Source organism: Brucella pecoris, assembly GCF_006376675.1.
GTDB classification, from domain to species: domain Bacteria; phylum Pseudomonadota; class Alphaproteobacteria; order Rhizobiales; family Rhizobiaceae; genus Brucella; species Brucella pecoris.
The window spans coordinates 110559-168229 of record NZ_VEWK01000002.1; the positions used below are offsets into that span (position 1 = coordinate 110559).

Below are 57671 nucleotides of genomic sequence, written 5' to 3' on the forward strand. Positions count from 1 at the left end.
TGTCGCACCAAGGCAGCATTTCCAACAATCACTTCATTGATAGTGGCAACGATTACCGTTGCTTCCGGACCGAGCGACTCCAGCCATTTCTTCGTGATATCGAGGCGTTGGAACGGGGTGCGTAATGTACCGAACCGGAATCCCGGCATGTTTTGCAAACCGGTGAGGCCTTCGGCATCTGTGGCTTCAACCGCACGAATGACGAGATTGTCTGGCCGCATTTGAACTCCCGTGCCTGTTACATTGCTCAAATAATCTCAGTTCGTCCACTGACAGATATCCAGACAGATCGAAACCGGCTGGCGGTTCTTATCGCAAATACACCCGTTCGAGGCGGCGTAAGATAACAGCGGAATGTCCCGGCAATAAAATGAAGAAGTTGCAGCAAATATGGTGCCCCAAGCAGTCAGGCACAATATCCAATACATCTTGACCTCCTTGCGCTGGAAGATCAGACATTCTCCTTGCTGACAGCAAAATTCTCAATGCCAACAAATAACCGGTAAATATATAAATTTCTATTCCGCCCGTTGTGATGGTTTTACACTATCTGTCGAACTATCGTTCCCTTGGTTTTACGCCTGAACAACCGGACACCTTCACGAGCTTTCTTAAAAGTTAGAGCACATCCCGAAAAGTGTGAAACGGCTTTGGGAAAAGATGTGCGTTAAAACAAACACTTAGGGCAGCGATCTGATTCAATCAGATCGAAGCGCGCTCTAAGCCGCCCGAATTGGGCGGCGATGAGATATTCAGTATTCTGAAAAGATTCGAGAGCCTGGCAAGGCTGTGCTGGTTCGCTCGATGCGAACCAGCCTTTTCCTTCTTGTCTGGTCAGTTTTCAGCGCCGTAGGCGTCGAAATCAAAATACTTGTCGTTGACTTCCTTGTACTTGCCGTTCGCGCGGATTGCCTTGATGGCATTGTTGAACTTTTCAACCAGTTCTGGACGGCCCTTCTTCAAGGCAACGCCGACGCCGACGCCATGGATATTGTCATCCGACGGATAGGTGCCGACCATCTTGCAGCAGGCGCCATCCGGCGTCTTCAGCCACTCGCTCAGCGTTACACTGTCGTCGTTGACGGCATCAAGGCGGCCATTGGCCATATCAAGCCGATATTCTTCGGCTGTCGGATAGGCCTTGATCGTGCTGTCGGTGAAAGCGTGTTCGGCATAATTTGCGTGTGTCGTAGACACCTGAACACCGATCGTCTTGCCGGCAAGGTCTTCCTTGGTCACACCCTTGATATCGCTATCCTTGGGCACCGCAATGCCGGGAGGTGTGTTGTAGTATTTGTTGGAGAAGTCGACCTGCTTCTTGCGCTCGTCCGTGATCGACATGGAAGAAACATAAGCGTCGAATTTGCCGGCTTGCAGTGCCGGAATGGTGCCATCCCACTCCTGGGTAATGAATGTGCACTCGGCTTTCATTTCCTCGCAAAGCGCTCTTGCGATATCGACATCGAAGCCCGACAACGAGCCATCAGGATTGGTGAAATTGAACGGCGGATATGCGCCTTCTGTTCCGATTACAAGTTTCAGCGGCTCGTCGGCATTTGCAGTGCCAATTGCCAAACCACCCGTCGTGGCCACGATCCCCACAATCGAAGCTGCCACAGCGATACGCTTTAAAACGCGCATTCCAAGTCCTCCCATTTTAGTTTGACTGGTTCCAGAATTGGTCTTCCGGTTCAGCCCTTGCAAAGGGGAAGATTCACAATCGTCATTGCGAAGTGCCGACTCGTTATGATTTCTCCCCCATCATCATCAATAGATGGTTCTACAGAGCTTGCACAACGTCTTTTCAAGAAAGGTGAAGCAGTTGAGGATGCGCTTCAGACAGGCAGCGAAACGAAACGCTCAGCCGCCGGTACATGCGGAAGGAACGGCTCGGCCAACGCCCCAGGATAGACGTCCTTGCACGATGGTCAGTGTTTGCCTGCCGTTCGAATAGGTGGTTCCTTCCTGGCCCATGGCGGGCAGATCGACAGCAGCGGCCCCGTTGACGGATACCGAAGCACGATCACCGAAAAGACGCACTGCCAGATGTGTGCCATCCTCGCATGTATATTCGCTGACAGGATAGGGGTTGCCCGCGCCGATAGAGGCGCCAGACGCTGAATGCTCGAAGCTTGCGAGCATCAGAATACTGATCGCCGCGACCGATAAATTTCTCAGCATAACGGTTCTCCAAATGGGTACACCAACGCAGTTGAAGCAAAGAAATATTTCGTCTTTCCCGGTCTTCGGTACACTTCGAGTCATATTCGATGCAAAAGGCGGATGGCGCAGCCGGATTGGATATCTTTACCACGTCGTCAACGGCGGCTGCAACACGGCCAGATGTTGCCCCAAATGAGCAGCATGGCTAACGGCGATATCGAAATAAATGGCGCACCCGACAGGATTCGAACCTGTGACCTCTGCCTTCGGAGGGCAGCACTCTATCCAGCTGAGCTACGGGTGCATCGCCGGAAGGCTCGAAGCCTTTTCATGCGCGTTTCTAACTGAACCGCGCATGTGCATCAATGGCTTATTTTGATTAAGCGACGCAAATTTTGCCGTTAAAGCACATCCCGAAAAGTGTGAAACGGTTTCCGGCTAAGATGCGTGCCAGAACAAACACGTTACGAACGCAACCCCGGAGCCTCCTGCCCCGTGCGCTCCACATATTCCGTATAACCACCGCCATATTGATGAATGCCGTCCGGCGTCAGTTCCAGAACGCGGTTCGACAACGCGCCAAGGAAATGCCGATCGTGCGATACGAACAGCATTGTGCCCTCATAGGAAGCCAGCGCCTTGATGAGCATTTCCTTCGTATCGAGATCAAGATGGTTGGTCGGTTCGTCAAGAACGAGGAAATTCGGCGGATCGAACAGCATTGCCGCCATGACCAGACGCGCCTTTTCGCCGCCCGACAGCACACGGCATTTCTTTTCGATATCGTCGCCGGAAAATCCAAAGCAGCCAGAGAGAGCGCGAAGCGGCGCTTGGCCTGCCTTTGGAAAACGCTCTTCCAGCCATTCCAGTATCGTTGCGTCGCCGTCGAGCACATCCATCGCATGCTGTGCAAAATAGCCGAGCTTGACGCTGGCGCCGATATTGACGTTGCCCTTGTCCGGCTCAGCAGCCCCTGCAACCAGTTTCAGCAGCGTCGATTTTCCCGCACCGTTGATGCCCATGATGCACCAGCGTTCGCGACGGCGAACCATGAAATCCAAACCGTCATAGATCGTGCGGCTTCCATAGGTTTTGTGCACGCCCTTGAAGCTGACGACGTCTTCACCCGAACGCGGCGCGGGTGCGAAATCGAAGGCGACCGTCTGACGGCGGCGTGGCGGTTCCACGCGGTCGATTTTCTCCAGCTTCTTTACACGGCTTTGTACCTGAGAAGCATGGGAAGCGCGCGCCTTGAAGCGCTCGATGAACTTGATTTCCTTGGCAAGCATGGCCTGCTGGCGTTCGAACTGGGCCTGCTGCTGCTTTTCATTCAGCGCCCGCTGGCCCTCATAGAAGGCATAATCGCCGGAATAGGTTGTGAGCGAGCCACCGTCGATTTCAATGATCTTGGTCACGATGCGATTCATGAACTCGCGGTCGTGCGAGGTCATCAGCAACGCGCCGTCATAGTTCTTGAGAAATGCTTCCAGCCAGATGAGGCTTTCGAGATCCAGATGGTTGCTCGGTTCGTCGAGCAGCATTACGTCCGGGCGCATCAGCAGAATACGCCCCAGCGCGACACGCATTTTCCAGCCGCCGGAGAGCTTGCCGACATCGCCATCCATCATTTCCTGCGAGAAGCTGAGACCTGCCAGAACCTCGCGTGCACGGCCATCCAGACCATAGCCATCGAGCTCCTCGTAGCGCGCCTGCACTTCACCGTAGCGTTCAATAATCGCGTCCATCTCGTCCATGCGGTCCGGATCGACCATTGCGGCTTCCAGCTCGCGGAGTTCTGCTGCAACCACGCTGACAGGGCCCGCACCTTCCATCACTTCCGCAACGGCGGATCGACCACCCATCTCACCGACATTCTGGTCGAAATAACCGACTGTCACGCCCTTTTCGACGCCGACCTGCCCTTCATCCGGCTGTTCATCGCCGGTAATCATGCGAAACAGGGTCGTTTTGCCTGCACCATTGGGACCGACAAGGCCGATCTTTTCGCCACGGTTCAAAGCGGCGGAAGCCTCGATAAAGAGAATGCGGTGGCTGTTGGACTTGCTGATATTGTCGATGCGGATCATGGAACGGGAGGACTTTGCAAGATGGTGTGGAGTGTAAGGGGATCGCGTTGCGGCCTCCCTATGCCACGGCGGCACCGGCAAGTCACCCCGCTTCGCGATTGAACAGCGCCGTTCAAGTCATGGAATGTTGTGCAGCCATTGCCGGGTCGAGAATTTTTCGACCACAAGCTTTTCCGCAGCCGCATATTCTTCCGGCGTAATCTTGCTGCTCACACCGCCATTCAACGACACAAAAGTGTCCTTCATACGCTTGATAACTTCTTCGCGTGGCAGTCCGGTCTGGCTGCGCACCGGATCAACGCGCTTGACTGCGCTTGCCGTGCCCTTGTCGCTCAGCTTTTCGCGCCCGATGCGTAGAACCTTCACCATTTTCTCGGCATCCATGTCATAGGCCATGGTGACGTGATGGAGGACAGTTCCCCTGGAAAAGCGTTTTTGCGCCGCGCCGCCGATCTTGCCCTTGGAACTCGAAATGTCGTTGAGTGGCTTGTAGAAAGCGTCGATGCCGAGCGAATTGAGTGCTTTCAGCACCCAATCGTCCAGAAATGCATAGGAATCGGCAAAACTCATGTCACGCACCAGCTCGCCGGGCGCATAGAGCGAATAGGTGATGGTGCTGCCTGGCTCCACGAACATGGCGCCGCCGCCGGTAACGCGACGGACGGTTTCGACACCGAATTCCCGTGTTGCTTCCATATCGACTTCGTTGCGCAGTGACTGGAACGCGCCGATGATGATTGCCGGGCGTTCCCATTCCCAGAAGCGCAATGTCGGCGCGCGACGTCCTGCGGCAACTTCCTGCGCCAGAACCTCGTCCAGCGCGAGATGCATGGCGGGTGAAACAGCAGGCATTTCAACTATCTGCCATTCAAAGTCCCGCCATGTGCGCGCAACACCCAAGGCACGCCGGACGGCAATCGCAATCGCTTCCGGGCTGAAGCCGAGCATCATGGCGTCGGGCCGCAGGCCTGCCCTCACCGCATCGGCAATCTGCTCCGACGACGCATCGGCCGAAAGACCATCGATAGCGTTGCGGATATCCTCCAGAGCCTCATCAGGCTCAAGGAAGAAATCACCCGCCACCTGCACATCGCTCAGACGACCGTCACGAACCTCCAGATCGACAACGACAAGTTTTCCGCCGTGGACTTTGTATTCGCCGTGCATGGGTGCAGCCTTCCGAAGAGTGAACGTGAGTGCTTCACTCTCATTTCATGAAATCTACAGGAAAGGAAGCTGCCTTAAGCCGGGATTATATGTCGGCTTCCGCAGGAACGGTACGTTGAATGAGCGACGTCTCGCGCACTTCCTTCGTTTTGTGGCCGACATAAAACCCGGCAGCAATCATAGCCACCAGAATAATGACGATCGATTTGAAACTGAAAGGTAGATGACGCATTTCGGATACTCACTCCGACTGCAAGCAAACCAGAGCAGGAAACGATTGTCGACCCCACACAAGTTCGGCTTCGTGAACATTCGCAAATTTCGATTGGATGTTGCAGCCTTGCAGCTTTTTACGGGTTACGCATTCATCCTCTATTCAAGATATCGGAACTAAAGCATATTTCATCTATATCAGAGGGAATCATCATGATACCTGCACTCAAAACGACTGTTGCTTCATTATGTCTTGGTGGCTTTGTGACCGCCTTCGGTCCATTTGTTACGCAGGCATCTGCAGCCCAGTTGCAGCGCTGCGCAAGCGAAAATGGGGTCTGCCAACTGCCTTATCCGGCTGAAGTGGTCTATGGAACAGGCGGACAGAATACGTCGCGCTTCATCGACCGACCGCAGGTTACCTGCTCGAACAGGGTCTTCGGTGATCCGGCGCCCGGCAAAAAGAAAAGCTGCTCCTTCGTCGTACAGGATCGTTGGGACAGGCCGGATCGGCCAGGCCGTCCTGATCGCCCCGGTCGCCCCGACCGGTATGACGACAATGATCGCGATTGGAGTCGCTGCGCCAAGGAAGGTGGATTCTGCGATTTCTACGGTCGCAAGCGCGTCCGCTATGGCGCAAATGGCCGGTTCACGGAAGGCGTCTTCCGCAATGGCGTTCGGTGTGATAACCGCGCATTCGGCGATCCGGCACGCGGCAAGGCCAAGGCTTGCTACGTCCTCGATTGACGACTGGACGTAAGGACATGAAGGCCCGGACTGTTCGACAGTCCGGGCCTTCTAGGGCGGTTCCGGTTTAAATGGAATCGTCGGAACCGCTCTATCTATTTGTTTTCACGCATTATCCGACGCAAAACCGCTTCGCACTTTTGCTGGAAATGCTCTAATATGGTTGAACTGGAATCGTGAAAAACATTATAACTATTTGTTTTTATTATATATTGTCCCGATTTTCACTGAAAATGCTATAGCAATTTCGTCCTTTGCCTTTCGCTGCATAGAGCGCGATATCCGCATTGCGGGCCAGCGCCTCGGGCGATGAGCCGTCGCGCGGTGCGAGAACAGCGCCGACGCTTGCCGAGACATCAAGATTGACGCCGTGAATGACAAAGGGCTCGCGAAAAGCTTCGACAACCTTTCCTGCAACTAACTCTATATTTTCCCGGCAGTCGTCATCGGGAAGAATGACGGCAAATTCGTCACCGCCCACACGCACTGGAATATCGGTTTCCCTCAATGCAGAGCGCAGACGTCGTGCCGCCTCAATCAGAAGCGTGTCGCCCATCAAATGACCGTAAGTATCATTGACTGCCTTGAACCGATCGAGATCGATCAGCAGGGCACCAATGGGTTTGCCCTGCTGCAACGCTTTTTCGATCAGCGGAACGGCGAGTTCGGTCAGTGCCCCGCGGTTATAAAGCTTGGTCAACCGGTCTGTCAGTGCGAGGCGTTTGAGAGCGGTGGAATCATCGTTAAGAAATTTGTTCGTCTTCTGCAGGCGCAACAATCCACTTGCAACGCGGGCAAAGTCCTCGAGCTTGGTGCGCTCTGTATCAGAAAGCTGTCTGGGCGCATTATCGAGAATGCATAAGGAGCCTACGATTAACCCGTTCTCTATAGAGACCGGCGCACCTGCATAGAAGCGGAAACGCGGTTCGCCGGTCACATAGGGCATTGCGCAGAAGAAGTCGTTTTCGACCATGTTTTCGATGACGAAAAGTTTGCCGCTTTCCACGACAAACGTGCACGCGGTCAGCTCGCGCGGACAGCTACTGACCTTTTCGCCCGCATTGGCAGCAACGCGCTGCCAGTCCTCGTCGACGATGTTGAGAGCAGCTGTGCTGACGCCAAAAACATCTTTCACAAGCGATACAAGCGTATCCAGTTCAGGCAGCCCAAGGCTCGTCACTGAAACCAGACTGCGGACGCTTTCCAGTCGTTCGACTTCATTTGCAGGAACCGAAAAAGGCTTCGTTTCTGTCATCGAACTATAGGCATCCAAACTCATCATTCTCACCGTCATCCACACTACTTTCCGGGCTATAGATAGTGAAGACAACCGTGACAACAAGCCAAGCCTGCCGGAACCAGCCAAATTCGAACAGGTTTTCGTCCACCTAAAGCCACAGCGCAAGCTGGTGTTACATCATAAGAAGAAACGCGACCGATTGGTCACTGTTTCAGTCGCTGGAAACATGGACTGGAGACCACCATAGTTTTACAACAATGCTTGTGCCGAAACCGGCGCTAATAGCCGATACTATCAGCAAGCACCATCAGAATGGGTGCTGGTCATGGCATACCTTCCACGGGAAGGCGTCAATGCGTGACTCGTCAATTCAAATGCACGGGATGTTGATTCGTCATTGCAGACCTGACGAAGTTGTTTTCCTCGGTCATTCTCACGCCCAATCAAAAAAATTAGGTGGCAGGGGTAATGCTATGATCCTCTTTTCTATTGTCATAGGCGTGTTGACGTCTGCGGTAGTGATCGCCGCATGTGTCATGCTTTGGAGATATGAACGGTCTGATCCTGCGGGATAAGAATGAACAAGAACTGCGGCGGAGACGACGCATATCCGGCGAATGAAATAGACCGCACAAATTATTTCTATGGAAAAAGGATTTAATGGTGGGCGTGACAGGGATTGAACCTGTGACCCCTCCCGTGTGAAGGGAGTGCTCTCCCGCTGAGCTACACGCCCGATGAGCCATGCTCAATCAAGGTGGTGCGGATATACTGGCCTGCGGCTGCATGAGTCAAGCGTCTCGCGAGCCTGTTCCCATAGAGATTTCAAATCATTCGAACAAAAGCTACGGATCAAACAAGAACGGCAATCACTTGATGAATGATTGCCGTTCTACATCGATATGGAAAGGATTTCAGAGAGCTGCGAGACGCGAACCTGCAGTCTTGTCGAAAGCTTTCTGCAATCCGGAATCACGGTCGTAGACATCGCCGTAATAGTGAACTTTTCCATCCGCTTCCGGCCATGCCGTGAAATAGGAAATGTAGACTGGCACGGGGTCCTTGACCTTGATGCCTCGTTCGTTCTTGCCGAAATATTTTTCGAGATCCGTCACGGATGTTCCCAGAACAGCCGCCGCCATGTCGCGTGGTCGCTCCAGACGAATGCAGCCGTGGCTCAACGCGCGCATGTCACGGCTGAAATAGGATTTGGCCGGGGTGTCATGCATGTAGATATCATGCGTGTTTGGAAACAATATCTTGAGCTCGCCAAGAGCATTGTCGAGACTCGGTTTCTGACGGATGCCGACATGGGCTTTGCCCGCAGCAACCGCGCTCCAGTTAACGGCACTGGCCGAAATCTTCTTGCCGCCCGCATAAACTTCGTAGCCATTGCGATCGAGGTAGCTCGTATCGCGCATGACCTTGGGCAGCATTTCGTTCAGGATGATCGAACGCGGTACACCCCATGACGGATTGAAAACGACCGTCTGCACCTTGTTGTAGAAGAAGTAGGTCTGGTGGGTCGGAGAGCCGATAACCACATTCATGGCCAGCTTTTCTTTTCCGTCCTCGAAATATTCTGCGCGGTAGGCGGGCTGGTTAACCATGACGTAACGCGTGCCAAGATCATGGGGCAGCCAGCGCAGGCGCTCCATGGAATAAAGGATACGGTCGCGCTTGATAGAAGTTTGCTCGCCTTGAAGGGCGGAAAGAGTATTGCGACCGATGACGCCGTCAGGTGCGCCGCCGGAAAGCTTCTGGTAATCCTTGATCGCCGCGACGAGTTCCGGGTCGTAGACATCGCCGTTTGCATGCGTATCCAACACTTGCTTGTGCTCTGCCAGGTAACTGGCAGGCGCATGTCTCGCAATCAGGGCGACGATCTTGCTGAGCTGGTCATTGGTATCGCCCGGCTTGATGATGCCATTCAGCGAGATGCGGATAGGTTCTGCAGACGGCGGCTCGGTATTCGCCAGTTCGCGCTTCAATGCCGTATATTGCGCATTGTTCGGCTGGAAACCATGCAGATAGGCGGCCGGATCGCTTTCCGAGGCCAGCCGTTCCAGGACAGTCTTCGGATCGACGCGGTCGCGTGGCAGATCGTGGAAGCCGCTGAGGCGGTCGGCGATCACACGCCCCTCGCCTGCGTCGATGGCATAGCGCAACGCGCGGGCGGACATGCGAATTTCAAACTCGGCGAGCTTCTGCTGGCGCTCGGATTCGGCGGTAGCGTCGAAATTGTCAGCCGGAATCGTGACTGCATATTCATCGGGGTTGAGCCCGTCTTCATCGGCGCGGGCAAAGAAGGCCGCGACATTCTTGGCGCGATCAAGCACCTTGTCATCGGCAGACCAGATGAACGAGCGCTGATGTGAATAATAATCCACAATCGCCTGGGCGATTTCTTTCTCGGCTTTGACGTTGATGGATTTCAGATAATCCGTCGCCGCATCGAATGCGCGCTCGCCCGGCGTTTCATCGCGCACTTGAGGACGGATCGGCGACATGCCGGATGTCAGTGGATCGACAGTGGCCGGCTCGGTTGCCGCCGTCACCTGCATATCGAGCGCGCTGAAGTCGATGTTGACCAGAGTATCTGGTTTATAGTCGTAAATCTGCGGTCCCTTGACCGTCACGCGCTGGGCTGGCGGAAGGCTGCGCACGGCGGCACGAGGGGCAGAAACGGTGTTGGGAGCAACGGGTGCCGTAGGAGGGGCTACCTGCGGCTGGACAGGCTGCGCCTGCTGCTGTCGACGCTGCTGGAAGAGTTCCAGCAGCGAGTTTGCGGCCTGAGCCTGTGCCGCCGGGAGAAACACCGAAGCTGCCAGAGCCAGTGCAGCCGCGCGACGGATATTCAGTCCGCGCCCAGCGATGCTCTTCTCATCCATCTGCGAGTGTTTGGAAAACTGCATTTCAAACCGCCAAAGTTGATGCGTTCGCTAAAAAGCGAAACCGTCCGAATCTCGCGCACAGAATTTATGAATCTCGTTTAGAAACTTTTAACGCTAATGTTTTCTGAAGCAATTTTCTGTTTTGCGTTTATCACAATTGTTTGAGGCATCTTCCGGGGAGATCTGCCGGAAGACCCAAATGAACAAAGTGACGCAGTGGCATCCCCTCCACATCGCGCTAAAAGCCCCGCAGACTATGGCTCCGATGCCCGTCCTCGGAGCTTCGATCAACCTGTTATCGCGCAGTCCGGAAACGATGACGTTGTCCGGCAGGCGCAACTGGCAAGCAAGCGAGGTACCACGATGGCAGAAGCAAGCGCCGCCGATCTTTTTCCTCTTGGTGAAGACGACACCCCCTACCGCAAGCTGACTTCCGATCATGTCTCTGTCGATAGTTTCAAGGGGCAGGAAGTCCTGACCGTAGATCCGGAAGGGCTTCGCCTGCTTTCGGAAACGGCTTTTGCCGACATCAACCATCTGCTGCGCCCCGGTCATCTGCAACAGCTTGCCCATATTCTCGAAGATCCGGAAGCGACGGACAATGACCGTTTCGTCGCTTACGACCTCCTGAAAAATGCCAATATCGCCGCTGGCGGCGTACTGCCCATGTGTCAGGATACCGGCACGGCGATCATCATGGGTAAGAAGGGTCGTCGCGTCTGGACCGAAGGCGGCGATGCCGATGCTCTGGGTGCTGGCGTTCTCGATGCCTATAACAAGAAGAACCTGCGTTATTCGCAGCTTGCGCCTCTTTCGATGTTCGAGGAGAAGAACACCAAGAACAATCTGCCCGCCCAGATCGATATCTACGAAGAAGGCGAAGACGCCTACAAATTCCTTTTCGTTGCCAAGGGCGGCGGCTCGGCCAACAAGACGTTTCTCTATCAGGGCACACCGTCGCTGCTGACGCACGACCGCATGATCGACTTCCTCAAGGACAAGATCCTGAGCCTCGGCACAGCCGCCTGCCCGCCATATCATCTGGCAATCGTCATCGGCGGCACTTCGGCTGAAATGAACCTGAAGACGGTCAAGCTCGCCTCGACACGTTATCTGGACAGCCTCCCGACAAAGGGTTCCGAAACCGGCCATGCTTTTCGCGACCTCGAAATGGAAGCCGAAATCCACAAACTGACGCAGTCTCTCGGCGTAGGCGCGCAGTTCGGCGGCAAATATTTCTGCCATGACGTCCGCGTCATTCGTCTGCCGCGCCACGGCGCTTCGCTGCCGATCGGCATCGGCGTTTCCTGCTCTGCGGATCGTCAGGCCAAGGGCAAGATCACCAAGGACGGTATCTTTCTTGAAAAGCTGGAAACCAATCCGGCCAAATACATGCCGGATATCGACGAAGAAAAGCTGTCGTCGCACGTGGTCAAGATCGACCTCAACCAGCCGATGCAGGACATTCTCAAGGAACTGTCGAAGCATCCGGTCAAGACGCGTCTGTCGCTCTCCGGTCCGATCATCGTGGCGCGCGATCTGGCACATGCCAAGATTCGCGAGCGGCTTGAAAACGGCGAAGCCATGCCGGATTACTTCAAGAACCACCCGATCTATTATGCCGGTCCGGCCAAGACGCCTGCAGGTTATGCCTCCGGCTCTTTCGGACCGACCACGGCGGGCCGCATGGATTCCTATGTGGACCAGTTCCAGTCATTTGGTGGTTCGATGGTCATGCTCGCAAAGGGCAACCGTTCGCGTCAGGTGCGCGAAGCCTGCGGTCAGCATGGCGGGTTCTATCTGGGTTCCATCGGCGGTCCGGCTGCCCGTCTGGCACAGGATTGCATCAAGAAGGTCGAAGTCGTTGAATATCCGGAACTCGGTATGGAAGCGATCTGGCGTATCGAAGTGGAAGATTTCCCGGCCTTCATCGTCATCGACGGCAAGGGTAATGATTTCTTCAAGGAACTCAATCTGGGTTAAAAAACAAAGGGCGGCGCGAGCCGCCCTTTTAGTTTCAGGCGTTTGTGCCGCCATCGATGGTGAGCGAAGCTCCCGATACGAAGCGCCCCTCGGCGCTGGCAAGCCAGGCAACCAGGCTTGCGATATCGTCAGGTGAACCGAAGCTGCCAGTTGCGATAAGTTCACGTTGCTGTTCGGCATGCTCGCCAGCCGCCGGATTCATGTCCGTATCGGTGGAGCCGGGCTGTACGACATTGACCGTGACGCCTTTCGGACCGAGATCGCGCGCCAGACCTTTCGTCAAACCGATCAGAGCCGCCTTACTTGCCGCATAAAGACTGATACCTGGCCACGGCACGCTTTCGGCGAGATTAGAGCCGATGGTGATAACGCGCCCGCCAGCGCCGAGATGCGAAGCGGCTGCGGAAACGGCGGCAAAGACAGCGCGGAAGTTCACAGCCATCACATCATCAAAGTCGGCAAGCGTCACCTCTTCGAGTGGGGCCGCATGCCAGATGCCGGCGCTGTTGACCAGTATATCAAGACGGCCGAAATCCTTGACTGTTTTCTCGATCGCAGCGGCGATCTGATCGGCGTCGCGATTGTCGGCCTTCAGTGCCAGCGCCTTGCCGCCGTTTGCTACAATTTCGGAAACCACGGCGTCGGCTTTTTCCTTGCCGTTCACATAGGTGACGACAACTGCTGCGCCATCTTTTGCGAGCCGGTGCGCAATTGCTGCACCAATGCCGCGACTTCCGCCGGTAACGAAGGCAACCTTTCCGTTCAGAGATTCAGATGGCATGCCATTTCCTTTCTGTATCGATTGATACATAATTGCTGACAGGCTTGCGTAGAACCGTCAAGCGATTTATTTAATGATCGATACAGAAAGGTTCAGACGTGGCAGAAAAAGGACGCCCCCGCAGATTCGACCGCGAAACAGCCCTCCGTGCTGCAATGTTCATATTCTGGGAAAAAGGTTTCGATGGATCGTCGCTGGCCGATCTGACGACCGCCATGGGCATCAATGCTCCCAGTCTCTATGCAGCCTTCGGAAGCAAGGAAGGGCTCTATCTGGAGGCCCTTGCCCTCTATGCCGGTGAAGTCGGCATTGAAATCTGGTCGACACTGGATGAAACGCCCGATGTCCGTGAAGCTTTCGAGAAGTTCCTGTTCGCGACGATAGACTCCTACTGTCAGGACTCCGTGCCGCGCGGCTGCATGATCGCGCTCGATGCGCTGCATCGAACGCATTCGAGCGAAAACGTCTGCGCGATGCTGCGCAATCGCCGTCAGTCCAATATCGAAATCCTGAAAAAGCGGCTTGAACGCAGTATTCGAGAGGGCGACATTGCCGCATCCGTTAATTGTGAGGCGATCGCAACCTTTTACGCAACGGTTCAAAACGGCATGTCCATTCTCGCGCGCGACGGCGGAACGCGAGACGACCTCACCGCAACGGCACTGGGGGCGATGGCAGGCTGGGAGAAACTGGTTTGCCCGCAAGGGAAGTCAGGCAACCAGCCTTAACCTTGGGGCATCATCAAGATAATCCGCCACCAGCGATGCCACTTCGGCACTTGCGATGATGCGGCGATGTCCGAGGCCATCCGCCCAGTGCACCTTGACATGAGAGCCTGCCTTACCGGCCATTTCCGCACAGATGGCGGGCACTTCCTTATCGTCATGAGCATGGATGACGAGCGTCGGAATCGTCATGCGGCGCAAATGCACGTCGGTGTCGAAGTCAGTGATCGGACGCGCTGCGAGATAACGTACCTGTTCCTTCATTGCATTGCGCACATCCCGACCCAGCCCAAGCACTTTTCCGAAACCGTCGAACACACCTGCCATCGAATGCGGTGAAGCAATCGTCACCAGCTTTGCCGGACGGTGCGACCGATAACAGCCAAGAGAGCCCGCGGCCGCATTGACGATGACCGCGCCGCCGAAGGAATGACCGATCATTGCATCGAACGGGCCATACTGGCGCCAGGCTACATCGACGGCAGCGATTGCCTGTATCATGTTGAGGGTGCGGCCAGACGATGCGCCATGCCCCGGCAGATCGATGGAAACAACCCGCTCGCCACGCGCGACAAGCTCGCGAATGATCGTCATCATATCTGCTGTGCGTGATCCCCAGCCATGGACCACGAGCGATGTTCTTCCCACATAAGTATCGGGCTCGAACAGATAAGTCGCGACAAGCCCGCGATCGATAATCAGATCAAGCCGTTTTGCTTGATTCAGATCTTTGCTCGCCCGTTGAAGCCGCGCTGCATAAGCCTTGGTCTTCGGTTTGCGGCTTGGCGTTCGGCAGAAAATCCTGAACGCGGCGCGGCCTGCCTTATCGGCATCAATGCGCCCAAGCACACCCAGGCCGAATCGCGTAACCTGCAAAGAAAACGATGTCATGACAGGGCCTCAATTATGTTCAATCATGAACAAATAATTGTACAAGAATGAACAAAATGCAAGACAAGACTTCGAAGCTGCCGTGGGACAACCCGCGTTTCAAGAACTGGATCGCCGTTGCGCGTGCCGGCAAGGCGGTGGAACGCGCCCTCGCCCAGGGGCTGTCGGCCTTTGATCTCAAGATCGCCGACCTCGATGTACTGATGAATATTTATCGCCATCCGGGCGAATCCCAACACGATCTTGCACGTCGCATTCTCGTCGGACGTTCCAACATCACAATGCTGTTGCCGAAGCTTGAGAAGCGCGGCTTGCTGGTGCGCGAAGGCGACCCGGCAGACAAGCGCGTGATGCGGCTGACGCTGACCACAAAGGGCGAAAAGCTTTTGGGACATGCGCTGACGGTCTATACAGAACTGATCGATCGCGTCATGGCGCAATCGACAACCGCGCAATGCAATTCGATGGGCGATGTGATGCGGCGCATATCCGAAATGCTGGAAAAGGAATAGGCTGGAAGCCGGATCAGCGATCCCGCTTCAGGCCCTTCTGGGCAAGCTCATCGAGATAGGTTTGCCACAGCGCGTCCTTTTCGGTGCCGAGCTTGTGGAGGTAGGTCCACGAGAACAGGCCGGTGTCGTGCATATCATCGAAAGTGATGCGGACGGCGTAGTTGCCGACGGGTTCCATCTTCATGATTTCGACATTGCGCTTGCCGCCAACAGTCACGCGCTGTTCCGGCGAATGCCCCTGCACTTCCGCTGAAGGCGACAAGACTCGCAGCAATTCTGCGGTCAGTTCGAATTTCTGGCCATCGTCGAACGCCACAGTCAGCAGCCTGCGGTCATGCGAAACACGCAATTCAGTCGGCCAGACGTCACTCATCACCATTCTCCAGCTTGGTTCTTTGCCAGCTTTTGATAGGCCCCGCGCTAAAATATCGCAATAGTTACCGCCATTATTGAAAGAGCTTCACGCGCGCGAAACTGGACAATGGAGCCCGCAGATCCTATTTCTAGATAAACGATGCGGATATCCCTCTGCATCATGTGGAAACAACGGCTTAATGATGCACACAAACCAAGCCCGGCCACTTGTTTCCCCGAATGGACCCATGATCGATCCTTTCGGGCGTGCCATTACCTATCTTCGCGTTTCAGTGACGGATCGTTGTGATTTCCGCTGCACCTATTGCATGGCGGAACATATGACGTTCCTGCCCAAAAAGGATTTGCTGACGCTTGAGGAACTGGATCGGCTCTGCACCGCCTTTATCGAAAAGGGTGTCAGGAAGCTGCGCCTGACCGGTGGCGAGCCTTTGGTGCGCAAGAATATCATGCACCTGATCCGGCAGTTGTCGCGCCATCTGAAATCAGGCGCGCTCGATGAATTGACTCTGACCACGAATGGATCGCAACTTTCACGCTTTGCCGACGAACTGGCAGAGTGCGGTGTGCGGCGCATCAATGTCTCGCTGGACACGCTCGATCCCCAAAAGTTCCATGGGATTACCCGCTGGGGCGATCTCCCTCGCGTTCTCGAGGGCATAGAAGCAGCCCAGCGCGCCGGTATCCACGTCAAGATCAATGCAGTCGCGTTGAAGGATTTCAACGACCGCGAAATTCCCGAGCTGATACGCTGGGCCCATGGTCGCGGCATGGACATGACGCTCATCGAGACAATGCCGATGGGCGAGATCGAGTTCGACCGTACCGACCAGTATCTGCCACTTTCACAGCTACGCGAGGATCTGTCGCAACAGTTCACGCTTTCCGATATCCCTTACCGCACGGGCGGCCCTGCCCGTTATGTGACGATTGCCGAAACAGGCGGACGGCTCGGTTTCATCACACCGATGACCCATAATTTCTGCGAAAGCTGCAATCGCGTTCGGCTTACCTGCACCGGCATGCTCTATATGTGCCTCGGCCAGAACGACGATGCTGACCTACGCAAAGCCTTGCGGGAAAGTGAAAACGATCTGCTGCTCAGCCAGGCTATCGACGAAGCCATTTCGCGCAAGCCCAAAGGTCATGACTTCATCATCGACCGCGATCACAATCGCCCTGCTGTGGCACGCCATATGAGTCTTACCGGCGGCTGATCGGCTTATACTTAAAAAAGCCGACAAGCTGAAATAATTGTCGCGAGATTGACTTTAAAACGGTATGGAATCCTAAACTGGATTCTGTATCGTGCCGCAGTCAGCAAACTTTCGTGCAAGTATTTTCATGCTTCTCGCCATGGGCACCTTCACCATCGGCGATACGATCACAAAATACCTCCTGACCGAGATGAACAGCGGACAATATATGCTGATCCGGGGTATATTCGCGACGGTGCTCATCGGTTTTCTGGCCTGGCGACATGGTGCACTGCGCGGCCTGTCGCTTGAAAAGATGACGATCCTGCGTGTTGCGAGCGAAGTCGTGGCCACCGTCACTTACATTTATTCCCTCGGTCATCTCTCCCAGGCGTTCTGTTCGGCAGTTTTTCAGGCAACGCCGCTCGTCGTGACACTGGGCGCTGCACTCTTCCTGAAAGAGAGAGTGGGCTGGCGCCGCTGGTCATGCATATTGGTCGGCTTCATCGGGGTCCTTATCATCATCCGGCCCGGAACGGACGGAGCTGCGAGCTTTGCCGCCATCGCCGTGCTTCTTGCCAGTGTATGTTTTGCCGCCACACGCGATATCGCCACGCGCCGCGTGCCTGCACACGTGCCGACCCTTTATTTATCCACACTGACGGCGGGCGCGATAATGCTGACAGGTGGCGCACTGACAGTTCCTATGGGCGGATGGCAGCCTGTCGGTACTGTTACAATCGGCGCCATCGCCATTGCTGCCATTCTGCTTCTCGTGGGGTATCACTTCATCATTCTGGCGATGCGTGAAGGTGAAGTATCGTTTGTTTCGCCGTTCCGCTATTCCAGTCTTCTTTGGGCAATAGGTCTCAGCACTTTGATTTTCGGCGAAGCGCCCGACATGTATACGATTGCTGGATCGGTTCTGGTAGTCGGGAGTGGTGTCTACATGGTTTATCGCGAGAACGTATTGAAGAAGCGGAAACGCAACAAAAGTACGCTTGCAACAATTCCGACCGGCGTGGAGCCTTCATGATTGCCGGGGCCATCATCGCTGGTGGACTTTCCAGCCGTATGCAGGAAGGTGGCGTCGCTGGTGACAAATTCCTTCAGCCGCTTGGAAACACCGGCACTATCATTTCCCATGTCGTCAGGCGGATCAAACCGCAGGTCGAAAGCCTTGTGATCAATGCGAATAGCGATGATCCCCGCCTGATTGATCTCGGCGTGCCGGTGATCAAGGACCTGCCAGCCGAACATGGCGGTCCGCTGGTGGGCATTCTGACCGCGCTGACGCAGGTGCGGGGAACTTCACTCCTGCTGACGACAGCCGCCGATACGCCATTCCTGCCTCATGATATTGCTGAGCGCCTTCTCTCGCGTCGGAACGAAACCGGGGCACGGGTTGTTCTCGCCAGCTCCCTTGGCCGCGTCCATCCGATTTTCGGACTATGGGAAACCGGGCTGAAGGATGAACTCTCCGTCTGGCTCGCAAACACAAACAGGGCGAGCGTTTTCGCATTCGCTGAACATATCGGGTTCGAGACACTTGATTTTCCGCTTGCCTTCGCTGGCGATAGCCCGGAAACATATGATCCGTTCTTCAATATCAACCGGCCCGACGATCTTTTGGCAGCGCAGAAACTGGCTGAGGTAATGGAATGAATCAGAAGCTGTTCGGCATCACCGGCTGGAAAAACTCCGGCAAGACGACGATGACCGAACGTCTGGTCTCACACCTTACCGCGCGTGGATACCGTATCGCCACGATCAAGCATGCCCATCATAATTTCGATATCGATCATGAAGGCACCGATTCCTGGCGTCATCGAAAAGCGGGTGCCGCGGAAGTCGCTATCGTCTCGTCGCAGCGTTACGCGATCATGCATGAGGGCCTTGGCGAAGAAGAGCCTTCGCTCTGGGAAATCGCGGCCAAACTGGCACCCTGTGATCTGGTTCTGGTCGAAGGATACAAACGCGAGACGCACAAGAAAATCGAGTTGCGCCGCGAAGGAGGGCATGAAGGACCAGCTCTCTCTGTCGACGACCCGACAATCGTTGCGATTGCCAGTGATCAGCCCCAGCCCGGTGAAAAAGTGCCCGTGTTTGGCATCAATGATATTGATAAGATAGCTGATTTCATCGAACGTGAGATGGCTATCTAAGAAATTCTCTAAAATATGGCATATAAACGATACGGTTCGCCATATAGTAGCGGAATATTGCAGAAAACACCGAGAATTTCCCGTTATAGACACACAATTTAATTGCGTTGAACATCTTGCCAACCATCTCGAAATGGTGGGAATATCGTCGCTAGAACGGATGGCGACAACCTGAGTGCGAAAAAATATTGCGCATGATCGGCTCAACCATCTATTGGTAGCGGCGGGGGGAATCCGCTACCAAACGTGCAATTTAAAGTTTCACGGTCGTGACTACCCCTTAAGCGGCTGAACCAGAAGAAATAATCAGGGAACCAGCCAGAACAAACGAGAGGACTAAAAATGCGCGTATTGAAGCGTATAGCCGCTGCAGCATCAGTTGCAGCACTGGCGATCACGATTGGCAGCATGACTGCTGGCGTTGCAAATGCGGAAGAACCACTCAAGCTCAAAATCGGCACCGAAGGCGCCTATCCTCCCTTCAACTTCATCAAGCCGGACGGCACCCTCTCAGGCTTTGACGTTGATATCGCCAAGGCGCTCTGCGATGAAATGAAGGCACAGTGCGAATTCGTCACCCAGGAATGGGACGGCGCTATTCCTGCACTTCAGGCAGGCAAGTTCGATGCCTTCATCGCCTCCATGTCCATCACGGATGAGCGCAAGAAGCAGGTCGACTTCTCCAACAAGTATTACAACACACCTCCCGGCATCGCCGCTCCGAAGGACACCGACATCAAGGGCGTGACCAAGGAAGATCTCGCTGGCAAAACCATCGGCGTTCAGGTTTCCACCACACACTCGAACTATTCGGAAAAAACCTTTACCGACAGCACGATCAAGGCTTATCCGACCGCGGAGGAATACCGTCTCGATCTCGCCAACGGTCGTCTCGACGCCGTCAATGACGACAGTGTGACGCTGGCCGAATGGCTGAAGTCACCAGATGGCGCCTGCTGCAAGATGGTCGGCACTTTCCCACCGGTTATCGAAATCCATGGCCCGGGCGCTGGCGTAGCGTTCAAGAAGGGTCGCCCGGAATTGGTTGAAAAGTTCAACGCAGCCATCAAGGCGATCCGCGCAAACGGCAAGTACAAGGAAATCAACGACAAGTACTTTGACTTTGATGCCTATGGTGCCGAAAATTAATCAATGCTGACACATATGCGCCGGTTTGCTTTCCGCAAATCGGCGCAAAACATTTTGTACGGGCTGCCGCACACACCTCGCTGCGCAAGACCTTGCAGGCGATAAGAACTGGGCGAATGCCTTTAGGAAAAAAAGAATAGGCGCATGGAACATTACGCCACTTTGTTGAGTTTCGGTCCCGATGGTTGGGGCGCAAGTATTGCTTGGGGGCTTCTGGTAACTGTCTCGCTGGCTCTGGCGACGCTTCCAGTCGGTCTTGCTTTGGGGTTTCTGGTAGCCATCGGCAAACAGTCCAGCGAACCATCGATACGGCTGGCATCAAACATCTACACCACAATCTTTCGCGGACTGCCTGAGCTTCTCACGCTCTTCCTTGTTTATTTCGGTGCCTCGCTTGGGCTGCAGCGGCTTTTGAGCATGTTCGGCATCGAGGCCAATGTCGAAATCAATGCGTTCGGCGCTGGTATGGTAGCGCTGGGCTTCGTCTTCTCGTCCTATTCGAGCGAAGTCTTCCTTTCAGCGTTCCGGGCGATCCCGCGCGGGCAATATGAAGGCGGTTATGCAGTTGGACTGTCGCATTGGCAGACCATGCGCAAGGTGATCCTGCCGCAGCTCATCCGCATCGCATTGCCCGGCCTTGCCAATCTATGGCTGGTGCTGCTCAAGGACACATCGCTGGTTTCGGTCATCACCCTGTCCGATATCCTGCGGCAGACCTCCATTGCGGCACGCGTGACCAAAGAACCGTTTCTGTTCTTCGGCATAGCTTGCCTGCTCTATCTGGTTCTCGCAATCATCTCCTCCTACTTCATCGACCGCATTGCCCGATGGGCCGATGCAGGCTCCAATCGTTCGCGAGGTGCATGATATGAGCCAAACTGTTTCCAACGCTGCAGGCGAAGTGATGGCTCCGCCACCGGTGGTGAAGCAATGGACGGGCATGCGCATTGCCGGCCACATCATCGTCGCACTCTGGTTTCTTCTCTTCGCTGGCCTTGCGATCTATCTTTACAATGCGTGGCGTATCGATCTGTTCGAAACCTATGGCCCACGCTACTGGTCCGGGCTTCTGATAACGCTGAAACTGGTCGCCGTATCGATCGTCATAGGTGCCCTGCTCTCACTGCCGATTACGGCCGCACGCATGTCCAGCAACCGGTGGCTGCGCGGACTTGCCTTCGGTTACGTCTATTTCTTCCGTGGCACACCGCTGCTGGCGCAGACATTCCTTATTTATTACGGTTTCGGAACATTCCGTCCTTTCCTTGAAAGCATCGGGCTCTGGGTCTTTTTCCGTGATGCATGGAATTGTGCCATTCTGGCCTTTTCGCTCAACACGGCAGCTTATCAGGCTGAAATTCTGCGCGGCGCTATTCAGAGCGTGGCACTGGGCCAGTGGGAGGGTGCCGCGGCGCTTGGCATTTCGAAGCGCGTGACATTCTGGAAGGTCATTCTTCCGCAGGCGCTTATCGTGGCATTGCGCCCTTACGGCAATGAAATCATCCTGATGATCAAGGGCTCGGCCATCGTCGCTATCATCACAGTGCTTGATTTGATGGGCGAAACACGTCGTGCTTATTCACGGACATTCGATTTCCAGACTTATCTTTGGGCAGCGGTCATCTATCTGCTGATCGTCGAATGTTTGAGACACATTTGGGATTTCCTCGAACGACGCCTTACCCGGCATCTCGTTCGCTAGACATTGCCAGATTGACATAAACCGAAATATCGCCCCCGGCAGCCTTGCGGCTGCCGGGGGCGATCTGCTTAGAATACATTTTCCAACTGCAATGCAACAGGTTGAGTCATGCTGAAAATCTGGGGTCGTATCAATTCCACGAATGTGAAGAAAGCGCTCTGGACAGCGCGGGAACTTAATCTCGAATACGAACAGATAAACGTCGGTGGCCAGTTCGGCGGATTGAAAGATCCGGTTTACCTTGCCCGCAATCCCAACGGACTAATCCCATTGCTGGAAGACGGTGACACCGTGCTTTGGGAATCCAACACTATCACGCGCTATCTGGCTGCGGCTTACGGTAAAGGCACGCTGTGGATCGAAGACCCAGCCAAACGCGCTCAGGCCGAAAAGTGGATGGATTGGGCCTCTGCGTCCTTCTACGTCAATTTTAGCGACGTCATGAAGCACTTGATCCGACTGCCGGAAGCAGAACGGGATCCAGCCATTTTGGAACGAGGCCTGAATGGCCTTGCGCAATCGATGCAGATCGCCAATGAGGGTCTCAAGAATTCACCCTGGTTCTCGGGCGACAATTTCGGTATCGGCGACATTCCCGTCGGCTGTTATGCTTATGCATGGTTCGAGTTTCCAATCGCGCGCGCCTCTCTTCCTCACCTTGAAGACTGGTATGACCGCCTTAAGCAGCGCCCGGCCTATAAAGCAGCCGTTATGACGCCCCTCACCTGATTCATTACAGCTAGAGCGCGTTTTGATCTGACTGAATCAGATCGGCGCTCTAGCTATTTGCATTAACGCGCATTTTTTCCGAAAACCGTTTCACACTTTTCGGGCTGCGCTCTATTCAGAGGAATAAACGAATGACGACACCCGCTAAAGTCGCCTTTCTGGGCTTAGGCGTCATGGGTTACCCGATGGCAGGTCACCTTAAGAACAAAGGTGGGCACGACGTTACGGTTTATAACCGTACAACCGCAAAAGCCGAGAAGTGGGCCAAGGAGTTCGGCGGCAGCTTCGCGGCGACACCCGCCGAAGCTGTACGCGATGCGGATTTTGTTTTCGCCTGTGTCGGCAATGATGACGATCTTCGCTCCGTGACCATCGGCCATGACGGAGCCTTCTCAACCATGAAGAAGGATGCAATTTTCATCGACAATACGACGGCCTCCGCCGAGGTGGCCCGTGAACTGGACGCCGAAGCGCAAAAGCGCGGTTTTCATTTCATCGATGCGCCAGTCTCTGGTGGACAGGCAGGGGCCGAGAACGGGGTGCTAACCGTCATGGTCGGTGCATCTGAAGCTGTTTTCGAGCGCGCCCAACCGGTTATCGATGCTTATGCGCGCATGGTTGGTCTTATGGGACCAGTTGGCTCCGGTCAGCTTGCGAAGATGGTCAATCAGATCTGCATCGCAGGTCTTGTTCAAGGGCTGGCGGAAGGCATCCATTTCGGCAAGAAAGCCGGTCTCGATATCGAAAAGCTGATCTCGGTGATCTCGAAGGGTGCCGCCGGTTCCTGGCAGATGGAAAACCGGACCGGAACCATGAATCAGGGCAAATATGATTTCGGCTTTGCCGTTGACTGGATGCGCAAGGACCTTGGCATCTGCCTGGAGGAAGCTGACCGTAATGGCGCGCTTTTGCCTGTCACAGCGCTTGTGGATCAGTTCTACAAGGAAGTGCAGAAGATCGGTGGCAACCGCTGGGACACGTCTTCATTGCTTGCGCGACTTGAACAGTCCTGAGACAAGCAGTTTCCAACAAAAAAGCCCGGCAATGCCGGGCTTTTTCATGTCCCATGCATCAAGCTTAGAACTTAACCTTTGCCGTGAGCGACAGGCCACCAACAAAGTCGTTACCGAATTCGCCCTTGGAACCAGTCAAGCTCGGCTTACCGCCGACAACGGTATCATCGAGCTCACCAGAGGACAGCCAACCAGCCGCACCTGCCAGACGAACTTCAAACTGTTCGTTTGGCTTATAGTTGGTGCCAAGACCAAACAGCCAAACATCGGTCTGTGATGTCAGACCCGTGCTGGTGCCGCGATCCCAGGTTACTGTACCTGCTACCGACCATTGTTCGTTGAGCTTGTGGCCGACGCCGCCGCTAACCGTCCAGCCATCCTGATAATACAGATTCAAACTGGTGATCGTCCTGCCCTTAGGAGCAACATTGCTGTCAGATGCGTTGAAATCCACGTGAGTTATGGATGACCAATCAGTCCACTTGACCGAGCCGAAAGCAAGCCAATCGGGAGCGATACCAGTCTGGAACTTGAATTCAACCGACTGTGGTGTCGCGACATCGCTTTCAACATTGATCGGGACTGCACGTCCGCCGATAATCGCCAGATTATCAATCGTACCTTCAAGGTTGTACTTAACTTTGGACTGATAAACGAGCGTCGCGCGCATCGCATATTCTGGAATTTCATAGGCAGCGCCGAGGCGCCAGCCCACAGCTTCGTCCTCTACATCCAGAGATGCTACACGAAACGGACCGGGAAACGGGAAATTCGTCGGATTGTTTCTTGGGTCGATGCCCGGAATCATGCGGGTCTGTTCGCCCCGGAGTTCCTGATAGCTGACACCACCAAGAATGCGGAAGTAGCTTTTTTCACCAGCCGCAAAACGGTACGAGCAGTTCACGCCGTAATCCTGCGAGGAAATCTTCTGTTCGATTGCCGTAAACATGCGAACCGTATCGACACCGACGTCGGTATGAATTCCCCAAGGCTGCCGATATTGCGCTGCACAGGCAAAATCATCGGTCAAATCGAATTTTGCAGATGCTTTCGGGACCCAATAGCTCTTGGCTTCATCAACCTCAGTTTCATATGGCTTTCGGGTAATGGGGTTTATTCCACCTGACATCGCACCAATAGCCGAACCATGGATATTCTTCAGCTTACGCTGGGGGGCTACATAAGTGCCGGTCGTATCAACGGCATTGCCTTTTTCGAAAAGAATATCGAAATCCTGCGAGCTACGCTCGAAGCCACCTGCATTAGCAGCAACCGCGCTCCCGAGGAGAGCTGCGATCATTCCTGCCATTTTCACGCGCTGTACACTCATAAATGTCCTCCCACAGAGCATCAGTATTAACGTTGACGAAAACGTAAATCAGGAAGGATTCAGGCCGCAAGGTCCATTAACTTGGATTAGCACTGTCGGATTTTCGACGCATTCGTCGAAAATGGCTAAAACATCAAGCACCTCACCATTTAATGAGAAGAATTCAACCAAGCACATAGCGAAACATGCCTAATTTGGCCTATTTTCGGCCCATTTTTCGCCTTGTTGCGAAAGCGCAACATTGCAGAAAAACAATCGAAATTGGAGTTCGATCAAGCGCTCCAGCTATTGAAGCACTCCGAAGTTCTATCATTGCGGATAAAAAAACACCCGGCCGTGAAATGCACACGGCCGGGTGTTTGATTCGGAGGCAGGATGCTTTTTGACGTTAGGTCAAATCAGCCTGCATCACGTATGCGTGACTCGGCAGTTGCCACACGCTGCGCCGCTTCTTTCAGCTCGATCAGTCGTTCACGCTCTGCTTCAACGACGTCTTCACGCGCATTTGCAACGAATTTCTCGTTGGAAAGCTTCTTTTCGATACGATCCATTTCGGCGGCAATCTTGCCTGCTTCCTTGGCGAGGCGTGCAGCTTCCGCCTTAAGGTCAATCAGATTGCCAAGCGGAATGCAGATCGTCGCCTCACCGAGCAGCATCTGCGCCGAGCCTTTAGGAGCCTGTGCTTCAAACGAGACGCTTTCCACGCGGGCAAGGCGCTTGATGGCTGCGTCATGTCGGGCAAACCGCTCAACGCTTGTCGCATTGGCGTCCAGAACAACGACCGGGGCAATAGCGCCTGCTGGAACGTTCATTTCTGCGCGCACCGAACGAATGCCGGTCACGAGATCGACGAGCCAGTTGATGTCGGCTGCGGCTTCCTCGTCCTCGAAGGACAATTCCGGCCATGCAGCAAGTGCCAGCACCGTGTCGCGCTTCTGTCCCTCGGCTGCTGTCAAAGTCCAGAGCTCTTCCGTCATGAAAGGCATGAATGGATGCAGGAGCTTGTAGATCTGATCCAGACAATAGGCTGCGGTGGCCTGAGCCTCTGCCTTGGCGGCTTCATCATCACCCATGAAGATCGGCTTCAGCAGTTCCAGATACCAATCGCAGAACTGGTTCCATACAAAGCGATAGGCAGCACCTGCGGCTTCATTGAAGCGATAGGTGTCGATACCTTCCGTCACGGCTCGCGTTGCCTTGGTCAGCTCCGTCAGAATCCAGCGATTGACAGCAAGCTTGGCGTTTTCCGGCTTGAAACCAGCGTCGAGCTTCACGCCATTCATCTGGGCAAAACGCGTGGCATTCCAAAGCTTGGTGCCAAAATTGCGATAGCCAGCAATGCGTGCCGGATCGAGCTTAACGTCACGGCCCTGAGCGGCCATGATAGCAAGGGTGAACCGTAATGCGTCGGCGCCATATTCATCCATCAGCTCCAGCGGATCGATGACATTGCCTTTCGACTTCGACATCTTGGCGCCGTGCTTGTCGCGAACCAGAGCATGCAGGTAGACCGTATGGAACGGGATTTCCTCCATGAAATGGAGGCCCATCATCATCATGCGGGCGACCCAGAAGAACAGAATATCGAAACCCGTAACCAGAACACTGGTTGGATAATAGGTGGCGAGTTCCGGCGTCTTGTCCGGCCAGCCGAGCGTCGAGAACGGCCACAGTGCCGACGAGAACCATGTATCGAGAACGTCGGTGTCGCGTTCAAGCGTGACATCTTCACCATAGTGAGCGCGTGCGGCGGCTTTCGCTTCTTCTTCGCTTTTTTCGACAAAGTACTGGCCGTCCGGGCCGTACCAGGCCGGTATCTGGTGTCCCCACCAGAGCTGGCGTGAAACCGCCCATGGCTGAATGTTTTCCATCCAGTCGAAATAGGTCTTTTCCCAGTTTGCCGGGACGATTTTCGTCTTGCCTTCGCGTACTGCCGCCATTGCCGGTTTGGCCAGTTCGCCAGCATTCACATACCACTGATCTGTCAGATATGGTTCAATCGGAACGCCGCCACGGTCGCCATGAGGAACCGCGTGCGCGTGATCCTCGATCTTTTCCAGATAGCCGCGTTCGTCCATCAGTTCGACGATGCGCTTGCGCGCTGCGAAGCGGTCTTGTCCTTCGAGTTCGTGGATAAGCGCCTTCAACTCCGGCGTCAGTTGCAGCCCTTCGAGGAAATCCACATTGTCTTTGATCGTTATCGATGCGTCGGTCGTCAGAATGTTGATAGCGCGTAGCTCATTCCGCTTTCCAACCTCGAAATCGTTGAAGTCGTGCGCAGGCGTGATCTTGACGGCGCCGGACCCGGCTTCCGGGTCAGCATAATCGTCGGCAACGATTGGAATGTGGCGACCAACAAGCGGCAGCACGACATCGTTGCCAACCAGAGCATGATAGCGCTCATCCTTCGGATTAACTGCTACACCGGTATCGCCCAGCATGGTTTCCGGACGCGTCGTCGCAACGACGATATAGGTATGCGGGTTTTCCGGATCGAAAGGAACGTTCTCAAGCGGATAACGGAAATGCCAGAGATGGCCTTTCGTTTCACGCGATTCGACCTCGATGTCCGATATCGCCGTCAGCAGCTTTGGATCCCAGTTGACCAGACGCTTGTCGCGATAAATGAGTCCCTGCTTGTAGAGCGAGACAAACACCTCCAGAACCGCGCGCGACAGCCCCTCGTCCATGGTGAATCGCTCACGCGACCAGTCGCACGAAGCACCAAGACGGCGCAACTGGTTGGAAATCATGCCGCCGGATTCGGCCTTCCACTGCCAGACCCGCTCGATGAACTTCTCACGGCCCATGGCATGACGGTTCGGCTCCTGACGTTCCATCAACTGGCGTTCGACGACCATCTGCGTAGCAATGCCCGCGTGATCCATACCAGGCTGCCACAGCACGTTCTTGCCGCGCATGCGCTCGAAGCGAACCATGATGTCCTGAATCGTGTTGTTGAGCGCGTGGCCCATATGCAGCGATCCGGTAACGTTCGGCGGTGGAATAACCACTGCGAACGGATCGGCCCCCGGCTTAGCGCCCGCACCCGCCTTGAATGCACCCGCTTCTTCCCAGCGTTCAGCAATTTTCGGCTCTATCGCCGCGGCGTCATAGGTCTTCTCAAGCATGGAATTATCCGGTCTTTATGCGCGATGAATGGATTGAAGGCTCAATAGCAACTAACAGGCGACAAATCACTTTAAAAGTGACAGCGCCACCATTGGTCATTTTAAAAGTGAAAACCCGCCTGCTGAACAGACGGGTAAAATTTCAATAAAACCTGATGCGGGTTATCGGTCGCCACGCACGACGCGCTCGATCTCTTCCCGAACAAGCCGCTCGACGAGCGTTGGCAGATTATTATCCAGCCAGTCCTGCAGCATCGGGCGTAACAATTCCGCAGCGATATCGTCGAACGAGCGACGTGGTTCGGCTCGAACGGCGTGGTTCAAGTCCTGAAATGCCGAAGCCACCTGACGTTCGGCGACCTGCGACATCATGTGGGCAATAGGCTGTGTCTTTGCAAAGGATTCTGCGACCGGCGCTGCAATCTCTGCCTGAACCGGAATCTCCTGCTCGGCAATGGCAGGTTTCTGCTCTATTTCCGTATCAAGTTTCGGTGCGAGCGAGGCATCGACGGCCTCGGCAATTCCATCTTCAACCGCCAGATCGACTTCCTCCAGAGATATGTCGATGTCGGCGGGTTGCTCCAACGACGACGTAGCCTCGGATTGGGAGCGATCATCGTTTTGAGCATTGAGGACAATTTCCTCCTCGTCGTCGGCTTCGCCTTCAAGTTCGGGCGCTGCCTGCAACGGTTCGACAATCGGACCGCGCAATGTCGGCTCGTCCTGAAACACATTGCGCATCATTGCGGGTTTTTCAGGCTGCACAACGGGTTGTTCCGGAACAGGGCGACGGAACTCCGCAACCTCTCCACGAACGGAAGAGGCCGCCGCCGGAGGCTGGCGGGTGACATCGCTATCTTCAATGATCCTGCGGATGGACGCGAGAATTTCTTCCATCGACGGTTCACGTGTTGCGCTGGATGTCTGTGCCATGGCTACTATCCGTTTTCCTGTATTGCGACATTGTCTGCAAAAGACAGAGAATCAATGGATTAAGGGTAGCGGACGATCTCCTGTTTGAGAATCCCCGGCCAAGGCACGATGGTTCAAACTCACAGCTTTATGGATTTATTAAGAATTGATAGTGCTGCGAAATTCCGAATCGGCGGCAAATGAAAGGCACCCGAAGGTGCCTTTTTAATTCCCGTTTAGCTTTCAGAAGATCAGCGACCGTCCGGCGTGCGCAGACCGAACCACTTGTCCTTGACAGCCTTATAGTGTTCTTCCGGCTTGTACTCGGCAACCTGCAAGCCCATCTGGCTTGCCGTCATACGGCCAGTCGCATTCAGAAGAGCATAGCTGGCGACAATCACATTACGCTCGGATTCGACCAGAGCGATCTGTGCGGTAATCAGATCGTTCTGCGCATTCAAAACGTCGAGTGTCGTGCGCTGACCGACTTTGCGCTCTTCGATGACGCCATCGAGAGCAAGCTGCGCGGCGGAGATGCCGTCACGGTTTGCCTTGACCGACGCGCGAGCGGCTTCAAGCTGCGACCACGCCGAACCGATAGCCTGACGAACCTGATCGCGAACGACATCAACTTCGATGCGCGCCTGACCGAGCTGTTCCTTGGACTGGCGAACCTGAGCCGAAGTACGGCCACCGGTATAGATCGGAATGCTGACACCAACACCGATCGACGCCGAGTTACCATCGGTCTGCGAACCGCCTTCACCGGAATAGGTATCGAGACGGCTGGCACTTGCCGTAAGGCCGACAGAAGGAAGCAAAGCGCCTTCTCTGGCCTTCACGTTATATCCAGCGGCGTTGACAGCATATTGCGTCGCGAGAATGCCAGGATGCCCAGCCGTCGCAATATTGAAGGCCTGATTTGGCGAGCTTGGCAGGTTCTTGGCCGCAGCAGCCGTTGCAAGCTTGTCCGGCTGAACGCCGACAACCTGCACATAGGTTGCTTCAGCAGATTTGACGTCTGCACGGGCTGAATTCAGCGCAGCCACAGCGGTCGAACGGCTTGCATCTGCCTGTGCAACGTCTGTACGCGTACCTTCACCAACATCAAGGCGAGCGCGAGCAGCACGAACCTGTTCGTTCAGGGCTGCAAGGTTACGTTCACGCAGTACCGCAATCTGGCGAAACTGATAAACATCCATGTAAGCGGTCACCGCCTCATAGAGTCTGTTTTGCTCTTCGTTGCGGAGATTTTCGCGCTGAGCGAAGACCTGTGTTTCTGCTGCAGCGACATTGTTCTTGGTTTGAAACCCATCGAACAGCATCTGGTTCAGCTCAATGCCGAACGTGCCTGTCGTACGATATCCCCGACTTGAAGGTGTCTTGCCATGCCCTACGTTATAGGAACCGGTAATCTGCGGGCGATAACCGGACTTGGCGATTGCGACACCTTCGTCCGTGACACGGACCCCTGCGCGGGAATAATTCAGGTTAGCATTGTTCTTGTAGGCTTTCACGAGAGCGCCGGTTAACGTCTCCGAGAACGCCGCCTGCCCCGTTAAGATGGTGCCAGACAACAATGCTGCGGCCGCTACCAGTCCTTTGCACGTTTTGAACACCGGGTACCTCATTTTAAGAACAAACGAATCCAACTATCGAACCGATCGGTTCGGGCAAAACCTAATAACCTCTAAATTCGGTTATTTCTATTGCCCCCGCCAGAGCTTGCACAAACAAATTCCGCAGCGTTGCAGAATTGTATCATCCGCTAAAATTAAAACTCGAACTGTGGAATGCGCTCGAATCCCGGTAGCGGACGAACCGCAGTGTTGAACACACCGCGTCCCGATGCAACACCATTTTCCTTAACGTAGATCCGCGCAACTCCGGCGTTCCCGCGGCCTTCAACGGCGACGAGGCGTCCGCCGTCCTTAAGCTGGCTGAGAAGAGCGTCCGGAACGAAATCGACAGCGCCTTCGATGACGATCACATCGTAAGGGGCTTCTGATGGATAACCTGCCTGCAGTTCACCTGAAACGATCACAACATTGTCATAGCCCAATTCGGCGAGACGGGCGGTGGCAGCGGCGGATAATACGGAATCATTTTCCAGACCGATAACCGAGCCGGACAGCTTGGAGAGAATAGCAGCAGAATATCCAGTGCCGCAGCCGACATCGAGAACCACGTCGGTCTCCTTGATCCGGGCAAGCTGCACGAGCTTCGCGAAAGGCGACGGCTCCATAAGATAGCGAGGCTGCTTGCCTTCGCTTTCAAGAAGCTGGTCTTCATCGATATAGGCAAGAACCTGACGGGCGGCGGGAACAAAAGCCTCGCGCGGGACGGTCAGGAAAGCATCGATAACCGCCAGATCGGTTACGTCCGTCGTACGGATCTGATTGTCGACCATCTTTGTGCGAAGTTCCTGGAAATCGGCTGCCATAGCCCTAAACCCTTCCTTGTCGCGGAATGCGATGTTTCATGCCATCAGCGCCTGTCAGCCAAGATTGATCCGCGTCTTCCTGATGAGCGGTTCAAATCCGTTTCTCGCTGCCAGAGCACCATAAACGAGATTTGCCGTTGATGTGGCAAAAATCGCGGGTCCAGTCAATGAAACACAGCGTTTGCGGCATTTATGCTCACTGATACCCGCATTGATTACCGGTTCGGAATACAAGATGCCGGAAAGCCCACGGCTTCCCGGCATCTTGACGCGTATTCAAAAAAACGCATCCCGAAACCGCTTCACACTTTCGGGATGCGCTCTAGCTTTTGTGGCACATTGATACAAGCGTCTCTGAAATCACATTTGCGAAATCAGATTATTGGGCGTTCGTTGCCGGATATCCGGCTGCGGCCAATGCGGAAAGCACAGCGTCCTGTGGAACAGTGCCCCCGAACTCCACCTCTTTCCTGTCGAGATCGATTTCGATTGGTGCCGTTGCATCGAGTTTACGCAGCGCGACGGTAATGTTATCGGCACAACCACCGCATTTCATCTTGGGAACGGAAAACTTCATCAATTTAGTCACTCCTATTGGGTGTGACGCTAAGATGGAGCTTCCCATCGTGGCAAGGTCAAGGACTATTTTTCAATCGCCTCCTAGTGGTCTGATTCCGACATTTGCATCCCTCGGTTACTGGCGTCGGACAAATGTCGGAATCAAAAAGACCACTAGCAAGTTTGTGAATCGAGTGGATTTTTCGAATTTGACGTTTGAAACAGCGTTTCAGTTCGTCGGGATTCAAACGTCAAATTCAATCCACTAGGGCGCTTCACACGTCTCCGGCACACTCTTTTCCAGTTCCAGCGGCGACTTGGTCAAAGACCCCGTCATGATCTGCATCGGCTTGAACGGTGGTTCTTCCTGCATGCCTGGATTTGTGAGATGAATCGTGTAGCAGCCTGTAAAGACGACTTTCTTTCCGTCCGTCGTCTCAGCTTCTATAGCCAGGGGCTGACTCCAATAGATCTGGCCTGCCCCCGGATCGGGATCGGTCTTCCGCAGCGCGACCTTCACGCTCTTGGTAGTCTCATAGCCCTTTACGAAGGTCTTGAAATCCGGTTCTCGTCCCTCCTCGGAATAATAGCCGTAGGCCCTGCTATATTCCTTGCGATTGATCGCATTGTAATAGGACTCAATCAGCGCCTGCGGTGTGGAACGATCATCGCGATAGTCCGGGACCGTCACACCTCCGGCGGCATCCTGAGTCTGCTCGGAAGGCTTGGTTTCTTCTACAGGCTCGGAAGCATTATCATGCTTCTCCTGAACGTTTCTGGGAGTCTCTTCGGGCGCAGCCTTCTGTGGATTTTGCGCCATGGCGCTTCCGACTGAAAGGCCCGCCACCCCCGTACTCAGAAAGCCGATCACAGCAGCCAGCATGAGAGGTTTCATCCGGTCATTCGACATTCGCTTCTCCTCTTCCTAGCAAACTTTTTGCGGAGCGCGTCATGTGCGTTCCCAATTTGGTGTATTGCAGTAATGATGTTACAACACTAACTATAGTGAAAACGTGGCAATCGCAGAGGAAACTCAGCCTGTTGCGACAAGAATGGACGATTCTCCGTCCATATGCCAGCACGACACCGGAAGAGAAAAATGGGCCGTTTCGCAGTCATGACGCTAACTGATAAAGCTGCTGATCGCGTTCGCGAGATTATCGCATCGCGGGATGGCGCGCTTGGTATCCGGGTAGGTGTGAAAAAAGGCGGCTGCGCCGGAATGGAATATACCATTGATCTCGTCACAGAGGCCAAAGCCGGTGACGATGTGATCGAGAAGGACGGTGCCCATGTTTTCATCGCACCGGAAGCGGTTCTTTTTCTGCTTGGAACCCAGATGGATTTCGAAGTGACGACGCTACGGACGGGTTTTGTCTTTAATAATCCCAACCAGACATCGGCTTGCGGTTGTGGCGAATCCGTCGAAATCCAGGCTGCCTCTCCTGAAAGCCTTCGCGATATGCAAGGCGTAGCCTAGAGCATCTCCTGTTTTACGCGCATCTTGTTCGGAAAACCGTTTCACATTTCAGGATGCGCTTCAGAAAAGGTTCTTCGCCAATGGATGACGAAGCTCTTCGCGATCTGTTGCAGGATTTTGGCCCTATCAGTATCCGGCGCATGTTCGGCGGTAAGGGTATTTATCACCAAGGCCTGATTTTTGCGCTCGCCGTCCGTAACGAACTTCTTTTCAAGGCTGACGAAATAACCATTCCAGAATTTCTCGACGCTGGTGCAAACCAATGGACCTATGAAGGTCGCAAAGGTGGGGATCCAATCGCCATGCCTTATTGGAGCGTGCCGAGCGAAGCTTTCGATGACCCGGAAGTGATGACGCGCTGGGCACGGCTTGCCTACGATGCCGCTTTACGCAGTGAGAAAACCGGGCCCAAAAAGAAATCGGCTGCGAAGCGCTAGTGGTCTGATTCCGACATTTGCATCCCTCGGTTACTGGCGTCGGACAAAGGTCGGAATCAAAAAGACCACTAGCAAGTTTATGAATCGAGTGGATTTTTCGAATTTGACGTTTGAAACAGCGTTTCAGTTGGTCGGGATTCAAACGTCAAATTCAATCCACTAGCCTGCAGCCGATGGTTCATTTCAGTACTTCTTCCGTTAGACCCCGGTCGGAATCAGCATAAAGGCCGGAATATCGTTACCGAAGCCAACAGGTGTCGGACCGTCATCGTCACGATCACGACGGCGCTTCTGTTCATGCTGAGGCCTGCCGCGGCGCTCGTCATTCGAAGTGCGGATCGAATCACGGCGATCACTGGCTTCGATCACCGGCTGCGGCTGTTCGGCAGGATCAATAGTTTCGACAGGCTTGGCATGTGCCTTGTCCTTCGACTTTTCCTTGCCCTTGGCATCCTTGCCTTTGCCACGAGCATTTCTGCCCTTGCGCGGCTCATCCGCCTCGTCGGAGGCTGGCAGCGTCGACAGATCACCGTCCTGCCATTCGATCTTTTCGCCAATCATGTTTTCGATAGCAGCCAGATATTTTGTATCCGAAGGCGTTACAATGGTGAAAGCCTTGCCGGAGCGTCCCGCGCGACCGGTACGGCCGATGCGGTGAACGTAGTCTTCCGAATGGATCGGAACATCAAAATTGAAAACGTGACTCACATCTGGAATGTCGAGACCGCGTGCAGCGACATCAGATGCTACAAGCAAGCGCAGTTTGCCGTCCTTGAAGTTGGCAAGCATGGTCATGCGAGCACGTTGATCCATATCGCCATGCAAAGCGCCAGCGTCGAACTCATGACGGGTCAGCGAGCGAAACAGCTCGGACACATCCTTCTTGCGATTGCAGAAGATGATCGCATTCTTGAGCGTATCGCCTTCCGCGCGGATGAGATCGCGCAGAACCGCACGCTTGTCCCAGTCCTTCTTGCTGGACTTGACCAGACGCTGGGTCACGGTCTTGGCTGTGGACGACGCTTTCGCAACTTCGATGCGCGTTGGCGAATGCAGGAACTGTTCGGTCAGCTTGGTGATTTCCGGCGGCATGGTGGCCGAGAAAAACAGGGTCTGACGTGTAAACGGAATGAGCTTGCAGATGCGTTCGATGTCCGGGATGAAACCCATGTCGAGCATACGGTCTGCCTCGTCGATGACGAGAATTTCAACACCGGTCAGGAGCAGCTTTCCGCGTTCGAAATGATCGAGCATACGGCCAGGCGTCGCGATGAGGACATCGGCGCCCCGTTCCAGCTTGCGTTCCTGTTCATCAAACGAAACGCCGCCAATCAGAAGCGCCACGTTCAGCCGATGATTGACACCATACTTGGTGAAATTTTCCTCGACCTGCGCTGCGAGTTCGCGGGTCGGCTCCAGGATGAGCGTACGTGGCATGCGCGCCCGCGCCCGGCCCTTTTCCAGAAGCGTGAGCATCGGAAGCACGAAAGACGCGGTCTTTCCGGTTCCCGTCTGCGCGATACCAAGAACGTCCTTGCGTTCAAGTGCCGGAGGAATAGCTCCCGCCTGAATGGGTGTGGGCGCAGTATATCCCGCCGCTTCTACAGCAGCGAGCACTTTCGGGGAAAGACCGAGTTCGGCAAATGTCGTCAATGGAGGCGCAGCTCTCTGGTTTGGAAATGATTTCCACCCATCCTGTCATTGCGGCCGCGTCATCGGGCGCAGGAACCAAGGCAGAATAAGGTGTCTGCAACGCAATATGCGTTATCTTGCAGCATCGCGTACGTCCACAGCGTGCAAAAGTCAACTAAAATACCATCGAAAGATATCAAATTGCTTCGATTGTGCTGCAACAATCGAAATCAATGCGGAACTTGAACAAATTTACTCAAATTATCAAAAGCTAAAGAGCATTTGCCTAGCTGAATTTACCCGCCACTTATATGCTGCAACTAATGCCTGAACTGTTCTGTCAGGATGCGCTCGTCCCAGGAATGATTTCGGTCGAAGAGGATGGCGACCTGGCTGTTCGGCGCTTCCCGTACGGTTACAGACTTGACCGATTTAACCTCGTTATTGTCAGCGACCGCATTGACCGGGCGTTTTTCGGTTTCCAGCAGATCCATACGAACAGTCACATGCTTTGGCAGAAGCGCCCCACCCCACCGGCGTGGACGAAACGGGCTCACCGGTGTCAGCGCCAGAAGCGGCGCTTCAAGCGGCAGAATGGGGCCTTGCGCCGAAAGATTATAAGCGGTGGAACCTGCAGGCGTCGCGACCATAACGCCATCGCAAACGAGTTCGTTCAACCGCACCTTGCCGTCAATCGTTATTCTGATCTTGGCGGCCTGATAGGACTGGCGGAAAAGGGAAACTTCGTTGATCGCCAAAGCCTCGAACGATTGTCCGGATTCGGTTTCTGCGACCATCACAAGCGGGCGAATGGTTTCCATTTGCGCAGCCAGAATACGTTCCGGCAGATCGTCCACGCTGAACTCGTTCATCAGGAAGCCGACAGACCCCCGATTCATACCGTAGATCGGCGTACCGCTGTTCATGAAGTCGCGAAGTGCCTGAAGCATGGTTCCATCGCCGCCAAGCGCCACGATGATATCGGCGTCCTCGGCAGCCACATGGCCATAGCGGGCCACGAGCTCCTTTTGAGCCAAAAGTGATTCTTCGGTTCCTGATGACAGAAAATGAAGCGCGAGCGATTTATCTTCCATATTTACAGTCCCGAATCCGGCCCAACTCTGACAAGTTTGCCACTGTTTCCCCAACCCACTATTGGCTATCACATGAAAAACCCGGTTGCCATGACCTGCTTGCGATGAATTTTCGTTTTACAGCCGCTGCATTTGTGCTAATCGGGCGCAAGTGCCCTTATAGCTCAGTTGGTAGAGCACCTGATTTGTAATCAGGGGGTCGGGAGTTCGAGTCTCTCTGGGGGCACCACTTTTCTCATTCTGCTTGTCTTTGCGTGTCGCACGACAACGCTTAAACCCGCAAAATGCGGGTTTTTGCCCTATAGTCTTGTCTTTATGAAAGTTGCCGAAGAAATCTGGCGCTCGGGACATATCCAAATATTCCAGCGAGTAGAGCGGTCAGACTTCATTTTGCTCGACCTATAGCCGAGAATCAAAAATGCGGCCCAAAGAGCCGCATTTTTTTGATTTCAGTCTGATTTCAGTACCAGCCGACTGCGACCTGAGCCTCTTCCGACATACGGTCCGGGGTCCACGGCGGGTCAAACGTCATCGTAACTTCCACCATAGAAACGCCCTCGACGGCTCCGACGGCATTTTCAACCCAACCCGGCATCTCACCGGCGACCGGGCAACCTGGCGCTGTCAGCGTCATTTCGATCTTCACGGTGCGGTCGTCTTCGATGTCGATCTTGTAGATGAGACCAAGCTCGTAGATATCGGCTGGGATCTCGGGGTCATAAACCGTCTTCAAGGCCGCAATGATGTCATCCGTCATGCGCAGGAGGTCTTCCTGCGGAATGGCCGAAGCAGAAAACACCGAATTGCGTTCGGCCTTTTCTCCGCTCTCGGCAGACGCGGTCTCGGCTTGGTCGTGAACTTTCTGTTCCATATCGGTCATCCGAAAAACTTCCTTGCCTTCTCCAAGGCTTCCGCCAATGCATCCACTTCAGCACGGGTATTGTACAGGGCGAAGGATGCACGGCATGTAGAGGTAACGCCGAAACGTTTCAAGAGCGGCTGTGCGCAATGCGTACCCGCACGCACGGCCACCCCGGCCCTGTCGATCACCATCGACACGTCATGCGCATGAATTCCCTCAAGCGCAAAGGAGATGATCGCTCCCTTGTCCGGCGCATTGCCAAAAATGCGCAATGAATTGATCCGCCCGAGCTGCTCATGAGCGTAGTCACGCAAATCTTCCTCATGGGCGAGAATGGCATGACGGCCGATCTTTTCCATATATTCGAGTGCTGCACCAAGACCAATCGCCTGAACGATCGGCGGCGTGCCTGCTTCGAAACGATGCGGCGGATGATTGTAAGTGACGTTCTCTTCCGTCACTTCCTCGATCATTTCGCCGCCACCCTGGAAGGGACGCATCTTTTCCAGCATCTCTGCACGTCCGTAAAGAACGCCGATACCGGACGGACCATAGACCTTGTGGCCGGTGAAAACATACCAGTCACAGCCGAGTTCCTCCACGTCGACCGGCAGGTGCACCGCGCCCTGACTGCCATCGACCAACACTGGAATGCCACGTGCATGGGCGAGCTCGACGATCTTCTTAATCGGCGTTACCGTGCCGAGCGCATTCGACATATGCGTGATGGCGACAAGCTTGGTGCGCTCCGTCAGACGCTTCTCGAATTCCTCGATATGGAAGATGCCCTCGTCGTCCACCGGCGTGAAGACCAGCTTTGCACCCTGACGCTCACGAATGAAATGCCACGGCACGATGTTGGAGTGGTGCTCCATGATAGAGACGAGAATTTCGTCACCTTCGCCGATATGCGGCATGCCATAGCCATAGGCGACCGTATTGATGGCTTCAGTGGCATTCTTGGTGAAGACGATTTCATCGACAGAACCGGCGTTCAGAAAACGACGAACGGTCTCGCGCGACTTCTCATAGGCATCGGTTGCAGCATTCGACAGGAAATGCAGGCCGCGGTGTACATTCGCATATTCATTGGAATAGGCATGCGTCACCGCGTCGATGACGCTTTGCGGTTTCTGCGCCGAAGCGCCATTATCGAGATAGACGAGCGGTTTGCCGTGTACTTCGCGCGACAGGATTGGGAAATCCCGGCGGATGGCTTCCACGTCATAGGCCGCAACGAGCGGATTCTTCTGGTCCATGATCGTACCTTTTGCCGTTCGGCAGGAAAGGACAGCGCGCCCATCTGTGCGCGCTGTCTCATTCAACCGGGCCCGATTTACTCAGGCCCGACTTCATCAGGCATGAATGGCGAGCCAGTTGGACAGCACTGCTTCCAGTGCTTCAACCAGCGTTTCGTCTTCCAGCTCTTCAATGATCTCGGCGATGAACGCCTTGATCAGCAGGCCACGTGCGTCATTTTCCGAAATGCCACGGGCCATCAAATAGAACAGATAGTCCTTGGAAAGCTCGGCAACCGTTGCGCCGTGACCGCAGGCCACGTCATCCGCAAAGATTTCGAGTTCCGGCTTGGCATCGAACTCGCCTTCATCCGAAAGCAAGAGCGTATTGCAGGCCATGCGGGCATCTGTCTTCTGGGCGATCTGCGCGACGCGGATCATGCCCTGGAAAACGCCGCGCGCGCGGTCTTTGACCACATTGCGGATGATCTGGGTCGAACGTGTGTTCTCGACCAGATGGCCAACCGTCATGGTAATGTCGGTGTGGGTGTCGTCGGCCAGCAGATTGAGGCCGCGAAGCTCGAAGTCGGAATCTTCACCCGTCACATTGACGTGCACTTCCTGACGAACCAGCTTGCCGCCTGCATTGACGATGTAGAGCGTGAGCTTGGAACCCTTGCCAATCGTCGCATTGAACTGCGAAAGCTGCGTCGCCTGGCCGAAATCGCGCAGGATGACCCAGAGGACTTCTGCGCCGTCACCAACCGAAACATGGCTCACCGACGTCGAGAAAGCATCGCCCTCGCCGCCGTTCTGGCGTTCGATGATCGTTGCCTTGACATCCGAGCCGATACGAACCGGGAAACGCGTGTGGCCCTGCCCGGTCTTCTGGATGTTCTGGATTTCGAGAGGCGCTTCCAGCTCGGTGCCGTCGGCAATCGAAATCATCCAGCCATCGCTGACATAGGCAGCGTTGATCTGGCCGATTGTATCGTCGGCGCCACGTGTCTTGAGCTGGAGAGCCAGCGAGCCGTCGGCCAGCGCTTCACGCACCGGCGTCAGCGAAACACCTTCTGGCGCCTTGGCGTCAAGCGCAACGCCATTGCTGGCGGCCAGAATGGTGGAACCGGCGAGCAAAGCCGAAAGCGGCTGCGTACCCGCAGAGCTGTCGAATGCCGCAACGCCCTTCAAAAGCGTGCGGAAATCCGTGTAATGCCAGCTTTCGACGCGACGGGATGGAAGCCCGTTGGTCTTGAGCAGTTCAAGCGCCGTATCGCGTGCAACAACGACATCGCCGTTGCCGGACAAATTGCCGATAAGATCGCCAAAGCTGTCGATCAGCGCGCTTTCAGCGGGCGTCCTCGGCTTTGCGGTCTGAGCGGTCTGGATATTCATAATCCAATCCTCCTCAGGCTGCTTCGCCGATTACTTCGGCATAACCGTTTTCTTCCAGATGCAGTGCGAGGCTCTTGTCGCCAGACTTGATGACCTGGCCCTTGTAAAGCACGTGCACGCTATCGGGAACGATGTATTCGAGCAGACGCTGATAGTGAGTGATGACGATCACGGCGCGGTCTGGCGAACGCAGAGCATTGACGCCTTCCGAAACGATCTTCAGCGCATCGATGTCGAGGCCGGAGTCGGTTTCGTCGAGAACGCAAAGGCTTGGCTCCAGAAGCTGCATCTGAAGAATTTCAGCGCGCTTCTTTTCGCCGCCGGAGAAGCCGACATTGAGCGGGCGCTTGAGCATGTTCATGTCGATGTTGAGGCCACCAGCGACATCTTTCACGCGCTTGATGAATTCCGGAATCTTCAGTTCCGGCTCGCCGCGCGCCTTGCGCTGGCTGTTCATCGCGACCTTCAGGAATTCCATCGTGGCAACGCCCGGTATCTCCATCGGATACTGGAAAGCGAGGAAAATGCCCTTAGCGGCACGTTCCGCCGGGTCGAGTTCGAGGATCGACTCGCCATTATAGAGAATGTCGCCTTCGGTCACTTCGTAGTCGTCGCGACCGGCGAGAATGTAGGACAGCGTGGACTTGCCCGAACCGTTCGGACCCATGATCGCAGCCACTTCACCCTTGTTTACGGTGAGGTTCAGGCCACGGATGATCTCGGTATCCGTGTCGGCGATCTTTGCATGGAGGTTCTTGATCTCAAGCATGAATGTAAACCTTGTTCTAATGCCAGGAAAAGGCTGGCCAGAAAATCACTGGGAAAGAGGCGCGTGGGTTAGCCCACACTACCTTCAAGCGAGATGCCGATAAGCTTCTGGGCTTCGACGGCGAACTCCATCGGCAGTTCCTGAATGACTTCCTTCACGAAGCCATTGACGATGAGAGCGATTGCCTCCTCTTCCGGAATGCCGCGCTGCATCACGTAGAACAACTGGTCTTCGGAAATCTTGGAGGTGGTTGCCTCGTGCTCGAACTGCGCCGTAGCGTTCTTTGCTTCGATGTACGGCACCGTATGCGCGCCGCAATCGTTGCCGATCAGAAGCGAGTCGCACTGGGTGAAGTTGCGGGCGTTTTCAGCCTTGCGATGGGCCGAAACCTGTCCGCGATAGGTGTTGTTGGACTTGCCGGCCGAAATACCCTTGGAAATGATGCGGCTCGACGTGTTCTTGCCGAGATGGATCATCTTGGTACCCGAGTCGATCTGCTGATGACCGTTCGACACGGCAATCGAGTAGAACTCGCCGCGTGAATTGTCGCCGCGCAGAATGCAGGACGGGTATTTCCAGGTGATGGCGGAGCCGGTTTCAACCTGGGTCCAGGAGATCTTGGAATTGTCACCACGACAGTCGCCGCGCTTGGTGACGAAGTTGTAGATGCCGCCCTTGCCGCTGCTATCGCCCGGATACCAGTTCTGGACCGTCGAATATTTGATTTCGGCGTTCTCCATCGCAACCAGTTCAACCACAGCAGCGTGAAGCTGATTTTCGTCGCGCTGCGGCGCGGTGCAACCTTCCAGATAGGAAACATACGCGCCTTCTTCAGCGATGATGAGCGTACGTTCGAACTGGCCGGTGTTCTTCTCGTTGATACGGAAATAGGTCGAAAGCTCCATCGGGCAGCGAACGCCCTTCGGAACATAAACGAACGAACCATCCGTGAAGACAGCCGAATTCAGCGTGGCATAGTAGTTGTCCGATACCGGAACCACCGATGCCAGATATTTCTGCACCAGTTCGGGATGTTCGCGGATCGCTTCCGAAATCGAGCAGAAGATCACGCCCGCCTTGGCTAGTTCTGCCTTGAAGGTGGTCACGACCGACACGCTGTCGAACACGGCATCGACGGCCACGCGGCCGGATGCATAGACGTTGTCGGAGGGATTGTCGTCGATTTCGCTCGGATCGCCCTGCTTGCGGACACCGGCAAGAATCTCCTGCTCACGCAGCGGAATGCCAAGTTTTTCGTAGGTCCTGAGAAGTTCCGGATCGACTTCATCGAGCGACTTTGGGCCGCTCTGGTTCTTCGGAGCCGCATAGTAATAGGCATCCTGGAAATCGATCTTCGGATAATCGACGCGCGCCCAGCTTGGCTCTTCCATGGTGAGCCAGCGTTCATAGGCCTTCAGACGCCATTCCAGCATCCATTCCGGCTCGTTCTTCTTGGCGGAAATGAAGCGAATGATATCTTCGTTCAGGCCCTTGGGAGCCTTTTCTGCTTCGATCGTCGTCTCGAAGCCATACTTGTACTGGTCCACGTCAAGGCCGCGGACCTGATCAATGGTCTCCTGCACTGCAGGCATTGGCGTTCTCCATCCTCGTCGGGGTCAAGGCCCGACAGTTGCAAACGTCAAGGTGATATGTCTTGAACAATACCGCCTCAATATAGTGTGCGTGGCCCTTCTTTAAAACCTCTCTAAACTGAATTTCAAGCACCGGGTTCAAATTTGCCCCTAAAAATGCCGATTAAAACGATCAACTTAATGAAACAAGCTGATGATACGTGGATTGCGGGGGGCGCCTTCCTGCTTTGACGCCTTGATTTCCCTTAAAAAATTGGAGTGACCGATCCGCATGATCAGAATCATGCTCGCCCTTGCCCAACACATGTAGGAACATACATAGCCAAGTGAAAGGGAGACCATGATGAGCACCCAGAACCTGCAGGACTATGTAAAATTTCTCGAACAACAGGTGAATGACGAGGGCCGCACCATCGAGCAACTGAAGTTTTTTCAGGACGCCCACGACAAGTTCAATATTTCAAACGCCAGCGCTTCAAACGACATCGCCGCTGATATAGCCAAGCGGGAAGAGTTCAAAACGCGCTACGAGGGTTATATTGCGGCTGCAAAACAGAAGCTCGGTCTCGACTTTTAAAGCGCGTTTCGATCTGATTGATTCAGATCGGCGCTCTAAATATTAGTTTTAACGCGCATCTTTCCCGAAAACCGTTTCACACTTTTCGGGATGCGCTCTAAACTGTGATCAGGCTTTCCCAGCACGGCGCGCGATAATCTTGCGAAACACGTCGAGAAACGCATCGACGTCCTCCGGCGTCGCTGTGGGTTCAAGCGACACACGGATCGCTCCGAGACTGTCTCCGTGTCCCATGGCCGACAGCACATGGCTGGGGCCCACCTTTCCAGACGAGCAGGCCGATCCTGCCGAAAGTGCGACCCCGCCTAGATCAAACGTAATCTGTACGGTTTCCGCTTTTTGCTCCTCAAGGGAAAAGAACGTCGTGTTCGGCAACCTGTCGACCGATTTGCCGTAGATCACGGCATCCGGGGCGATTGCCTTCAGCCCGGCTTCCAGCCTGTCCCGCATAGCCGAGGACCAGCCATCACCGTCCAGTCGTGCCTTGGCAGTATCTGCCGCAGCACCAAAACCTGCAATCAGCGGCAGAGCCTCAGTTCCCGCTCTATGCCCCTTCTCCTGACCACCACCGCGAACGAGCGCCCTCGGCATCATGAGATCGGAAATGGCGATAACAGCACCAACACCTTTCGGCCCACCGATCTTGTGTGAGGAGATTATGAGGTAGTCTCCGCAATTATCTGAAATATCTAATTTAATGCGCCCTGCAGCCTGAACCGCATCGATGATATAAATGCCGCCCGCAGCCTTGACGATGGCCGCAATCTCCGCAATCGGCTGGATGATGCCGGTTTCGTTGTTGGCGGCCTGTATCGCCACAAGCGGCAGCCCTTGGCTTTTGTCGTGATCGGCGAGAGCTGTTCTTAGGGCATCGAGTTCTATGATGCCATTTGCATCGACCGGTAGAATGGTGACGTCCTGCGCGGCAAACTGGCCACCGGACAACATGCACGGATGTTCCGTATCACTCACATAGAGATGTGACAGGCGAACTGGTGAACGTCCCATCATGTATTGAGGCGTCAGCAGCGTCGATGCGGCTTCCGTTGCTCCTGATGTAAAGAAAACATGGTCTGGCCTGGCATTGACAAGCGCTGCAACGCTCCGGCGCGCTGATTCAATGAGCGCGCGCGCGGCGCGGCCTTCACGATGAACGGAGGATGGATTGCCGGTAATGCCGAGCGCATTGATGACCGCATCCCGTGCTTCATCAAGCAACGGAGCACTGGCATTATAATCCAGATAGAGCCTCTTGCCGCTCCCGTTCACCGTACCTATCTCCTAAACAAAATTCTGGAAGCGCAATTTTCTTGAATTTTCAATCAAGAAAAGCCTATTAAGCCCCCATAGGAACTGAAACTCGCTTTCAGTCTGTCGAAATTTCAAACCGGTTCTAGAAGCGGCGACCAACGACGTCAAGTTTCGCCGCCCAAGTCCGGCCTTCCCGTTACGAGCGGAGTACACATGCCAGAAGTCATTTTCAACGGCCCTGCCGGACGCCTCGAAGGTCGCTATCAGCCTTCCAAAGAAAAGAATGCTCCGATCGCGCTTATCCTTCATCCGCATCCGCAATTCGGCGGAACGATGAACAACAAGATCGTCTACGATCTTTTCTATATGTTCCAGCAGCGCGGCTTCACCACCTTGCGCTTCAATTTCCGCGGGATTGGCCGCAGCCAGGGTGAGTTCGACCATGGCGCAGGCGAACTGTCGGATGCGGCAAGCGCACTTGACTGGGTGCAGGCGCTTCATCCCGATTCCAAGACGTGCTGGGTCGCCGGTTACTCGTTTGGTTCCTGGATCGGCATGCAGCTTTTGATGCGCCGCCCGGAAATCGAAGGCTTCATTTCCGTTGCACCACAGCCGAATACTTATGATTTCGCTTTCCTCGCACCCTGCCCTTCATCCGGCCTCATCATCCATGGGGATCAGGATAAGGTGGCACCACCGAAGGATGTGCAGGCATTGGTCGACAAGCTGAAGACCCAGAAGGGTATCACGATTACCCAGACCACGATTCCGGGTGCGAACCACTTCTTCACTGGTCAGGGCGATGAACTCATAGAGGATTGCGCCGAGTATCTGGATCGCCGTCTGGCAGGCGAGCTGGTTGAAGTGCGTCCTAAGCGGTTGCGTTAAACCTTAAGCAATCCGGCAAGTCGTTTTCCAGATTTGCAACGTCTCATCCGGCGGGTCTCCCGCCGGATTTTTCATGCGATGTTACCATCGCCTTCAAATGATTCGTTTTCTCAAATCCATCTTATGGGCGTGACATGCCGGTTTATGCTTTCCTTGCTATCGCCATCGTGTCCGAAGTCATCGGGACGCTCAGCCTCAAGGCATCAGAAGGGTTCACACGACTGGGACCGTCTCTGATCGTCGTGGTCGCTTACGGCCTGGCCTTCTACTTTCTTTCCATGACGCTGAAGACCATTCCCGTCGGTGTCGCTTACGCGGTCTGGTCCGGGATCGGGGTCACGCTCGTCGCCCTGATCGGCTGGCTGTTGTTCGGCCAAAAGCTCGATATGGCTGCAGTGGTCGGTATGGGGTTGATCATTGCGGGTGTCATTGTGCTCAATCTGTTTTCGAATACTGCGCAACACTGAGGCCGATGCCGGCTGCTTGCGATCAACGAAGCCAAATTACTGGTTCGAAACCCGCCAATTCGGGAGTTTCCTTGTTTTTGGCGGTTGATTGGTGCTAAAGGCGGACTTATCACATGGGTGTAAGCAGCCGCTTGCGACCAGTTTCAACTTCGCCTTATCAGTCAGGGAAAAGGAATGTCCGGTTTCAAATCCGATTTTCTTCGCACGCTTTCCGAGCGTGGCTTCATTCATCAGATTTCCGATGAAAGTGGCCTCGACGAATTGTTGGCCAAGGAAACCGTGACGGCCTATATCGGCTTCGATCCTACGGCTCCGAGCCTTCATGCAGGCGGCCTGATCCAGATCATGATGCTGCACTGGCTCCAGCAAACCGGGCACAAGCCTGTTGCGCTGATGGGCGGCGGCACCGGCATGGTCGGCGATCCGTCCTTCAAGGACGAAGCCCGCAAGCTGATGACCGAGGATACGATTGCCGAGAACATTGCCGGCATCAAGCGCGTCTTCGCCAACTACCTCACCTTCGGTGACGGCGCGACCGACGCCCTGATGGTCAACAATGCCGACTGGCTGCGCAACATCAACTATCTGGAATTCTTGCGTGATGTGGGCCGTCATTTCTCGGTCAACCGCATGCTTTCGTTCGATTCGGTGAAGACGCGCCTCGACCGCGAACAGTCGCTGTCATTCCTCGAATTCAACTACATGATCCTTCAGGCCTACGATTTCGTGGAACTGAGCAAGCGTTATGATCTGCGCCTGCAGATGGGCGGCTCGGATCAGTGGGGCAATATCATCAACGGTATCGATCTCGGTCACCGTATGGGAACCCCGCAGCTTTATGCCCTCACCTCACCGCTGCTGACGACAGCATCGGGCCAGAAGATGGGCAAGTCGCTTGGCGGCGCAATCTGGCTGAACGCCGAGATGCTGAGCGCCTACGATTTCTGGCAGTACTGGCGCAACACGGAAGATGCCGATGTCGAGCGGTTCCTCAAGCTCTACACGACGCTTCCGCTGGACGAAATTGCCAAGCTGGCTGCCCTTGAAGGTGTCGAAATCAACGAAGCGAAGAAAATCCTCGCGACGGAAGTAACGGCGATGCTTCATGGGCGCGATGCTGCCGAGGAAGCTGCAGAGACTGCCCGTAAGACCTTTGAGGATGGTGAACTTTCCGAGAATCTTCCGACGGTTGGCGTTCACAAGGCAACGTTGAACAGCGGCATCGGTGTACTAGCATTGATGGTTCTGGCCGAGCTTTGCACGACTAACGGCGAAGCCCGCCGTCACGTTGAAGGCGGCGCCGTGCGCATCAATGACGAACCTGTCAGCGATCCTCGCATGACCGTCGATGCCAGCGCGTTGAACGATCAGGGCGTCATCAAGTTGTCGCTCGGCAAGAAGCGCCACGTGCTGATCCGTCCTGCATAAGCCGGACGATCATTAAACGAACAAAGCCGGGCTTCACGCCCGGCTTTTTGTTAGCACGCTCGAACCATTTCACTTTTCGCAATGCGCTTTAGAGCATAATCCGACCAGAGTGAAACGAGGGCGATCGAGATTATTCTTTAAATAGAAGAAGTTAGAGCGCCGATCTGATCCAATCAGATCGAAACGCGCTCTAGAACTCAAAGATCGAACGGAATATGCCCGGCGCAATGACGGAGATCGGATTGACCATCACCTGTGGCTGCTTGGCGCTACCCGCAAGCTTGTAGGTAATTCCGATTAGGCCCCGATCGCGCCCGTTTCCAAGCAAAGCACCGAAGATGGGAACTTCGCCGAATAGCCGGTTGACGCCATAGGCGGGCATGAACGTGCCGGTGATCGACATGTTACCCTGCTTGTCATAGAGCGTTCCCTGGAAAGTGGTGCCGACGGTCGGGCCACGCACCACACCCTTGGACAGATTCAGATAACCGTTGCCTTTCTCAATCAGTGAAAAGCCGCGCTCGATATCAACCCGTGAAACGTCGATATCGCGCTTTACGGCCTGATTGAGACTTGTGCCGCCGCTGGACGGCGGGCTGGAAACGATTTTCGCAAGACGCGGTTCATTGATGATAGCAAAGTTGCGCGCATCGATCTGTCCACGCAATGGGCCGTTGCCCTGTGCAGCCAGTCCGACCGTGATTTTGCCGCCACGCATCTTGTCATAGAAATCGAAGAACCGAAGCACCGCTCCAGCATCGTTCGATTGCAGCGAGATCGATCGCGCGTCGCCCTGGTCGTTATTCGTAGCCACGAAGGATTCGCCGGACGATGTGACGGCATTGACCGATACGCCTGAAACTTTACTGCCTGCGCTTTCATAGGAAACGGCAACATTGCGCAGAGTTTCACTATTAAAGCCGCTGACTTCATCAAGCTGGGCGCTAACGACCACACGCGGATTGTTGGATTTTCCACCGCTGCTACCCTTCTCGCCAAGATCGGAAACCTGCTTGATCAACGCACGCGCGTCGAATTGCGAACCACGCACGTTAACCCGATAACCGCCACCACTTTTGGTCGCCTTGACTGAGAGGTTGTCGTTTCTGTTCAAACGGATCTCGCTGAAATTCGCCGATTGGAAATCGCCTTTCGCAATGGAAAGATCGCCCTTCGCGCCGAAAGCATCGCCGGAGAACACAAGATTGTTGATGTCCATCTTGCTTTTGTCGTCAGCACCCTGGACCAGATCGAAAGTTGCTTTTGCCGGTATGCCTGCGCCTTTGCGCCATCCAAGCCAGGGCAGATCAATCTGCGTCTTGCCAAGATCGGCCGAAACACGCCGCTTGCCGCCATCTTCCATTCCAAGATCCACCGACATCGGGCCGGAAAAGATGGAGCTTAGCCCAGGGAAGACCGCATCACGGCTCTTGTCGTCAATATCAAGCTTGATTTTCTGTTCACGTTTGGCCGGTCCCGAACGATCCACCGGTTCCGTCATACTGACTTTGGCAGGAATGCCGTCGAGCTTTGCATCGGCGGTAATAATGGCTGCCGACTGATCGACTTTGATGTTGCCGGTCGCATCACTGACGGAGGAGCCCGCTATCGGCTTCGAAATATCAAGGCCAGTGAAGCCAATATCAGCGTTCCATTTAAGTGTGCCGGGTGGCGGATCTTTGGAAACAGCAAAATTCACCTTCACGCGCGACTTCACATCGCCGGTCACATCGCCAGGCAGAAAAGGCACATTCTTCAGAACGTCGATAGGCTTGTTACCGGCGATTTCGGCAATTGCCGAGGCCTCACCCGAGACACCGAGATCCAGCTCCGCGATAACGGGGCGCTGCGGTCCCCAGGGAATAATAAGCGTGCCGTCTGATACGTCTACCTTGCGATTATTCGGTGTGTAGGCCACGCCTTTCAAAAGCTTGATGGTCGTATAGGCGCCACGAACCGATATTTCGCCATCGGCATCCCGCACCGGCGGCAGCTCACCAACCACATCGAAGCGCGTATCGAAAACCTTGAAATCCGCCTTGATTTCATCGCCCGTCAGCGGTGGCGGCAGGCCCGGTCCATTGAAGCGACCACCCGCGAGCGAAATATCGATGCGGCTGTCCTTGACGGTCCCGCCGAAGAGGTTTTTCAGCACCCATTCGCGCGCGCCGTCCGCGACATCGATTGGCCAGAGATGCTTGGCGTCGGCAACGGGCATTTTGGGAATGCGCAGCACGAAGATCATTTCCGGCGAGCCGTCGCCGAAACCCATGCTTCCCTGGCCAAAAAGCTGACCGGTTTCCGTCTGCACGTCGAGATTGGCAAATTGGATGCGCTGCTGGTCGGCCATATAACGTCCGGCAATGCGCGTGGCAAAAGATAGCGGCGGGTCGGTCGATTCCGATGGCATGCTTGTCGCTGACGTGGTCAGGGCCTCGAAGCGATATGTCGGCCCCCCGGTGTTGTTTTCAGATTCCGGTTCCGGGCCGAAGGCGCCGTTGAACTGCGCCTGCATACCACCGAGCTGCAACTTGGACGGCTTGATCTCGATCTTACGGCTTCCCACCGTATGTTCGAGGTTAAGGCGAATACCACCACGCACATCTTCAACCTTGCCAAGCTGCATATCTATGCCGTCAACAGCGAGTTCAGTCGCGAGACGTTCGGCTTTGTCGCCATCGGCTGCGGATCCTGTCAATGACAACCGCGCCACAGCTTCCAGTTCGAAATGGGCCGGGTTAACGCGATTGCCATTTATAACCGGAGAGACTTCAGGCGGAGACCCCAATGCAACGGGGATGTCGCGAACGTTCAGTTCAAAGCCAGCAAGGCTATTGTCAGCCACATGGCGGTCAATCGTGCCGTCCAGTGCAATTTTCTTGCCTTTCCAGACGACGCTGCCGGTGATGGCGATCTTTCCGCCGTTTTCAATGAGACGAGCCTGTTCTATGTCCAGAACCTGTTGCTCATCGCCGACCTTGAAAGCGATAGTGCTGTTGAAAATGCTTATGACATGCGTGTCTTGCGCGCGTAAAAGCTCCAAACTACGGCGCATGGCACCGAAAAGCTCACCAGAAATAGCATCAAAATCGATGATGCCATGTTCATCGTAAGGCAAGGACTTCCAGAAGCCAGGCCCTTTCGTTTCCGGCATTTCAAAAGAAACACCATCCACTTCGAGCTGAGCCACTCGTACCTTGCCAGTCAAAAGCGGAAGCGGTGCCAGTCCCAGACGTACGGACTTGATTCCGCTGATTTCGAGACCCTGTTTGGGGTCTGCAATCGATACGTTGCGAGCTTCCAGTGCAACATGACTGTCCTGATCCAGAGATAGCGCCGCGCTCCCAATGGATGCGGAGGCACCCTCACCAAGAATACGAGTCAGGCTTTTCTGTGCTTCGTCACGCAATAGATTGCTGTCAACGCCACTGCGAAGAATGACAAAACCGGCACCGACGACGAGAACCAGAAGAATGCAGATCGACAAAATTGCATGGGAACAGCGCGACAGAAATGAACGGCTCGAACGCGTCGCGCCGGGCAAATAGCCACACTCGCCGTCAGCGGCGAGACGTTCGATTCTTTTCATCTCCCGCTTGCTGAAGCGGATCTTCTGCGGTTTCTCTGTCAACAACCCAGCCAGAAAAAGAGTGCTATGCCAAACGGTCTCTTAGAATTTACTTCATTAAGCGACCGTAATTATATGTTTTACAACGACTTCCAACCCGTTTCATGCGTTTGCACCGGCAACCGTGCGCCTATCCTCCAACATCACGAAGACGCTGACATCAATGGTTGCACAAGCCTTGCCTGAATGCGATAGCTCAGACTGTAACAGGTGGTTTCCATCCTAATCCATAAAAGAAAGGCGCAGATATGGCTCATCCCCAGGTTGGCGATCCGGCACCCGATTTCACTCTGCCTTCGGATAATGGCGAAATCTCCCTGTCATCTCTCAGAGGTAAGCCAGTCGTCATCTATTTCTATCCGAAAGACGATACTTCCGGCTGCACCAAGGAAGCGATTGCTTTCTCTCAGTTGAAACCGGATTTCGACACTATCGGAGTTCGTGTCATCGGTCTTTCTCCCGACAGCGCAGTAAAACACGCAAAATTTCGCAAGAAGCACGACCTGACTGTTGATCTTGCTGCCGATGAAGACCGTGTGGCGCTTGAAGCCTATGGCGTGTGGGTCGAAAAGAGCATGTATGGTCGCAAATATATGGGTGTGGAACGCACGACCTTCCTGATCGATGCGGATGGGCACATCGCTCGTATCTGGAACAAGGTGAAAGTCGCCGGTCACGCCGAACAAGTGCTTGAAGCCGCTCGTGCGCTCTGAACGATGCCAAACAAAACATCATACGAGCAGACGCTGCGCGGAAACGCCATTCGCGCCATATCTGCTTGTGATCTGGATGAAAAAGTCAGGCTGACACGAGAAACCGCTCATCGCTGGTTTGGACGTACGCTTTCGGTGCGCAGCCCGCTTGATCCACCGTTGCCAGACCGTCCGGGGCGCCCGGCCAAGCCGGAGCTTGTGCCGCCGCGCATGATGAAGAAGCGCTCGCTCCACACGGAGCATGGGCGAATTGCGCTCATGCATGCACTCGCCCATATCGAGCTGAATGCAATTGATCTTGCACTCGACATCATTGCCCGGTTTGCCGCCAAACCCATACCGCGCAGTTTCTTCGATGGTTGGATGAAAGTCGCCGACGATGAAGCCCGCCATTTCACGTTGTTGCGCGACCGTCTCAAGTCGCTCGGCGCAGACTATGGCGACATGCCTGCCCATGACGGGCTTTGGCAATCGGCACATCAAACCCGCAACGACCTTGAAGCTCGTCTCGCTGTCGTGCCGCTTATTCTTGAGGCGCGCGGACTTGATGTTACACCATCCCTGCTTGAGAAGATGATTGAGACCGGTGACCATGAAACCGCTGCGATCCTCGACGTCATCTACAATGATGAGAAAACGCATGTTGCCGTGGGGGCCAAATGGTTCCGATTCTTCTGCGCGCAGAACAAAATCGATCCTGCAGCGAGATTTCGCGAACTGGTTCGTGCCAATTTCCGTGGCGACCTCAAACCGCCCTTTAATGAGCTGGCGCGCGCCGAAGCTGGATTGACGCCGTCCTTCTACCGCTCTCTATCGCCGGTATCGATCTAGTCGCTTCCTCAAATGCGCCGCTGGTGAAAACAAACCCGGTCGCATGGTCCGCGCAAGCCTCAAATGTAAAGGTCTGTTAACCCTAATAAGTTGTAATCAAGCTAGGGAATCGAGAAGGGGCATGCGGCTGGCATGACTGGGAAGCAGGCGAAAACATCGACAAAAAAGGTGTTCGGAGAGCGCAAGGAACCGCCTGTCCTCATCATTGCGCGCGGTGAAAAGATCAGCCATTTCACCTTTCGTCCCTGGATGGCAGCCCTTGGTGGTGCAGCTTTTCTGGCGCTTTCGGCAGGGTATCTTGGAGCGACTGCTTATCTCGTACTGCGCGACGACCTGATGAGCGCTGGCATCGCGCGTCATGCCCGTAATCAGCAGCTCTATGAAGATCGCATTTCCGCACTTCGCACCGAGGTTGACCGCATTACCAGTCGACAAATGCTCGATCAGCAGGTGATGGAGAACAAGGTTGCCGAATTGATGCAGCGTCAACAGACCTTGAGTGCGCGTGACGGAAAACTTGCTCCCTTGCTGGAACGAGCTTCGCAATTGCAACCGATGCCGGAAATGCCAACGGAGAACGCACCAGATCTGGAAAAGCATAGTCAGCTTATCCCCGACGAGGCTCTGGCAGGACACGATTTTCCGGGTATAGACCCGATCATCACCGGGCCTGTGCCCGGAAAATCTCTAGCTGAAAAGCCTGACCGTCGGGCCGACGCTGGTTCGATAGGGTTGCGTCTCTCAGGTGGGCTTTCGGGTGAATCGACACTAGAGACCTCCGACAAGATACTGGCCACCATCACCCAGAACCTTCATCGCATCGAGAGCGAACAGAACGGCAAGGTGCGCGTGCTGGCAGATGCAGCTTATGAAAAGGCCGACAGTATTATCGATACTTTGAATGCCGCCGGATTGCGGATCGAAACGCCGCACAATGCTGCCATAGCGATGGGTGGACCGCTTATTCCGGTTTCGTCACCCGGAACTGTGATCAATGATTTCGATATGCAGTTGCGTAACCTTGATAGCGCCCTTGATCGGCTCGACCAGGTACGCAAACGTGTGAGTGCCCTACCCCTTGCCAATCCTGCACCGGACAAACCTGTAACGAGCCTATTCGGTGTGCGCCGTGATCCGTTTCTCGGAACGGCTGCGTTCCACTCCGGTATTGACTTCCGTGCAGCCTATGGACAGTCGGTGAAATCCACCGCAGCAGGCAAGGTCACGAAGGCGGGTCGTTTCGGTGGATACGGTAATATGGTCGAGATCGACCACGGCAATGGATTTTCGACCCGTTTCGCTCATCTCAGTCGCGTTGTTGTGCGCGATGGGCAGCATGTCGCCGCCGGAACCATTGTGGGTGAAGCAGGAAGTTCCGGACGCTCGACTGGCAGTCACCTGCATTATGAAGTCCGTGAAAACGGGCGCGCGGTCAATCCTGTCAATTTTCTCAAAGCGGGCAAACAGATAGAGCCATTGCTTTAAGTTACTGAAACGAAAAAACCCGGCCAGAAGCCGGGTTTTGTTTTCTATGCACGTGTATTTACGATTAATCAATCGATGTCGTCGACCATTTCGCCGCCGCCCTGAATACGGTGGGCAAGTGCGGCTTCCATAAATGGCGTAACGGTACCATCCAGCACTTCCTGCGGGTTGGTGCTCTCAACGCCGGTGCGCAGATCCTTGACGAGCTGATAAGGCTGCAGAACGTAGGAGCGAATCTGATGCCCCCAACCGATGTCGGTCTTGGTGGCATTCGCCGCATCCGTCGCTTCTTCGCGCTTTTTCAATTCCTCTTCATAGAGGCGTGCGCGCAGCATCGACCATGCCTTTTCCCGGTTCTTGTGCTGTGAGCGCTCCGCCTGACACTGCACCACGATTCCAGTCGCGATATGCGTGATACGCACTGCTGAATCCGTGGTATTGACGTGCTGGCCGCCCGCACCCGAAGCGCGGTAGGTATCGATGCGAACATCGGCTTCCGTAACCTGGACATCGATATTGTCATCGATCACAGGGTAGACCCAGATGCTGGCAAAGGACGTGTGGCGGCGAGCGTTGGAGTCATAAGGCGAGATGCGGACCAGGCGATGGACGCCCGATTCTGTCTTCATCATGCCGTATGAATTGTGCCCCTTAACGAGAATGGTTGCGGACTTGATGCCCGCTTCTTCGCCATCATGCACTTCCATCACTTCGACCTTGCGGCCGCTGCGTTCCGCCCAGCGCGTATACATGCGCAACAGCATCGACGCCCAATCCTGGCTTTCCGTGCCGCCAGCACCGGCATGCACTTCGACATAGGTATCGTTCGCATCGGCTTCGCCCGACAGCAGCATGTCGATCTGGCGACGATCAATCTCGACCTTCAGCTCACGGATGGTATTTTCCGCGTCCTCGATGATCGACTTGTCACCTTCCTCCTCGCCCATGGCGATGAGTTCGATGCTATCTTTCAGCGTCTGGGTAAGCTGATTGATGCCATTGATGCTGTCTTCCAGTTGCTGGCGCTCGCGCATCAGCTTCTGGGCTTCCTGGGCATCATTCCACAACGTGGGATCTTCGGCTTTCTGATTGAGATAGCCGAGACGTTTTATCGCCTGATCCCAGTCAAAGATGCCTCCTCAGCAGGCTTATGGCCTGCTTGATTTCGTCAACCAGCGTCTCGATTTCCGCGCGCATGGGCAAATCGTTCCTTCAATATCAGTCTATTTCATCTGAGAAGCTGAACCGGTCGGTTCAGGCGCCGCGGACCATAGTGAGCACGCGGCGCGGTGTAAAGGGTAAAGCCCTGCTTTTCCCGATCAGTAAAGTCCGCCGGAACCGGAGTTGATCGCACGGGTTGCCTGCGGCGACTGTGGCGCAACGGGTGAACCTTCACGGAACGAATCCATGCCAATGACCGAATAGCTGTCAGACGGGCCAGTACCCGGCTTGAAAGCCTCCATGATCACATTTGGATCGCCTTGATTGGCGCGCATGCCGGTCTTCCGGTTGATAGCGATAACGGTCATGCCTTCAGGCACGCGGAAATCCACCTTCGGCGTACCGGCCAGAGCTTGCTCCATAAAGGACTTGAACACTGGCGCTGCCAGACCGCCACCGGTATTGCCGCGACCAAGTGGCGTGGGTGTGTCGTAGCCCATGAAAACGCCGACCACGAGATCAGGAGTGAAGCCTACGAACCAGGCATCCTTCTCGTCATTCGTCGTACCGGTCTTGCCGGCCATTGGACGATCGAGGCTCTTCAAAATCTGCGCCGTACCGCGCTGAACGACACCTTCCATCATCGACGTGATCTGATAGGCGGTCATCGGATCGAGCACCTGATCGCGATTATCGATCAATGTAGGCTCATCCTGATTGGCCCATTCCTGCGCATTGCAGCCCTCGCACTGGCGCGCGTCGTGCTTGAAGACGGTCTTGCCATAGCGATCCTGAATGCGATCGATCATCGAAGGCGTTATGCTCTGGCCGCCATTTGCCATGATGGAATAGGCCGTCACCATACGCAGAACGGTTGTTTCGCCCGCACCAAGCGCCATCGAAAGAACGGGCAGCATCTTGTCGTAAATACCGAAGCGTTCAGCATATTCAGCCACGAGCTTCATGCCCATGTCCTGCGCGAGACGCACCGTCATCACATTACGCGACTGTTCGATACCGTAACGCAGCGTGGACGGGCCGGAGAACTTGCCGGAATAATTCTTCGGAGCCCAAACGCCAAGCGAACCACCCTGATTGACTTCCAGCGGACCATCCAGAACCACGGAAGCAGGTGTATAGCCGTTATCGAGGGCCGCAGCATAAACGAACGGCTTGAATGAGGAACCCGGCTGGCGATAGGCCTGCGTCGCGCGGTTAAATTCCGATTCCGCGTAAGAGAAACCGCCGACCATGGCCAAAACACGGCCCGTATGCGGGTCCATGGCGACAAGCGCGCCCTCAAGCTTCGGCGGCTGCTGGAGACGATAGCGGGAATCGCCTTCCTTGGAGACATAGACGATGTCGCCCGCCTTCAGAACACCTTCCGGCGACTTCGCGCTGGTACGCTTGCCACCGATATTCACGACGCGCATCGCCCACTTCATATCATCGGCAGCGATGAACGCGCGCTTGCGTTCCTTACTGCGGGAACCTGATGCCTCAAGCGGCGGCTGCAGTCCGATATCGGCGCCTGCAGCAGAAACATTGAGCACAACGGCGAGCTGCCATTCCGGCACATCCGAGTAGGACTGCATATCACCGAATGCTGCGCCCCAATCGTTGCCCAGCTCGACATTCTTCATCGGTCCGCGCCAACCGCGTGCTTCATCATAGCGAAGCAGTGCCGCCTGCAAGGACTTGCGCGCTTCAACCTGAAGGGTTGGATTCAGCGTTGTGCGAACAGAAAGACCACCTTCATAAAGCGCATCGACACCGTATTTCTGGATGATCTGGCGGCGCACTTCCTCGGTGAAATATTCCGACGCAAACACATAATGGGCGTCCGAACGTTCCTTGACACCGAGCGGCTGCTTTTTGGCTTCGGCGGCTTCTTCGGCGGTGATGTAGCCGTTTTCGCCCATTCGATCGATCACCCAGTTGCGGCGCTCGATGGCGCGCTCTGGCTGGCGGAACGGATGATAATTGTTCGGGCCTTTAGGCAAAGCTGCAAGATATGCGCTTTCGGCGATAGAAAGCTCGCCGACCGATTTGTCGAAATATGTCAGTGCCGCACTGGCGATACCGTATGAACCAAGACCGAAGAAGATTTCATTGAGATACAGTTCGAGAATACGGTCCTTGGAGTACGCCTGCTCGATGCGCATAGCCAGAATGGCTTCCTTGATCTTGCGATCATAGGTCTGCTTCGACGTCAGAAGGAAGTTTTTTGCGACCTGCTGAGTGATAGTAGATGCGCCGACCGGACGGCGGCCGGAACCCATATTCTTGACGTTGGTTATCATGGCGCGAGCAAGACCCGCGAAGTCGAGGCCATGATGTTCGTAGAAGGTCTTGTCTTCAGCCGAAACGAAAGCCGCTTTGACGCGGTTCGGAACAGCCTGAATGGGAATATAAAGACGACGCTCACGGGCAAACTCTGCCATGAGGCTACCATCGGAGGCGTGAACGCGCGTCATTACCGGCGGCTCGTATTTTGCGAGCACCTCGTAATCTGGCAAATCCTTCGTGAGACTTCCGACGTAAAGGGCGACGCCACCTGCCACGAGGAGCATCAGCACCGTTCCGATCCCGAAGAAATATCCGATAAGCCTTACCATAAATGCGGAATCCTGCCTT

The 57671-nt window shown here is 54.8% G+C and carries 51 protein-coding genes and 3 tRNA genes (1 of these 54 only partly in view); 23 read left to right on the forward strand and 31 right to left on the reverse strand.

Annotated features, from left to right (window positions below; translation table 11 throughout):
* The 7 genes from FIB18_RS03755 to FIB18_RS24755 form a co-directional block, all read right to left on the reverse strand.
* A protein-coding gene (locus tag FIB18_RS03755; RefSeq protein WP_140019505.1) for a GNAT family N-acetyltransferase crosses the window boundary here: on the reverse strand, positions 1 to 221 show its 5' end (the start). 277 nt of this gene lie to the left of the window's left edge; the window shows 221 of its 498 coding nt (coding positions 1–221); it begins with the start codon at positions 219 to 221; the stop codon falls past the left edge of the window.
* A 613-nt stretch (positions 222 to 834) separates the two neighbouring features.
* A complete protein-coding gene (locus FIB18_RS03760; RefSeq protein WP_235894828.1) occupies positions 835 to 1641 on the reverse strand; it encodes an ABC transporter substrate-binding protein in 807 nt (268 codons plus the stop codon).
* A 219-nt stretch (positions 1642 to 1860) separates the two neighbouring features.
* Positions 1861 to 2181, reverse strand: a complete 321-nt coding sequence (locus tag FIB18_RS03765; protein ID WP_235894829.1) for a hypothetical protein — start codon at positions 2179 to 2181, stop codon at positions 1861 to 1863.
* A gap of 209 nt (positions 2182 to 2390) precedes the next feature.
* Positions 2391 to 2467, reverse strand: a tRNA-Arg gene (locus tag FIB18_RS03770).
* Positions 2468 to 2627: 160 nt separating this feature from the next.
* On the reverse strand, positions 2628 to 4250 hold the full coding sequence (locus FIB18_RS03775; RefSeq protein ID WP_140019506.1) for an ABC-F family ATP-binding cassette domain-containing protein: 1623 nt from the start codon (positions 4248 to 4250) through the stop codon (positions 2628 to 2630).
* A 117-nt stretch (positions 4251 to 4367) separates the two neighbouring features.
* The gene (locus FIB18_RS03780) at positions 4368 to 5417 is read right to left on the reverse strand and encodes a lipoate--protein ligase family protein (RefSeq protein ID WP_140019507.1); all 1050 of its coding nucleotides are present in this window, start codon (positions 5415 to 5417) and stop codon (positions 4368 to 4370) included.
* Positions 5418 to 5502: 85 nt separating this feature from the next.
* The gene (locus FIB18_RS24755) at positions 5503 to 5649 is read right to left on the reverse strand and encodes a hypothetical protein (RefSeq protein ID WP_158295689.1); all 147 of its coding nucleotides are present in this window, start codon (positions 5647 to 5649) and stop codon (positions 5503 to 5505) included.
* A gap of 194 nt (positions 5650 to 5843) precedes the next feature.
* Here FIB18_RS24755 and FIB18_RS03785 point away from each other — a divergent pair, with 194 nt between their 5' ends.
* Complete coding sequence (locus FIB18_RS03785) at positions 5844 to 6377, forward strand: hypothetical protein (protein WP_140019508.1); 534 nt, start codon at positions 5844 to 5846, stop codon at positions 6375 to 6377.
* Positions 6378 to 6582: 205 nt separating this feature from the next.
* Here the strand turns inward: FIB18_RS03785 and FIB18_RS03790 are convergent, their stop codons facing one another.
* From FIB18_RS03790 to FIB18_RS03800, 3 genes are all read right to left on the reverse strand, one after another.
* Positions 6583 to 7632 carry a sensor domain-containing diguanylate cyclase gene (locus FIB18_RS03790; RefSeq protein ID WP_235894830.1) on the reverse strand — a complete coding sequence of 350 codons (1050 nt, stop codon included), beginning with the start codon at positions 7630 to 7632 and terminating at the stop codon, positions 6583 to 6585.
* A gap of 646 nt (positions 7633 to 8278) precedes the next feature.
* A tRNA-Val gene (locus FIB18_RS03795) sits at positions 8279 to 8353 on the reverse strand.
* Positions 8354 to 8531: 178 nt separating this feature from the next.
* A complete protein-coding gene (locus FIB18_RS03800; protein ID WP_140019510.1) occupies positions 8532 to 10532 on the reverse strand; it encodes a L,D-transpeptidase family protein in 2001 nt (666 codons plus the stop codon).
* Positions 10533 to 10874: 342 nt separating this feature from the next.
* Here FIB18_RS03800 and FIB18_RS03805 point away from each other — a divergent pair, with 342 nt between their 5' ends.
* Positions 10875 to 12494 carry a fumarate hydratase gene (locus tag FIB18_RS03805; protein ID WP_140019511.1) on the forward strand — a complete coding sequence of 540 codons (1620 nt, stop codon included), beginning with the start codon at positions 10875 to 10877 and terminating at the stop codon, positions 12492 to 12494.
* Between the two features lie 34 nt (positions 12495 to 12528).
* Here FIB18_RS03805 and FIB18_RS03810 read toward each other — a convergent pair whose 3' ends face one another.
* A complete protein-coding gene (locus tag FIB18_RS03810; protein WP_140019512.1) occupies positions 12529 to 13275 on the reverse strand; it encodes a 3-oxoacyl-ACP reductase family protein in 747 nt (248 codons plus the stop codon).
* Positions 13276 to 13373: 98 nt separating this feature from the next.
* Between FIB18_RS03810 and FIB18_RS03815 the strand changes: the two genes are divergently transcribed.
* Positions 13374 to 14003: a TetR/AcrR family transcriptional regulator gene (locus tag FIB18_RS03815; RefSeq protein WP_140019513.1), complete on the forward strand. Its 630-nt coding sequence runs from the start codon at positions 13374 to 13376 to the stop codon at positions 14001 to 14003.
* Here the strand turns inward: FIB18_RS03815 and FIB18_RS03820 are convergent.
* On the reverse strand, positions 13986 to 14891 hold the full coding sequence (locus FIB18_RS03820) for an alpha/beta fold hydrolase (RefSeq protein ID WP_140019514.1): 906 nt from the start codon (positions 14889 to 14891) through the stop codon (positions 13986 to 13988). The genes FIB18_RS03815 and FIB18_RS03820 overlap by 18 nt on opposite strands.
* 47 nt (positions 14892 to 14938) lie before the next feature.
* Between FIB18_RS03820 and FIB18_RS03825 the strand changes: the two genes are divergently transcribed.
* Positions 14939 to 15403, forward strand: coding sequence for a MarR family winged helix-turn-helix transcriptional regulator (locus tag FIB18_RS03825; protein ID WP_140019515.1), 465 nt, complete (start codon positions 14939 to 14941; stop codon positions 15401 to 15403).
* Between the two features lie 13 nt (positions 15404 to 15416).
* Here FIB18_RS03825 and FIB18_RS03830 read toward each other — a convergent pair whose 3' ends face one another.
* Positions 15417 to 15776 carry a gamma-butyrobetaine hydroxylase-like domain-containing protein gene (locus tag FIB18_RS03830; protein WP_140019516.1) on the reverse strand — a complete coding sequence of 120 codons (360 nt, stop codon included), beginning with the start codon at positions 15774 to 15776 and terminating at the stop codon, positions 15417 to 15419.
* A 229-nt stretch (positions 15777 to 16005) separates the two neighbouring features.
* Between FIB18_RS03830 and moaA the strand changes: the two genes are divergently transcribed.
* The 9 genes from moaA (at position 16006) to FIB18_RS03875 (ending at position 23732) form a co-directional block, all read left to right on the forward strand.
* Positions 16006 to 16995 carry a GTP 3',8-cyclase MoaA gene (gene moaA, locus FIB18_RS03835; protein WP_235894831.1) on the forward strand — a complete coding sequence of 330 codons (990 nt, stop codon included), beginning with the start codon at positions 16006 to 16008 and terminating at the stop codon, positions 16993 to 16995.
* A gap of 127 nt (positions 16996 to 17122) precedes the next feature.
* Entirely contained in the window at positions 17123 to 18010 is an 888-nt protein-coding gene (locus FIB18_RS03840) for a DMT family transporter (RefSeq protein WP_140019932.1), read from the forward strand.
* Entirely contained in the window at positions 18007 to 18639 is a 633-nt protein-coding gene (mobA, locus tag FIB18_RS03845) for a molybdenum cofactor guanylyltransferase (protein ID WP_140019517.1), read from the forward strand. The genes FIB18_RS03840 and mobA overlap by 4 nt, the downstream gene beginning before the upstream one ends.
* Positions 18636 to 19139: a molybdopterin-guanine dinucleotide biosynthesis protein B gene (gene mobB / locus FIB18_RS03850; RefSeq protein ID WP_140019518.1), complete on the forward strand. Its 504-nt coding sequence runs from the start codon at positions 18636 to 18638 to the stop codon at positions 19137 to 19139. The genes mobA and mobB overlap by 4 nt, the downstream gene beginning before the upstream one ends.
* 342 nt (positions 19140 to 19481) lie before the next feature.
* Positions 19482 to 20288 (forward strand): ABC transporter substrate-binding protein, encoded by an 807-nt coding sequence (locus tag FIB18_RS03855; protein ID WP_140019519.1) that lies wholly within the window; start codon positions 19482 to 19484, stop codon positions 20286 to 20288.
* A 144-nt stretch (positions 20289 to 20432) separates the two neighbouring features.
* Positions 20433 to 21155: an ABC transporter permease gene (locus FIB18_RS03860; protein ID WP_140019520.1), complete on the forward strand. Its 723-nt coding sequence runs from the start codon at positions 20433 to 20435 to the stop codon at positions 21153 to 21155.
* A 1-nt stretch (position 21156) separates the two neighbouring features.
* Positions 21157 to 21990 carry an ABC transporter permease gene (locus FIB18_RS03865; protein WP_140019521.1) on the forward strand — a complete coding sequence of 278 codons (834 nt, stop codon included), beginning with the start codon at positions 21157 to 21159 and terminating at the stop codon, positions 21988 to 21990.
* A 108-nt stretch (positions 21991 to 22098) separates the two neighbouring features.
* Complete coding sequence (locus FIB18_RS03870; protein ID WP_140019522.1) at positions 22099 to 22719, forward strand: glutathione S-transferase family protein; 621 nt, start codon at positions 22099 to 22101, stop codon at positions 22717 to 22719.
* 131 nt (positions 22720 to 22850) lie between these two features.
* Positions 22851 to 23732: an NAD(P)-dependent oxidoreductase gene (locus tag FIB18_RS03875; protein ID WP_140019523.1), complete on the forward strand. Its 882-nt coding sequence runs from the start codon at positions 22851 to 22853 to the stop codon at positions 23730 to 23732.
* 64 nt (positions 23733 to 23796) lie between these two features.
* Here the strand turns inward: FIB18_RS03875 and FIB18_RS03880 are convergent, their stop codons facing one another.
* The 7 genes from FIB18_RS03880 to FIB18_RS03915 all read right to left on the reverse strand — a co-directional run bounded on the left by FIB18_RS03880 (position 23797) and on the right by FIB18_RS03915 (position 33016).
* The gene (locus FIB18_RS03880; protein ID WP_328596123.1) at positions 23797 to 25083 is read right to left on the reverse strand and encodes an OmpP1/FadL family transporter; all 1287 of its coding nucleotides are present in this window, start codon (positions 25081 to 25083) and stop codon (positions 23797 to 23799) included.
* A 377-nt stretch (positions 25084 to 25460) separates the two neighbouring features.
* Complete coding sequence (locus FIB18_RS03885) at positions 25461 to 28193, reverse strand: valine--tRNA ligase (protein ID WP_140019524.1); 2733 nt, start codon at positions 28191 to 28193, stop codon at positions 25461 to 25463.
* Positions 28194 to 28355: 162 nt separating this feature from the next.
* A complete protein-coding gene (locus FIB18_RS03890; RefSeq protein WP_140019525.1) occupies positions 28356 to 29126 on the reverse strand; it encodes a PopZ family protein in 771 nt (256 codons plus the stop codon).
* 230 nt (positions 29127 to 29356) lie between these two features.
* A complete protein-coding gene (locus FIB18_RS03895) occupies positions 29357 to 30736 on the reverse strand; it encodes a TolC family outer membrane protein (RefSeq protein WP_140019526.1) in 1380 nt (459 codons plus the stop codon).
* Positions 30737 to 30879: 143 nt separating this feature from the next.
* Positions 30880 to 31548 carry a protein-L-isoaspartate O-methyltransferase family protein gene (locus FIB18_RS03900; protein ID WP_140019527.1) on the reverse strand — a complete coding sequence of 223 codons (669 nt, stop codon included), beginning with the start codon at positions 31546 to 31548 and terminating at the stop codon, positions 30880 to 30882.
* Between the two features lie 379 nt (positions 31549 to 31927).
* Entirely contained in the window at positions 31928 to 32128 is a 201-nt protein-coding gene (locus FIB18_RS03910) for a heavy-metal-associated domain-containing protein (RefSeq protein ID WP_140019528.1), read from the reverse strand.
* Between the two features lie 243 nt (positions 32129 to 32371).
* On the reverse strand, positions 32372 to 33016 hold the full coding sequence (locus FIB18_RS03915) for a hypothetical protein (protein WP_140019529.1): 645 nt from the start codon (positions 33014 to 33016) through the stop codon (positions 32372 to 32374).
* A gap of 189 nt (positions 33017 to 33205) precedes the next feature.
* On the opposite strand from FIB18_RS03915, the gene sufA reads away from it, so the two are divergent.
* Together sufA and FIB18_RS03925 are read left to right on the forward strand one after the other, a co-directional pair.
* Complete coding sequence (gene sufA, locus FIB18_RS03920; protein WP_140019530.1) at positions 33206 to 33586, forward strand: Fe-S cluster assembly scaffold SufA; 381 nt, start codon at positions 33206 to 33208, stop codon at positions 33584 to 33586.
* 80 nt (positions 33587 to 33666) lie between these two features.
* Positions 33667 to 34023 (forward strand): TfoX/Sxy family protein, encoded by a 357-nt coding sequence (locus FIB18_RS03925; protein WP_140019531.1) that lies wholly within the window; start codon positions 33667 to 33669, stop codon positions 34021 to 34023.
* Between the two features lie 198 nt (positions 34024 to 34221).
* Here FIB18_RS03925 and FIB18_RS03930 read toward each other — a convergent pair whose 3' ends face one another.
* The gene (locus FIB18_RS03930; RefSeq protein ID WP_140019532.1) at positions 34222 to 35676 is read right to left on the reverse strand and encodes a DEAD/DEAH box helicase; all 1455 of its coding nucleotides are present in this window, start codon (positions 35674 to 35676) and stop codon (positions 34222 to 34224) included.
* Positions 35677 to 35975: 299 nt separating this feature from the next.
* Positions 35976 to 36749 (reverse strand): NAD kinase, encoded by a 774-nt coding sequence (locus FIB18_RS03935; RefSeq protein ID WP_140019533.1) that lies wholly within the window; start codon positions 36747 to 36749, stop codon positions 35976 to 35978.
* Positions 36750 to 36902: 153 nt separating this feature from the next.
* Here FIB18_RS03935 and FIB18_RS03940 point away from each other — a divergent pair.
* Positions 36903 to 36978: transfer RNA gene (locus FIB18_RS03940), tRNA-Thr, on the forward strand.
* A 231-nt stretch (positions 36979 to 37209) separates the two neighbouring features.
* Here FIB18_RS03940 and FIB18_RS03945 read toward each other — a convergent pair.
* The 5 genes from FIB18_RS03945 to sufB all read right to left on the reverse strand — a co-directional run bounded on the left by FIB18_RS03945 (position 37210) and on the right by sufB (position 42605).
* Positions 37210 to 37629: an SUF system Fe-S cluster assembly protein gene (locus tag FIB18_RS03945; RefSeq protein ID WP_140019534.1), complete on the reverse strand. Its 420-nt coding sequence runs from the start codon at positions 37627 to 37629 to the stop codon at positions 37210 to 37212.
* Complete coding sequence (locus FIB18_RS03950) at positions 37626 to 38870, reverse strand: cysteine desulfurase (protein WP_140019535.1); 1245 nt, start codon at positions 38868 to 38870, stop codon at positions 37626 to 37628. Before FIB18_RS03950 ends, FIB18_RS03945 begins: the two co-directional genes overlap by 4 nt.
* A 96-nt stretch (positions 38871 to 38966) precedes the next feature.
* Positions 38967 to 40244, reverse strand: coding sequence for a Fe-S cluster assembly protein SufD (gene sufD, locus FIB18_RS03955; RefSeq protein WP_140019536.1), 1278 nt, complete (start codon positions 40242 to 40244; stop codon positions 38967 to 38969).
* Between the two features lie 13 nt (positions 40245 to 40257).
* Positions 40258 to 41013, reverse strand: a complete 756-nt coding sequence (gene sufC / locus FIB18_RS03960; RefSeq protein ID WP_078338532.1) for a Fe-S cluster assembly ATPase SufC — start codon at positions 41011 to 41013, stop codon at positions 40258 to 40260.
* A 68-nt stretch (positions 41014 to 41081) separates the two neighbouring features.
* Positions 41082 to 42605 (reverse strand): Fe-S cluster assembly protein SufB, encoded by a 1524-nt coding sequence (sufB, locus tag FIB18_RS03965; RefSeq protein ID WP_105541740.1) that lies wholly within the window; start codon positions 42603 to 42605, stop codon positions 41082 to 41084.
* 343 nt (positions 42606 to 42948) lie between these two features.
* Here sufB and FIB18_RS03970 point away from each other — a divergent pair, with 343 nt between their 5' ends.
* A complete protein-coding gene (locus FIB18_RS03970) occupies positions 42949 to 43182 on the forward strand; it encodes a hypothetical protein (protein ID WP_105543192.1) in 234 nt (77 codons plus the stop codon).
* A 108-nt stretch (positions 43183 to 43290) separates the two neighbouring features.
* Here FIB18_RS03970 and FIB18_RS03975 read toward each other — a convergent pair whose 3' ends face one another.
* Entirely contained in the window at positions 43291 to 44451 is a 1161-nt protein-coding gene (locus FIB18_RS03975) for a cysteine desulfurase family protein (protein WP_140019537.1), read from the reverse strand.
* Positions 44452 to 44646: 195 nt separating this feature from the next.
* Between FIB18_RS03975 and FIB18_RS03980 the strand changes: the two genes are divergently transcribed.
* The 3 genes from FIB18_RS03980 (at position 44647) to tyrS (ending at position 47216) form a co-directional block, all read left to right on the forward strand.
* Positions 44647 to 45321, forward strand: coding sequence for an alpha/beta hydrolase (locus FIB18_RS03980; protein ID WP_140019538.1), 675 nt, complete (start codon positions 44647 to 44649; stop codon positions 45319 to 45321).
* 134 nt (positions 45322 to 45455) lie between these two features.
* A complete protein-coding gene (locus FIB18_RS03985) occupies positions 45456 to 45788 on the forward strand; it encodes a DMT family transporter (protein ID WP_140019539.1) in 333 nt (110 codons plus the stop codon).
* A gap of 174 nt (positions 45789 to 45962) precedes the next feature.
* Positions 45963 to 47216 carry a tyrosine--tRNA ligase gene (gene tyrS / locus FIB18_RS03990; RefSeq protein ID WP_140019540.1) on the forward strand — a complete coding sequence of 418 codons (1254 nt, stop codon included), beginning with the start codon at positions 45963 to 45965 and terminating at the stop codon, positions 47214 to 47216.
* Between the two features lie 190 nt (positions 47217 to 47406).
* On the opposite strand, the gene FIB18_RS03995 is transcribed toward tyrS, so the two are convergent.
* Positions 47407 to 50805, reverse strand: coding sequence for a DUF3971 domain-containing protein (locus FIB18_RS03995; RefSeq protein WP_140019541.1), 3399 nt, complete (start codon positions 50803 to 50805; stop codon positions 47407 to 47409).
* A 287-nt stretch (positions 50806 to 51092) separates the two neighbouring features.
* Between FIB18_RS03995 and FIB18_RS04000 the strand changes: the two genes are divergently transcribed.
* The 3 genes from FIB18_RS04000 (at position 51093) to FIB18_RS04010 (ending at position 53873) form a co-directional block, all read left to right on the forward strand.
* Positions 51093 to 51557 (forward strand): peroxiredoxin, encoded by a 465-nt coding sequence (locus tag FIB18_RS04000; RefSeq protein WP_140019542.1) that lies wholly within the window; start codon positions 51093 to 51095, stop codon positions 51555 to 51557.
* 3 nt (positions 51558 to 51560) lie between these two features.
* The gene (locus tag FIB18_RS04005) at positions 51561 to 52388 is read left to right on the forward strand and encodes a ferritin-like domain-containing protein (RefSeq protein ID WP_140019543.1); all 828 of its coding nucleotides are present in this window, start codon (positions 51561 to 51563) and stop codon (positions 52386 to 52388) included.
* 132 nt (positions 52389 to 52520) lie between these two features.
* Complete coding sequence (locus FIB18_RS04010) at positions 52521 to 53873, forward strand: M23 family metallopeptidase (RefSeq protein ID WP_140019544.1); 1353 nt, start codon at positions 52521 to 52523, stop codon at positions 53871 to 53873.
* Positions 53874 to 53941: 68 nt separating this feature from the next.
* Here the strand turns inward: FIB18_RS04010 and prfB are convergent.
* Together prfB and FIB18_RS04020 are read right to left on the reverse strand one after the other, a co-directional pair.
* Positions 53942 to 55070, reverse strand: a protein-coding gene (gene prfB / locus FIB18_RS04015; RefSeq protein WP_140019545.1) for a peptide chain release factor 2 whose coding sequence is annotated in 2 segments (ribosomal slippage) — positions 53942 to 55000 and positions 55002 to 55070 — 1128 coding nt in all. Because the reading frame shifts where the segments join, the coding sequence is not laid out codon by codon here.
* Positions 55071 to 55192: 122 nt separating this feature from the next.
* Positions 55193 to 57652, reverse strand: coding sequence for a penicillin-binding protein 1A (locus tag FIB18_RS04020; RefSeq protein WP_140019546.1), 2460 nt, complete (start codon positions 57650 to 57652; stop codon positions 55193 to 55195).
* Between the last annotated feature and the right edge of the window lie 19 nt (positions 57653 to 57671).

Excerpts from the sequence above, each read along its gene's own strand:
- FIB18_RS03760 (WP_235894828.1), bottom strand. The coding sequence starts at position 1,641 with ATGCGCGTTTTAAAGCGTATCGCTGTGGCAGCTTCGATTGTGGGGATC.
- FIB18_RS03765 (WP_235894829.1), bottom strand. The coding sequence starts at position 2,181 with ATGCTGAGAAATTTATCGGTCGCGGCGATCAGTATTCTGATGCTCGCA.
- FIB18_RS03775 (WP_140019506.1), bottom strand. The coding sequence starts at position 4,250 with ATGATCCGCATCGACAATATCAGCAAGTCCAACAGCCACCGCATTCTC.
- FIB18_RS03780 (WP_140019507.1), bottom strand. The coding sequence starts at position 5,417 with ATGCACGGCGAATACAAAGTCCACGGCGGAAAACTTGTCGTTGTCGAT.
- FIB18_RS24755 (WP_158295689.1), bottom strand. The coding sequence starts at position 5,649 with ATGCGTCATCTACCTTTCAGTTTCAAATCGATCGTCATTATTCTGGTG.
- FIB18_RS03785 (WP_140019508.1), top strand. The coding sequence starts at position 5,844 with ATGATACCTGCACTCAAAACGACTGTTGCTTCATTATGTCTTGGTGGC.
- FIB18_RS03790 (WP_235894830.1), bottom strand. The coding sequence starts at position 7,632 with ATGACAGAAACGAAGCCTTTTTCGGTTCCTGCAAATGAAGTCGAACGA.
- FIB18_RS03800 (WP_140019510.1), bottom strand. The coding sequence starts at position 10,532 with ATGCAGTTTTCCAAACACTCGCAGATGGATGAGAAGAGCATCGCTGGG.
- FIB18_RS03805 (WP_140019511.1), top strand. The coding sequence starts at position 10,875 with ATGGCAGAAGCAAGCGCCGCCGATCTTTTTCCTCTTGGTGAAGACGAC.
- FIB18_RS03810 (WP_140019512.1), bottom strand. The coding sequence starts at position 13,275 with ATGCCATCTGAATCTCTGAACGGAAAGGTTGCCTTCGTTACCGGCGGA.
- FIB18_RS03820 (WP_140019514.1), bottom strand. The coding sequence starts at position 14,891 with ATGACATCGTTTTCTTTGCAGGTTACGCGATTCGGCCTGGGTGTGCTT.
- FIB18_RS03825 (WP_140019515.1), top strand. The coding sequence starts at position 14,939 with ATGAACAAAATGCAAGACAAGACTTCGAAGCTGCCGTGGGACAACCCG.
- FIB18_RS03830 (WP_140019516.1), bottom strand. The coding sequence starts at position 15,776 with ATGAGTGACGTCTGGCCGACTGAATTGCGTGTTTCGCATGACCGCAGG.
- moaA (WP_235894831.1), top strand. The coding sequence starts at position 16,006 with ATGATCGATCCTTTCGGGCGTGCCATTACCTATCTTCGCGTTTCAGTG.
- FIB18_RS03840 (WP_140019932.1), top strand. The coding sequence starts at position 17,123 with ATGCTTCTCGCCATGGGCACCTTCACCATCGGCGATACGATCACAAAA.
- mobA (WP_140019517.1), top strand. The coding sequence starts at position 18,007 with ATGATTGCCGGGGCCATCATCGCTGGTGGACTTTCCAGCCGTATGCAG.
- mobB (WP_140019518.1), top strand. The coding sequence starts at position 18,636 with ATGAATCAGAAGCTGTTCGGCATCACCGGCTGGAAAAACTCCGGCAAG.
- FIB18_RS03855 (WP_140019519.1), top strand. The coding sequence starts at position 19,482 with ATGCGCGTATTGAAGCGTATAGCCGCTGCAGCATCAGTTGCAGCACTG.
- FIB18_RS03860 (WP_140019520.1), top strand. The coding sequence starts at position 20,433 with ATGGAACATTACGCCACTTTGTTGAGTTTCGGTCCCGATGGTTGGGGC.
- FIB18_RS03865 (WP_140019521.1), top strand. The coding sequence starts at position 21,157 with ATGAGCCAAACTGTTTCCAACGCTGCAGGCGAAGTGATGGCTCCGCCA.
- FIB18_RS03870 (WP_140019522.1), top strand. The coding sequence starts at position 22,099 with ATGCTGAAAATCTGGGGTCGTATCAATTCCACGAATGTGAAGAAAGCG.
- FIB18_RS03875 (WP_140019523.1), top strand. The coding sequence starts at position 22,851 with ATGACGACACCCGCTAAAGTCGCCTTTCTGGGCTTAGGCGTCATGGGT.
- FIB18_RS03880 (WP_328596123.1), bottom strand. The coding sequence starts at position 25,083 with ATGCTCTGTGGGAGGACATTTATGAGTGTACAGCGCGTGAAAATGGCA.
- FIB18_RS03885 (WP_140019524.1), bottom strand. The coding sequence starts at position 28,193 with ATGCTTGAGAAGACCTATGACGCCGCGGCGATAGAGCCGAAAATTGCT.
- FIB18_RS03890 (WP_140019525.1), bottom strand. The coding sequence starts at position 29,126 with ATGGCACAGACATCCAGCGCAACACGTGAACCGTCGATGGAAGAAATT.
- FIB18_RS03895 (WP_140019526.1), bottom strand. The coding sequence starts at position 30,736 with ATGAGGTACCCGGTGTTCAAAACGTGCAAAGGACTGGTAGCGGCCGCA.
- FIB18_RS03900 (WP_140019527.1), bottom strand. The coding sequence starts at position 31,548 with ATGGCAGCCGATTTCCAGGAACTTCGCACAAAGATGGTCGACAATCAG.
- FIB18_RS03915 (WP_140019529.1), bottom strand. The coding sequence starts at position 33,016 with ATGTCGAATGACCGGATGAAACCTCTCATGCTGGCTGCTGTGATCGGC.
- sufA (WP_140019530.1), top strand. The coding sequence starts at position 33,206 with ATGGGCCGTTTCGCAGTCATGACGCTAACTGATAAAGCTGCTGATCGC.
- FIB18_RS03925 (WP_140019531.1), top strand. The coding sequence starts at position 33,667 with ATGGATGACGAAGCTCTTCGCGATCTGTTGCAGGATTTTGGCCCTATC.
- FIB18_RS03935 (WP_140019533.1), bottom strand. The coding sequence starts at position 36,749 with ATGGAAGATAAATCGCTCGCGCTTCATTTTCTGTCATCAGGAACCGAA.
- FIB18_RS03945 (WP_140019534.1), bottom strand. The coding sequence starts at position 37,629 with ATGACCGATATGGAACAGAAAGTTCACGACCAAGCCGAGACCGCGTCT.
- FIB18_RS03950 (WP_140019535.1), bottom strand. The coding sequence starts at position 38,870 with ATGGACCAGAAGAATCCGCTCGTTGCGGCCTATGACGTGGAAGCCATC.
- sufD (WP_140019536.1), bottom strand. The coding sequence starts at position 40,244 with ATGAATATCCAGACCGCTCAGACCGCAAAGCCGAGGACGCCCGCTGAA.
- sufC (WP_078338532.1), bottom strand. The coding sequence starts at position 41,013 with ATGCTTGAGATCAAGAACCTCCATGCAAAGATCGCCGACACGGATACC.
- sufB (WP_105541740.1), bottom strand. The coding sequence starts at position 42,605 with ATGCCTGCAGTGCAGGAGACCATTGATCAGGTCCGCGGCCTTGACGTG.
- FIB18_RS03970 (WP_105543192.1), top strand. The coding sequence starts at position 42,949 with ATGAGCACCCAGAACCTGCAGGACTATGTAAAATTTCTCGAACAACAG.
- FIB18_RS03980 (WP_140019538.1), top strand. The coding sequence starts at position 44,647 with ATGCCAGAAGTCATTTTCAACGGCCCTGCCGGACGCCTCGAAGGTCGC.
- FIB18_RS03985 (WP_140019539.1), top strand. The coding sequence starts at position 45,456 with ATGCCGGTTTATGCTTTCCTTGCTATCGCCATCGTGTCCGAAGTCATC.
- tyrS (WP_140019540.1), top strand. The coding sequence starts at position 45,963 with ATGTCCGGTTTCAAATCCGATTTTCTTCGCACGCTTTCCGAGCGTGGC.
- FIB18_RS03995 (WP_140019541.1), bottom strand. The coding sequence starts at position 50,805 with ATGAAAAGAATCGAACGTCTCGCCGCTGACGGCGAGTGTGGCTATTTG.
- FIB18_RS04000 (WP_140019542.1), top strand. The coding sequence starts at position 51,093 with ATGGCTCATCCCCAGGTTGGCGATCCGGCACCCGATTTCACTCTGCCT.
- FIB18_RS04005 (WP_140019543.1), top strand. The coding sequence starts at position 51,561 with ATGCCAAACAAAACATCATACGAGCAGACGCTGCGCGGAAACGCCATT.
- FIB18_RS04010 (WP_140019544.1), top strand. The coding sequence starts at position 52,521 with ATGACTGGGAAGCAGGCGAAAACATCGACAAAAAAGGTGTTCGGAGAG.
- FIB18_RS04020 (WP_140019546.1), bottom strand. The coding sequence starts at position 57,652 with ATGGTAAGGCTTATCGGATATTTCTTCGGGATCGGAACGGTGCTGATG.